Origin of the sequence: Sphingomonas sp. NY01, assembly GCF_038809135.1 — a bacterium.
Taxonomy (GTDB): domain Bacteria; phylum Pseudomonadota; class Alphaproteobacteria; order Sphingomonadales; family Sphingomonadaceae; genus Sphingomonas; species Sphingomonas carotinifaciens.
In genome coordinates this window covers 2873239-2929400 of record NZ_CP101722.1, presented here as the reverse complement: position 1 = coordinate 2929400, position 56162 = coordinate 2873239, and the positions used below count along the sequence as shown (strand labels likewise).

Genomic DNA, 56162 nt, shown 5'->3' with positions numbered 1-56162 from the left:
CGATCTCGCCGCGCTGCAACTGGCGCTTGTCCGCACGCAGGCCGCGATGACGCAGTCGGGCGAGCGGGTCGTGCTGGTGCTGGAGGGGCGCGACGGCGCGGGCAAGGACGGCGCGATCAAGCGGATCACCGAGCATCTGTCGGTCCGTTCGACGCGGGTCGTGGCGCTGCCCAAGCCGTCCGACCGGGAGCGGACGCAGTGGTATTTCCAGCGTTATGCCACGCATCTTCCGGCAGCCGGCGAGTTCGTGATCTTCAACCGGTCCTGGTACAACCGGGCCGGGGTGGAGGTGGTGATGGGCTTTTCCACCGCCGCCGAGCAGGAGGCGTTCCTGCGCGATGCGCCCGATTTCGAGCGGATGCTGGTGGAAAGCGGCATCAAACTGGTCAAGCTGTGGCTGGATATCGACAAGGACGAGCAGGCCGATCGGCTGGAGGCGCGGCGTACCGACCCGCTCAAGATGCTGAAGGTGTCCGACATGGATGCGGTGGCGCAGGACAAATGGGCGGACTATTCGGCGGCGCGCGACACCATGCTGACCCGGACGCATACGCCGCTCAGCCCCTGGTATTGCGTGCGGGCGAACAGCAAGAAGGCGGCGCGACTGGCGATCATGCGCCACCTGCTGAAAAGCGTCGCGCCGGCCGAGATCGCCGATACGGTGAAGGCACCGGACCGCGAGGTGCTATTCCCGTTCGACATCGACGCGATCACCGACGGCCGGCTGGCCAAGTAGGACCGGTCAGCGACGGCGGCGGCGGATCAATACCCAGGCGACGACGATCACCGCCGCGACCAGCAGCGCGACGCCGCCGATCAGCCCGGCGACGCGCAGGATCGCCCAGAACAACGCTTCGACGAAACGGCCGACCGCGACCGACAGGCCGATCATGCGGGAAGGGGAGCAGGGGGCGGCATCGTGCCACCATAGCCGCACGCGCCCTTGCGTACCACGTGCCACGCCCATAACCCGTTGCGCATGCAGATCGACATCGTTCCCGACAGCGAGCATCGCGGCCTGGTGGGCCGCCTGCCACCGACCATGCGCGGGCTGGCGCTGCTGGCGCGGTTCGACCGGCCGATCGGGTGGTGGCTGTTGTTCTGGCCGGGGGCGTGGGGCGTGGCGCTGGCGGGGGGGGCGGTGCAGCGGTGGTCGCTGGTGCTGTGGCTGCTGCTGGGGTCGGTCGCGATGCGGGGGGCGGGGTGCGTGTTCAACGACATCGTCGACCGCGATCTGGACGCGCAGGTGGCGCGGACCCGCGCGCGGCCGATCCCCAGCGGGCTGGTGTCGGTGAAGCTGGCCTGGGCGTGGCTGGTGGCGCTCAGCCTGACCGGGCTGGTGGTGCTGGTGCAGTTGCGCCCGCTGGCGGCCGGGGTGGCGCTGGCCAGTCTGGCGCCGGTGGCGGCCTACCCGTTCATGAAGCGGATCACCTGGTGGCCGCAGGCCTGGCTGGGGCTGGTATTCTCATGGGCGGCGCTGGTCGGGTGGGCGGAGGTGTCGGGCGACCTCGCGGCGCCGTTGTGGCTGCTCTATGCCGGGTCGATCGCGTGGGTGATCGGGTATGATACCATCTATGCGTTGCAGGACCGGGAGGATGATGCGCTGATCGGGGTACGGTCCTCGGCGCTACGCATGGGGTCGCGGGTGAAGGCGGGGGTGGCGCTGTTCTACCTGGTCGCGCTCCTGTGCTGGGCGGGGGCGGTGTGGATGGTCAGGCCCGATCCGCTGGCGCCGGTCGCGCTGGTGCCGATGGCGGGGCATCTGGCGTGGCAGGTGTCGACGCTGGCGCCGGACGACGGGGCGGGCGCGCTGCACCGCTTCCGCTCCAACCGCTTTGCCGGGCTGTTGATGTTCCTGGCGTGCTTCGTGGTGGGCACCGCAGGGTAGCAACGGGGCCGGGCACCCCCTAAGTGCTCCTTATGCTGACCCCCGACCAGGCCCGCGACCGGGCACATGACATCGTCTCCCGCGCCCGCGCCGCCGGCGCCGATGCCGCCGATGCGGTGTTTGCCGCCGATGCCGCGCTGGACGTGTCGGTGCGGCTGGGCAAGCTGGAGGATGTCGGGCGCTCCGAAAGCGAGGAACTGGGCCTGCGCGTCTTCGTCGGGCGGCGATCGGCAAGCGTTTCCACCTCCGACCTGTCGGGCGATGCGTTCGACCGGATGGTGGAGCGCGCACTGGCCATGGCGCGCGAGGCGCCGGAGGACCCCTGGGCGGGACTGGCGCCGCAGGACCGGCTGCTGCACGGTACGCCGCCCCTGCTCGATCTGGACGATGGCGGCGAGGCGAGCCCGGAATCGTTGCGCGATGCCGCGCTGGCGGCGGAGGATGCAGCGCTGGCGGTGGCGGGGGTGACCAATTCGGAAGGCGGCGGCGCCTCCGCCTCGCGCAGCGTCTATGCGCTGGCGACGAGCCACGGCTTTGCCGGCGGCTATGCGGCGACCGGATACGGCGTGTCGGTGGCGGTGCTGGCAGGGGAAGGCGGGGCGATGCAGCGCGATTATGCGCATCACGGCGCGCGGCGGCGGCGGCATCTGGACGCGCCTGACGCGATCGGGCGGCTGGCGGGCGAACGGGCGGTCGCGCGGGTCGATCCGGGCAAGCTGGTGAGCGGGCCGATGCCGGTGGTGTTCGACCGACGCGTCGGATCCTCGCTGGTCGGGCATCTGATCGGGGCGATCGCCGGGGCCGCGATCACGCGGCGCACGAGCTTCCTGCTGGACGCGCTGGGCACGCAGGTGCTGTCGCCGGGCATCGCGATCCTGGACGATCCGCACCGGCCGCACGGCCTGCGCTCGCGGCCGTTCGACGGCGAGGGGCTGCCGGTATCGCCGACCGAGATCGTGGTGGACGGGGTGTTGCAGACCTGGCTGCTCGATTCGGCATCCGCCCGGCAATTGTCGCTGGAGCCGACCGGCCATGCCGCGCGCGGCGTCGGCGGCGCGCCGGGCGTGTCGACCAGCAACCTCTACATGGCGGCGGGCCATGTCCCGGTCGAGACGCTGATCGCCGACATCGCCGACGGCGTCTACGTCACCGAGTTGATCGGACAGGGCGTGAACGGCGTCACCGGCGACTATAGCCGCGGAGCCGCGGGCTTTCGCATCGTGAATGGCGGGATCGCCGGGCCGGTTGCGGAGTTCACCATCGCAGGCAACCTGAAGGAGATGTTCCGCGCGATGACCCCGGCCAACGATCTGGAATTCCGCCACGGCATCAACGTGCCGACGCTGCGCGTCGACGGGATGACGATCGCGGGTGGCTGATCCGGTCTCCGCCACTCTGACCCCGGCGGTCGCGGAGATCGCGCGCGAGGCCGGCGCCATGGCGATGGCGCGCTGGGGCGGCGAGTTTCGCCGCTGGGAAAAGGTGCCCGGCAGCCCGGTGTGCGAGGTCGACCTGGATGTCGACGCGATGCTGCGTGCACGGCTGATGGCTTTGTTGCCCGAGGCGGGATGGCTGTCCGAGGAAACCGCGGATCGCCCCGACCGGCTGGCGCGGCGGCATGTGTGGGTGGTCGATCCGATCGACGGCACGCGCGACTATATTCGCGGGCGGCCCGGCTGGGCGGTGTCGATCGCGCTGATCGAGGATGGTCGGCCGGTGATCGGCGTGCTGGACGCACCGGCACGCGAAGAGGCCTGGGTCGCCGCGATCGGGCAGGGCGCGACGCGCAATCGCGGGCGGATCGCGGTGGGCGAGCGGCACGACATGGTGGGGGCGCGGGTGCCGGTGGATGTGCTGCCCAAGGCGGATCGCGACCTGGTGGCGGTGGCCAAGCCCAATTCGATCGCGCTGCGCATCGCGATGGTCGCGGCGGACGAGGCCGATCTGGTGGCGACGATGCGGTGGGGCAATGAGTGGGATGTTGCCGCCGCCGTGCTGATCGCGGCCGAGGCCGGGGCGGGGGTTTCGGATGCGCGGGGCGGGGCCTTGCGGTTCAACAAGCCCGATCCGCGGGATTTCGGGGTGCTGGTGACGGCGCGCGGGTTGCATGAGGCCGCGGTGGCGCGGCTGGCGGCGCGGGGGGCCGGGGCAGGCTGAAGGCCGAGTGATCCATTTGTGTGGGGCGGGTGCCGGAGGACTGCTACCGATGTCGCACTGTTGGGCGACCCCTCACCCTCCCACTGCCTGACGGCAGCGGGCCCCTCCAGCATCAGGCCGTCCATGCCCCCGGCATGGACTAAACAGCGCGGGGCGCTGTTTACCTGATGCTCCCCGCGGGGGAGAGGGGAAGAGCGGGATGCATTGAAGCACTCGCTTCATCCGTTCGTGCTGAGCGAAGTCGAAGCACAGGCGAGGGGAGCTTGGCGGGTTGTGACGCGTTGATCGGCTGAGGAGAATGTCCATGGCCCAGCAACCGATCAACCCCGGCGACGTCGCGCCCGAGGGGACGCCCGGCACCGGCGAGAATGTGTGTCCGCGCTGTGGGGGTAGCGGGACGATCGATGATGGCGACTGCCCGAATTGCGGCGGTACGGGCACGGTGGTGGAGGGGATCGGCGGGGCCTGACGGTCAGTTCGTTCCCTCGCCCTCCCGGTACTTCATCTCCAGAAAGCGGCCGCGGGTCGAGAGGCTGTCGAGATCGGTCTGGGCGAGCCGGCCGGTCATGTCGGCGATTTCCTGTTCGATCAGGCGCAGGCCGTCGACCAGCTGCGCGTCCGGGGTGCGGCCGTTGCGCTCGACACCGCGCAGCGTATCGGGAACGCGTTCGTAATCGCGGACAAAGGCGGGAAGCTGCTCACCGATCAGGCGGCGGACCTCCTGCGCTTCCGCGCTGTCGTTGGAGACGGCGGCCAGTTGCGGCGACAGCGTATCAAGGCGCAGGCCGATGCGGTCGATCAGCGTCGCGGCAGGGGCGGGCAGCATCGGGCGCTGCGCCTCCAGCCAGCGTTCGGTCTGCGCCGGCAACGCCTTGATATCGACCTGCGCCAGCTTGGCGGGGGAGGGCGCACGGCCGGCCGGCGCCAGCGCGATGCCCAGCGTCACGGCGAGCATCAGGAACATCACCGCCAGCGCGCCGAACAGGCCGATGCCGCCGGGCAGGATCAGCCCGGCGACGATCGCGGCGACGAGCAGCGCGGCATTGGCCAGCGCGATGGCGATCAGCCGGCGGAGCAGCGACGTCGCCTTACGCCGCACGCGCCGTCCCGCGCCCCGATAATCCTGCGAGATGCGCGCCATGACCTCGCGCGCACGCTCGATCTGCGCATCGACTTCCTGGGAGCGGGGCGTGGGCATCGCGGCTTACAGCGCCTCCAGCTTGAACGACGACGTGCCGCCGCCGGGACCGGAGAGCCGGCCCTGCTGCGCACCCTCGGCGCGGGCGATATAGCCCTTGGACTTCTCCACCTCCGAGCCGAGCGCGGTGACGGTGGTCTTCATCGAATCGAGCGCCTTCAGCTTGAAGGTGTCGATCGCGTCCATCGTGTCGTAGATGTTCTGGAAGGCGCGTTGCAGCGTTTCCAGCGGGATGGTGGATGCCGCCGCCTGCTCGTGGATCTGCGCGGTCTGGCTGCGCAGCAGCTTGCCCGTCGAATCGATGATGTTGGCGGTGGTGGAGTTGAGCGCGGTGATCTGGTCGAGCACCAGCTTCTGGTTGGCGAGCGCCTGCGCGACGGTGACCGCGGTGCGCAGCGCCGAGACGGTGGTGGTGGAGGCGCGGTCGACGCCCTTTACCAGCTCGACATTGTTCTTCTTGACCAGGTCGAGCGCCAGATAGCCCTGCACGGTGACCGCCATCTGGGTCAGCAGGTCCTGCGTGCGCTGGCGGGTGTAGAACAGCGCCGTCTCGCGGATCGCCTTGGCCTTGGCGGGATCGCTGTGGTCGAGATCGTTGGCGGTCTCCTCCAGCTTGCTGTCCATCGCCTTGGACAGGTGAATCATCTGTTCCAGCCGGCCCATCGCCGCCCATAGATTGGCGCGCTCGGTATCGATCGCGGCATTGTCCATCAGCAGTTCGTCGCGACCCGAGGACAGGCTCTTCAGTATGGCGGCGATATGCGTCTGCGACGACCGATAGCCGTCGAAATAGTCGCGCATCTTGTTGCCGAAGGGCAGGATGCCGAGCAGCTTCTTGGGCGCGGACAGATTGCCCTGCCGGCCGGGGTCGAGGCTTTCGACCAGCCGGCGCAGCTCGGTCAGGTCCTTGCCGACGCCCGATTCCTGATCCATCGCGCGCACCGGGCGATCGAGGAAGCGGTTGGACTGGCCCGCGGCCTCGCGGATCTCCTTTTGCCCCATGGCGGTGATCGCATCGACGCGGCGGCCGAATTCGGGGCTGTTCACATCCTGCGCGACCAGATCGGCGACGAAGCCGTCGACGCGGGTATCGAGCTGGCTGCGCGTCTTTTCATCGACGGGGACGAGCCCCGCGGCCTTGGCGGGTGCGACGCTGGGCACCGGATCGGGCGGGGTAAGCTTCAGCTCCTGCACGGTTTCGGGGGTCGTCGCCATTTGCTTTGCGTCTCCAGTGCCTTTGCGCAGAGTCTGGCGAGGAACGGCGCGCGCTTCAAGTGTATTGCTTCAATATATCGCCAGAGATCGTTCACCGCCCTTCCCGCGGGCGGGCATTTCGGCTATGGGCGCGCGCAACATCCCTTTTCCGAACAAGAGAACCTTATGAGCCTCCGCAACGTGGCGATCATCGCGCACGTCGACCACGGCAAGACGACGCTGGTCGATCAGTTGTTCCGCCAGTCGGGCACTTTCCGCGACAACCAGCGCGTCGAAGAGCGTGCGATGGATTCCAACGACCTCGAAAAAGAGCGTGGCATCACCATTCTGGCCAAGCCGACCTCGGTCGACTGGACCCCGCCGAATGGCGGCGAGAGCGTGCGGATCAACATCGTCGACACCCCCGGCCACGCCGATTTCGGCGGCGAGGTGGAGCGCATCCTGTCGATGGTCGACGGCGTCGTCCTGCTGGTCGATTCGTCGGAAGGCGCGATGCCGCAGACGAAGTTCGTGACGGGCAAGGCGCTGGCCCTGGGCCTGAAGCCGATCGTGGTGGTCAACAAGGTCGACCGCCCCGACGCGCGCATCCAGGAAGTGCTGGACGAGGTGTTCGACCTGTTCGTGTCGCTGGACGCGAATGACGAGCAGCTCGACTTCCCCGTGCTCTACGCCTCGGGCCGCAACGGCTATGCCTCGACCGACATGGACGCGCGCGAAGGCACGCTGATCCCGATGTTCGAGACGATCGTGAACCATGTGCCGCCGCCCAACCTGGACGTGGATGCGCCGTTCACCTTCCTCGTCACGCTGCTGGACCGCGACAACTTCCTGGGCCGCATCCTGACCGGCCGGGTCAATTCCGGCACGGTGAAGATCAACCAGCCGATCCATGCGCTGGATAACGACGGCAACATCGTCGAGACGGGTCGCGCGTCCAAGATCATGTCGTTCCGCGGGCTGGACCGCGTGCCGGTGGACGAGGCCAAGGCGGGCGACATCATCTCGCTGGCCGGCCTGACCGTGGCGACCGTGGCGAACACCATCGCCGACATCAGCGTGACCGAGGCGCTGCACGCGCAGCCGATCGATCCGCCGACGCTGTCGATGCGCTTTGCGGTGAACGACTCGCCGATGGCGGGCCGCGAGGGCAGCAAGGTGACGAGCCGCATGATCCGCGACCGCCTGTTCCGCGAGGCGGAGTCGAACGTCGCGGTCAAGGTGACCGAGGCGGCCGACCGCGACAGCTACGAAGTCGCCGGCCGCGGCGAGCTTCAGCTCGGCGTGCTGATCGAGACGATGCGGCGCGAGGGCTTCGAGCTGGGCATCAGCCGCCCGCGCGTGCTGTTCGGCACCGATGAGGACGGCAAGCGTACCGAGCCGTACGAGACCGTCATCATCGACGTGGACGAGGAGCATTCGGGCACCGTCGTCGAGAAGATGAACCTGCGGAAGGCCGAGCTGACCGACATGCGTCCGTCGGTCGGCGGCAAGACGCGCATCACCTTCTCCGCACCGTCGCGCGGCATGATCGGCTATCACGGCGAGTTCCTGTCGGACACGCGCGGCACCGGCATCATGAACCGGCTGTTCGAGCGTTACGGGCCGTACAAGGGCGTGATCGAGGGCCGCAAGAACGGCGTGCTGATCTCCAACGGTGCGGGCGAGGCGCAGTCCTATGCACTGGGGCCGCTGGAGGATCGCGGCATCCTGTTCGTCGGGCACGGTGAGGCGCTCTATGAGGGCATGATCATCGGCGAGAACGCCAAGACGGATGACCTGGAGGTCAATCCGATGAAGGCGAAGCAGCTGACGAACTTCCGCGCGAGCGGCGGCAAGGACGATGCGATCCGGCTGACCCCGCCCAAGAAGATGACGCTGGAACAGGCGATCGCCTATATCGACGACGACGAGATGGTGGAGGTGACGCCCAAGTCGATCCGCCTGCGCAAGCGCCATCTCGACCCGCACGAGCGCAAGCGCGCCGCGCGCTCGAAGGAAGCGGCATAAGGTTAAGGGGCCGGGCGGAAACGTCCGGCCTTTTTGTTCACGCGAAGGCGCGAAGAAGGTTCGGTTCACGCGGAGGCGCGGAGGCGCGGAGAGGATGCGTGAGCCGCAGGCTCTCCCCTCATCATCGACGCGGCATGTCTTCCGGTCGAGATGATCCGTAACGGTGATGCGGGATGCAATCTCTTCGCGTTTTCGCGTCTTCGCGTGAACCGGATTTTCCGAACCGCGCCTGATCCGCTAATGGGCGGGGCATGACGCAGAAACCTCCGATCGGGCGCGATACGCGTCTGTGCATGTCGCTGTCCGCACGGCCGGGCAATTATGGTTCGCGGTTCCACAACCGGCTCTATGAGCTGACCGGGCTGGACTATGTCTACAAGTCGTTCAGCACGACCGACCTGCCGGCGGCGATCGGGGGGATCCGCGCGCTGGGCGTTCGCGGTTGCGCGATTTCGATGCCGTTCAAGGAGGCGGTGATTTCGCTGATCGACGATCTGGCGCCGAGCGCGGCGGCGATCGACAGCGTGAACACGATCGTCAACGACGACGGGCGCCTGACGGGCCACAACACCGATTACGGCGCGGTGCGCACGCTGATCGCCGATATCGATCCGGCGACGCCGTTCGTGCTGCGCGGATCGGGGGGCATGGCCAAGGCGGTAGCGGCGGCGTTTCGCGATGCGGGCTTCGCGCACGGCACGATCGTCGCGCGCAACGAGGAGGCAGGGCGCGGGCTGGCCGCGCTATACGGCTTTGCCTGGCGCGGGGAAGCGGAGGGGGCGGCGCCGATCCTGGTCAACGTCACGCCATTGGGGATGACCGGCGCCGATGCCGAGAGGCTGGCGTTTCCCGCGGCGATGATCGAACGGGCCGCGATCGCCTTCGACGTGGTGCAATATCCGCCGGAGACGCCCTTCCTGCGCGCCGCACGCGCGGCGGGCGCGCGGGTGGTCACCGGTACCGAGGTGGCGACCCTGCAAGCGCTGGAGCAGTTCGTGCTCTATACGGGCGTGCGGCCCACGGACGCGCAGGTGGACGAGGCGGCGGCGTTCGCGCGCGGCTAACCCGCCAGGCGCATCAGCACCTGCCATGCGGCATCGGTGACTGGCGAGACGGACAGGCGCGACTGGCGGAGCATCGCCATGTCGGCAAGCGCCGGTTCGGCCTTCATCGCGGCAAGCGTGACGGGGCGGGGCAGGGGGCGGACGGGTTCGACGCGGACGGACACCCAGCGTCCGTCGTCGCCGTCAGCCTGTGCCGCGCGAGCGATACGCGCGATGCCGACCGCCGCCTTGTCCTTGCCGCTGTGGTAGATCAGCGCTTCGTCACCCGCCGCCATGGCGCGGAGATGCCCGGCGGCCGCGTTGTTGCGTACCCCGTCCCATTCGGTGCCGCCGTCGCGGACCAGATCATCCCAGCCATAGCTGTCCGGCTCGGACTTCAGCAGCCAGTGACCCATCGCCTGAACCCCATCTAAACACCCTATTCCGCGGCCATTCAGCCCGAAACCGGCATAACAGGCAACACGCTCGCACCTTTACGCGTTTTTGTCTCCAGCGGACCGGGCGTGTCAGTATCGGAGGTTCGAGATGATCCATGGATGGAAAAAGGCAGGGTTGGGACTGACGCTGGCCGCGACGGTCCTTGCCACGGCGGCACCGGCGGATGCGCAGCGCTGGCGCGGGCGGGGCTATGGCGGCGGGTGGCATCACCGCGACCGCGGCGGCGATGTTGCCGCAGGCGCGCTGCTCGGCGGCATATTGGGACTGGGCGTCGGTGCGGCGATCGCGTCGAACAACCGCAATCGCTATTATGATCGCGGTTATTACGACCGGGGCTATTATGACCGCGGCTATTATGCGGATCGTGGTTACGCCTATGACCGCTATTATGCGCCACCGCCGCGCGCCTATTATCAGCCGCGTTGCTGGAACGACTGGCGATGGGACCCCTATTGGGGCCGCAACGTCCGCGTCCGGATCTGCGACTGATAGCCTCGGGCGGCGTCGGAGCGATCCGGCGCCGCTTTTGCTTGGCAAGCCGATGGGCCCGAGGCTAAGCGCGGGGCATGACCGATACGCCTCCCGATCGTCTTTCGACGAACCCCGACAGCCCCTATTTCGACCAGGACCTGCTCCAGCGCGGGGTCGGTATCCGCTTCAAGGGGCAGGAACGCCGCGACGTCGAGGAATATTCGATTTCCGAGGGCTGGATCCGCGTTGCGCTGGGCAAGAAGATGGACCGGCACGGCCGGCCGCTGACGATCAAGCTGACCGGCCCGGTGGAGGCCTGGATCGAGAATCCGGCTGCGGGTGACGCGGACGAGGGCGAGTAAGCGAGCGCGTTCGGGTGGGGGCGGCAAGCAGGGTTGCACTGCTGGGCGGCCCCTCACCCTCCCACGGCCTTAGGCCGCGGGCCCCTCCCTCTCCCCGGGGGGAGAGGGAGTAAGTTCAGGCCGCTTCCAAGGCTTCGCTGGCTTCCATCCAGCGGGTTTCGGCGGCCTCCAGTTGATCCCGTAGCGCCGCGCGGCGCTTCATCAGGTCCGACATCGTCAGTTTGGCAAGCGCGGGTGTTGCGGTCGAGGGATCGAACATCGCGCGGTCGATCTCGGTCAGCTCTGCGGTGAGCTTCGCCGTTTCCGCCTCGGCTTCGCGGATCAGCTTCTTGCGGGCCTTTTCGGCTTCCTTATAGGCCGCCGACGCCTTGCGATCCGCCTTGTTGGCGGGCTTGGACTCGGCAGGCTTGCTGTCGCCGGACAGCACGAAGGCGATATAATCGTTCAGCGTCCCGTCGAACTCGCGCGCCGTGCCCTGATCGACCAGCACCAGCCGGTCGGCGGTCATCTCCAGCATGTGGCGATCGTGGCTGACCAGCACGACGGCGCCCTTATAGCCATTCAGCGCCTGAACCAGCGCCTCACGCGCATCGACGTCGAGGTGGTTGGTCGGCTCGTCGAGGATCAGCATGTGCGGGGCGTCCCGCGTGATGAGCGCCAGCGCGAGGCGGGCGCGCTCGCCGCCCGACAGCTTGCCGACCAGCGTCGTCGCCTTGTCGCCCGAAAAGCCGAAGCGACCGAGTTGCGCACGCACCGCCGCCGGGCTGGCGCCGCGCATGGTGCGGGTCATGTGTTCGAGCGGCGTGTCCGTCGCGTCGAGTTCCTCGACCTGATACTGGGTGAAATAGCCGACGCGCATCTTGCCGGACGCGTTCATCTCGCCGTCCATCGGCGCCAGTTGCGCGGCGAGCAGACGGGCAAGCGTCGTCTTGCCGTTGCCGTTGCGACCGAGCAGCGCGACGCGGTCGTCCGGATCGAGACGCAGGTTCAGCCGCTTCAGGATCGGGGTTTCGGCATAACCGACCGTCGCCATGTCGAGCGTGATGAGCGGCGGGCGCAGTTCGTCGGGATCGGGGAAGTCGAAGGACAGCGACGGGTCGTTCGCCAGCTCCGCGATCGGCTGCATCTTGGCGAGCATCTTCTGCCGGCTCTGCGCCTGCTTGGCGGTGGAGGCGCGGGCGGAGTTGCGCGCGATATAGTCCTGCAACTTGGCCCGCTGCACGTCCTGGTTCGCCTTGGCGGCGGCCAGTTGCGCCATGCGCTCGGCACGCTGCCGCTCGAACGAGTCGTAGCCACCGACATACAGCGTCACCTTGCCGCCCTGCAGGTGCAGGATGTGATCGACGACGTTGTTGAGGAAATCGCGCTCGTGGCTGACCAGCAGGATGGTCGCGCGGTAGGATTTCAGGAAATCCTCCAGCCACATCACCGCTTCGAGATCGAGGTGGTTCGACGGCTCGTCGAGCAGCAGCACGTCGGGGGCGGAGAACAGCAAGGCGGCGAGCGCGACGCGCATCTTCCACCCGCCCGAGAAGCTGTCGAGCGGGCGGCCCTGCATCTCCTCGTCGAAGCCGAGCCCCTTCAGGATCGTCGCGGCGCGCGCCGGGGCGGTATAGGCGTCGATCGCGATCAGCCGTTCGTAGATGTCGCCCAGCTTGTCCGGGTCGGTTTCCGTCTCGGACGCGACCATCAGCGTGGCGCGCTCGGTATCGGCCTCCAGCACCGTGTCGAAGGGGGTCGCGGTGCCCGAAGGCGCCTCCTGCGCGATATAGCCGAGGCGGCTGCCGCGCGGCATCTCGGCGGCACCCTCGTCCGCCTCCAACTGCCTGGCGATGACGCGGACGAGCGTCGACTTGCCGGCGCCGTTGCGGCCGATCAGGCCGACGCGGCTGCCGGGCGGGAGCGCGGCCGATGCGCGGTCGAGGATCGTGCGGCCGCCGAGCCGCACGGTGATGCCGTTGAGATTGAGCATGCGCGCGCCGTTAGCATTTTGCAGGCCCGGCGTCACGGGGGGTGCGGCAAGGCAAAAGGGGCCGGCCATCGCTGGCCGACCCCCCTCCGGAATGCCCTCAGGACACGGATGCCTTAGTGGACGAAGCGCGCCACCACGTCGCGGTAGGAGCGCGAAACCTTCACCTGCGCGCCCGAGTCGAGCACCAGGAAGCATTCACCGTTGGTGTGCGGCTTCACCTGCTTGACCAGATCGAGATTGACGATGGTCGAGCGGTGCACGCGCTGGAAGCGGCGCGGATCGAGCCGCTTTTCAAGGTCCTTCATCGTTTCGCGCAGGACCAGCGAATTGTCGCCGGTCTTGATGACCATGTAATCGCCGGCCGCCTCGATCAACTCGATCGTGTCGACATCGACGCGGAAGATCTGGCCGCGATCCTTGATGTTGATGAGCTTTTCGAACCGGCTGGAGGCATGTTCGCCGCCGGGCCCGTCGGCGGTCAGGTCGGCCGCCGCCTCGGGGGCATGCTCGGCCAGCGCCTCCTTCAGCTTTTCGGTCTCGTTGGCGCCGCGCTTTTCGGCCAGGCGCTGGCGGACGCGGTCGAGCGTGTCGCCGAGCCGCGATTCGTCCACCGGCTTCATCAGATAATCGACCGCCTGCGCCTCGAACGCGCGCAGCGCATGATCGGAATAGGCGGTGCAGAAGACGAAGAGCGGCGGCTCTACCTCCATCAGCCCCTGGACGACCGAAAAGCCGTCGAAACCGGGCATCTGGATGTCGAGAAAGACGAGATCGGGCTTGTGCGTCTTGATCGCGCGGATCGCCTCGCGCCCGTTCATGCATTTCTCGATGATCTCGACGTCGTCGTGCGCCTGGAGGCGAAGCTCCAGTCCCTGGATCGCCAGGGGCTCGTCGTCGACGAGGATGGTACGGATGGTCATGCGGCCTCTCTATTCACAGTCTCGAGCTGGAACGGGATCTCGATATGAACCGAAAACCCGCCAGCGGGCGCGGAGCGCGTCTCGAAGCGGTGGTGCAGGCCATAAGCCTGCGCCAGCCGCTCCCGGATATTGGAGAGCCCCACACCGGTTGAAAGGCTTGGCGAATGCCGCACCTCGTGCAAGCCGGGACCGCTGTCCGATACGCCGATCTGCACCCATTGCCCGGCGAGCCGCACGCTGACCGCGATCTCGGCGCCTTCCTCCTGCGGAGTCACGGCATATTTGATCGCGTTTTCAACCAGCGGCTGGAGCAGCAGCGAGGGCAGGCGGGCGCGTTCGGCGCGGGGATCGATCTCGAAGCTGGGGCGCAAGCGCTCCTCGAAGCGCATCTTCTCGATCTCAAGATATAGCTTCAGCGTTTCCACCTCCTGCGCGACGGTGACGTGGGCGGTCGGCTCGTTGGCGAGCGTGTAGCGCAGGAAGGACGACAGCCGGCTGAGCATCGCATTGGCCCGCTCGGTCTGTTTCAGCAGCACCAGCGTGGAGATGGAATTGAGCGTGTTGAACAGGAAATGCGGGTTCAACTGGTAGCGCAGCATCGCCAGTTGCGCGGACGACGCCTGCAGCTCCAGCGCGCGCATCTCGTCCATCTGGTCCTCGACGATCAGGTAATAGTTGATCGCGAAATAGAGTGCGGACCAGCCGGCCAGCACCACCAGGTTCAGGAACAGCGTGCCGAGCAGCAGGACCAGGGTGACGCCGGGTGTGGGTTTGGTGATGAACGAAAAGGAAAAGGCGTTGAGCGAGGCGTAGAGGAACGTCGCGGCGCTGAGCGTCGCCAGCGTCAGGAACACGCCCGCGATGCGCGGGATGCGCCGATAATAGCCGTAGAGCGTCGAGAGCAGCAGCGTGATGCAATAGCCCAGGATCGCCTCGATGATGACGGGTATGATCTTTTCGAGCGAGAAGCCGTTCGAGATCGCCACCACGCTGCGCAGGACGAGATAGCCGGTCCACCCGGCCGCCTGCAAAATCCAGAAGGCGCGCGCCTTGTTCTCGAAAAACGGCCGTGCGGACAGCGGCGGGCGCGAAGGGGCAGCGAGCGAAGACGTGGCCATTGCAATGCCAGCTCTACACGCACCCGGGCGCCGGTGCAAAAACGGCGAAGGCCGCCGCTCCGGTCAAGGGAGCGACGGCCTTCGGTCAGGCGGTGGTAACGCGGATCAGAAGGTGAAGCGCGCGCCGACGCGGATCGAGTAGAGCGACTGGTTCACATAGACCTGATCGGTCGGGGTCGTGAAGCTGGTCGTGCCACCGAGCGGCGAGTAGCGGTACTGGTTGCAGGCCTGGCCGGCATTGGCCGTGGTCTGCGCCGCCGTCGGCGCGGTACCGGTCGCAACCGGCGCCGTCAGACACTGCACCTGGGTGACCGCCGCGTTGTACGGGAAGGTGTACTCGCGCAGCTGGCCCCACTTCTTGTTGATGAAGTTGGTGAAGTTCTCGATGTCCGCGAAGACCTGGAGGCGCGAGCCGCCGAAGCCGGTCGGGATTTCCTGCGAGACGTGCAGGTCGAGACGGGTGAACCAGCGCGAGTTGAACGCGTTACGCGGCGCGACGCGGCCACGATACTTGCCCAGGCCCGATGCGTCGATGAACGCGTTGACGGCATTGGCGTATTCGACGCTGCTGTACGACACGAGCGGATCGTTCACGGTCGGCACGTACATCAGGTAACGGTTGCCGCCGGTGCCGGTCGCCGTGCTGCGGCCGGTGGTGCCGAAGATCGCCGAGCGCGGCGTACCGCCCGAGGGCTGATAGTCCTGGAAGGTGTAGCTGAACGGGTGACCGATACGGGTTTCGCCGAACAGGCCGATCTGCGTCTTGTAGTCGCCGAAGAAGGCATGGTCGAAGTTGACGCCGTACTTGAAGAAGTACTTCACCTGGTCGTTCGAGATGCCATAGGCAACGTTGTTCGGATCAACGAATGCACCGTTGCTGTAGTTCGAACCCGCCGTCGACGAGGTCGCCGGCGCCTGGTCCCTCACATCGGCATAGGTGAAGCTGCCGTTGATCGTCAGGCCGAGGTCCCACGCCTTTTCGAAGCGCGCGACCGCGATGTACGAACGACCCCGCGTGGTGTTGGTCAGCAGGATGTCGGTGTTGGTGTTGGTGCTGGCCGCGCCGTCGATGATGTTCTGGTAACGCTGACGGCCGTCCGGGGTCAGCGAACCGGCGATCGGCTGCGAACGGATGTCGGTGAAATACACCTGGTTGCGGACGCGCGAATACAGGAAGTCGGCGCCGAAGATCCAGTTGTCGCCCAGCGGGCCCAGATCGGCGTTATACTCACCCGACAGCGTGGTGCGCCACTGCGACGGCACCTTGAAGTTCGGATCGAGCGCGTTGACCGTGGCGCTGGTGGCGATCGCGGCGTTGCCCAGCGTGGTGTTCACCGAACCCGGGATCGAGTTGCCGGTGACGCCGTTCAGCGCCGCATTGCCGACCGCGATCTGCGTTGCCGCGTCGGTGCCGCCGGGGAAGCCGTTATAGCCGGTCGCCGTACGGGTCAGCGACAGCGAGTTGGTCAGCACACCGGTGTTCGAGAAGCTGTTCGACACATAGACGTCGGGGGTGCCGCCGCCGAAGATGCCGCCGCCACCGCGGATCGAGAGCCGGCGGGCCGGCTTCCAGTCGAAGCCGATGCGCGGCTGGAAGAGGTTGAAGCCGGAGATGTTGGTGGTGTTGCCGGCGATCGTCTTGCGCTCGCCGTTGACGATCGCGCCGTTGGCGTAACGGGTCAGGTACGCGTTGCTGAGCACGGGGCGGTCATGCATCGCATAGAGATCGTAGCGTGCGCCGTAGCTGAAGGTCAGCGTGGGGGTGACACGCCAGTTGTCCATGACGCCGAACGTGTAGCTCTGGTAGCCGAAACGAGCGGCCGCCGCGTCCGGATTGAAGGCCGGCAGACCGTTATTGTCGCGGATCGCGTTGCCGTACTGGAAGGTGCTGGCGCGACGTGCCTCGAAGTCGGCGATCGAGTCGAAATAATAGGCGCCGGCGCTGTTCTGCAGGAACGAGTTGAAGACCGACACGTCCTGGATCTCGGTGAAGACGCGGACGTCATGGTCGTTCATCGTCAGACGGGCCTGCAACAGGCCACCCCAGGTCTCGGTGTAGAGCTGGTTGGTCTGGCGCGAGCTGTCCGGGCCGAAGGCCACAACGGCATCGGTGCCGGACTGGCCGGCGCGGCCTTCGCAACCCGTCAGCGACCCTTGCGAGACGGGGTTGGTGCAGACGCGCATCTGCGCGAAACCACGGCCGAGCAGCGGCTCCTGGATACGCGTATAGTGCTTGTAGAAGCCGCGCGCTTCGGTCGAGAAGGTGTCGGTCCAGTCCGAGTTCAACTGCACCACGCCGGTGTGCAGGCGGTTGCCCTGCGTATAGGCGTTTGACGCCAGGCCCAGGCCCGGGCTGCCGGTGGTGATCGTGCTGAAAGTGTTGTTCAGCAGCGTGATGCCGTCATCGGCATAGGTATAGGTCAGCGCCAGGCGCTGCGTGTCGGAAAGGTTGGCGTCGATGCGCGCGACGACGCGGTCGTCCTTGTCGTTCAGGCTGCGCTGCACGCCGCCCGTATCATAGCCATAGATGCGCTGTGCGATATCCGAAACCTGGTCGACCTGTGCCTGGCTCAGATTGGGGATCGCGGTACCGGCATTGTTGTCGACGGGGCCTTCCGGGATCGGGCGGCCGCCGCGCAGACGCTCGCCCGCCACCATGAAGAACAGCTTGTCGCGGATGATCGGGCCCGACAGCTCGGCGCCGAAATTGTCGATCTTGAAGTTCGGCACCGCAGCGCGGCCATTGGGGATGCCGGGGCCGTTGCTGGTGCGCTTGCCGACGAACTCGTCGCCCGAGCGCGCATAGAAGCCGGTGCCGTGGAAGTCGTTGGTGCCCGACTTCAGGATGATGTTGATCGCGCCGCCCTGGAAGTTGCCCTGGCGAACGTCATAGGGAGCGACCTGCGCCTGGAACTGGCCGATCGCGTCGAACGGGATCGGCGAGCGGCGGCTGGGCAGACCGTCGGCGTTCAGGCCGAAATTGTCGGTGATCGGCACACCGTCCACGGTGAAGCGGTTGTAGCGTGCGTTCTGGCCGGCGAAGGAGATGGCGCGACCGCCGGTCGGCGTGTCGTCCAGACGGGCAAACGGGTCACGACGCGACAGGTCGCGAATGTCGCGGTTGAGGCTGGCGATGTTGGCGATGTCGTCGGCGTTGAGGACGGTCGCCGGGCCCTGCGACACGGTGCGCGCATTGGGCAGGCGTGCGGCGCTGATGACGATTTCTTCGCCTTCACCCGCGTCGGCGGTCGTGGCGGCAGTCAGTTCGATCGGCAGTTCGAAGGACTGGGCGACCACGGTCTGGATGTCGGTGACCTGTGCACCCTGGTAACCGGCGGCAGCGACCGACACGGTGTAAGGGCCGCCGGGGCGCAGGCCGGTCGACGAGAAGCCGCCATTGGCGTCGGTCGTCGTGGTCGACGTGGTTCCGGTGGGAACGTTGACGATCGTCACGGTCGCGCCGGCGACGGGCGTGCCGCCTGCCGTCACGGTGCCGCGGATCGCCGACGTCGTTTCCTGTGCGGTGGCAGCCACCGGCATCACGAGCGCGACCGCGGCCACACCCAGGAACAAATTGGTTCGCATTGAATTATACCCCTTTGCGCAGCGCGCCGACCGGTGGTCTGAAGGACCGGTTAGGCGAGCCCCTGCCCATGGAGTATTGCGTTTCTGTTACAGTCGCTATGCCGCTGTAACACTCGCGGAATTCAGCCGTGTTGCGTTGCAAAAAAGCCACGAATTATGACCTTTTTGCGGCGGGTTAACCTCGGTCAGCCGGTTGCCGCCACCAGCGCGTTCCATTCCGCCTCGTCGATGACCTTGATGCCTAAGTCGCTGGCTTTTTTCAGTTTCGATCCGGCGCCAGGGCCGGCGATCACCAGGTCCGTCTTGGCACTGACCGAGCCGGAGACGCGGGCGCCCAGCGCCTCGGCCTGCGCCTTGGCCTCGTCGCGCGACAGGGTCTCCAGCGTGCCGGTGAAGACCAGCGTCTTGCCGCTGACATCGGAGGTACGCGTCTGCCACACGATGTCGGCAGGCGTGACCTGCGTCAGCAGATCCTGCACCGCTTGCCTGTTATGTGGCTCCGCAAAGAAATCGACCAGTGCCAGGGCGACTTCGGGGCCGACCTGTTTGGTGTCGACCACGGCGGCGAGCGCCTTGGCAACGCGGGCGAGGTGCTTGTCGTCGGATTCGGCGAGGGCGGGGGGGATGGAGTCGCGCTCGGACTGGGCGCGGGCGATCATGTCGGTGAGGGCGGCCCAGCTGGTCCAGCGACGGGCAAGGTCGCGGGCGGTGACTTCGCCGACGTGGCGGATGCCGAGCGCGAAGAGGAAGCGGTCAAGGGGCGGTGCGCGGCGGGCGTCGATCGCCGCGATCAGATTGCGTGCGGATACCTCCGCCCAGCGCTCGCGGCCGAGGAGCACGTCCTCGGTCAGGCGGAAGATATCCGCGGGCGTCTGGATCAGGCCGTCCCGAAAGAACGCCTCGATCGTGGTTATTCCCATGCCGTCGATGTCGAGCGCGTGGCGCGAGACGAAATGGCGGAGCCGCTCGACGCGCTGCGCCGGACAGACAAGGCCGCCCGAACAGCGCCAGTCGACCTCGCCGGGCGCGCGCTCGGCCGCTGATCCGCATTCGGGGCAGTGGGTGGGAAAGGGCCAGGGCGCGCGTGCGTCGTCGCGCGACAGATTCTCGACGATCTGCGGAATGACGTCGCCGGCGCGTTGCAGGACGACGCGGTCGCCGGGATGCACGCCCAGCCGGCCGACCTCGTCGGCATTGTGCAGCGTGGCGTTGGTGACGACGACGCCGCCGACCGTCACCGGCTCCAGCCGCGCGACGGGGGTCAGCTTGCCGGTGCGGCCGACCTGGATATCGATCGCGTTCAGCGTGGTCTGCGCGCGTTCGGCGGGAAATTTATGCGCCAGCGCCCAGCGCGGGGCACGTGCGACCTGACCCAGCCGCTGCTGCCAGTCGAGGCGATCGACCTTGTAGACGACACCGTCGATGTCGAAGGGCAGGTCGGCACGCTTCGCCTCGATCATGCGATATCGGGCCAGGGCATCGTCCACCCCCTCGCACCGGGCAAAATCGTCGGCGACGGGAAAGCCCCAGGCACGGATCGCCGCCACGACGCCGCTTTGCGTATCGGCGGGCATCGCGCTGACCTCGCCCCAGCCATGCGCCAGGAAGCGCAAAGGGCGGGTGGCGGTGACCGCGGCGTCCTTCTGGCGCAGCGATCCGGCGGCGGCATTGCGCGGATTGGCGAACTGCCGCGCCTTTTCCGGGCTGTCCGCCTCGGCAAGCAGGCGGGCGTTGAGCGCGGCGAAATCGGCCTTGGCCATATAGACCTCGCCGCGCACCTCGAAAATGTCGGGCGCGTCGCCGTGGAAGGTGGCGGGGATGTCGGCGATGGTGCGGACATTGGCGGTGACGTCCTCGCCCGTGGTGCCGTCGCCGCGGGTGAGTGCCTGGACCAGCTGGCCCCGCTCGTAGCGCAAGGAGCAGGACAGACCGTCGATCTTGGGTTCGGCGGTAAGCGTGACGAGCACGTCCTCCGCCAGTTTCAGATAGCGGCGGACGCGGGCGACGAATTCGGCGACCTCGTCATCGGCAAAGGCATTGTCCAGGCTCATCATCGGCCGGGCATGCGCGACCTTGGCGAGATGGCCGGCCGGCGCGGCGCCGACCCGGCGACTGGGCGAGTCGGCGCGCACCAGATGCGGAAAGGCAGCCTCCAGCGCGGCATTGCGACGGACCAATGCGTCATAGTCGGCGTCGGAAATCTCCGGCGCGTCGTCGGTATGATAGAGCCGGTTGTGATGCGCGATCGTCTGGCTGAGCGATTCGAGCTCGGCGGCGGCCTGAAGATCGGTGGTGGGGAGGGGGGCTTTGGTCACGGATCGGTTGCTAGGCCAGTCGGTGCCCGGCGATCAAGCCGCCAGCCCATCCAGCCAGCCCATCAACAGGTTCAGGCCGTCTCCAGCAGCCGTTCGGCCTGGGCGCGTGCCTCGTCGGTGATCGTCGCGCCGGACAGCATCCGGGCGATCTCCTCGCGCCGTTCGGCATCCGACAAGGCCCGCACGCCGGTGCGCGTCACCGTACCGTCATGCGACTTGGCGATCAGCAGATGCGCCGCGCCACGCGCCGCCACCTGCGGGCTGTGGGTGACGACCAGCAACTGGGTGCGCGTCGCCAGCCGGTGCAGCCGCTCACCGATCGCGGAGGCGACCGCGCCGCCGACGCCGCGATCGATCTCGTCAAAGACCATCGTCGCAGCACCCCCCTCCTCGGCCAGAGCGACCTTCAGCGCGAGGATGAAGCGCGACAATTCGCCGCCGCTGGCGATCTTGACCAGGGGTGCGAAGGGCGCGCCGGGGTTGGTCGCAATCTCGAATTCCACGCGGTCCTTGCCGGCGCCGGACCAGCCGCTTTCCTCCAGCGCCACGACGACGGTGCGGAAACGGGCGGCGTCCAGCTTCAGCGGGGCCAACTCGCCCTTTACCGCGGCGTCGAGGCGCTGGGCGGCGGCATGGCGTTGCTTGGACAGAGCAGCGGCGGCGCTGTCATAGGCCGTGCGGGCGGACAGGGCGCGCTTTTCCAGCTTGGCGATGCCGCCTTCGCCCGCCTCCAGCCGCTCCAGACGGCCGCGCAGATCGTCGGCAAGTGCTGCCAGGTCATCGGGCTGGACCCGGTGCTTGCGCGCCATGCCGCGCAGTTCGAACAGCCGCGCCTCGTCATCCTCCAGCGCGCGGGGATCATAGGCGAGCGACAGGCGCGCCTCGGCCAGTCTTTCCTCGGCCACCGACGCCTCGATCACCGCGCGGTCGACCGCGGCCAGCGCGTCGCCCAGCGCCGGGTGATCCTCGGCAATGCGCTCCAACACGCGGGCGGCCTGACGCAGGCGGGCAAGGCCGCCATCCGATCCTTCCAGATATTCGTCGATCGCCGCCAGTTCGCCGGCGATCTTTTCGGAACGCTGCATGGTGCGACGCTTGTCGGCCAGCGCCTCCTCCTCACCGGGCTCGGGCGCAAGCTTGGTCAGCTCGGCAACCGCATGTTCCAGCCATTCGCGGTCGCGCGCCGCGGTCTCGATCTCGGCACGGGCGGCGTCCAGCTCGGCCTCCGCCGCACGCCATGTCCGCCAGGCGGTGGCGGCGGCGCCGGTATCGATGCGGGCAAAGCTGTCGAGCAGCGCGCGGTGGCCGCGCGGGTTCAGCAGGCCGCGATCATCATGCTGGCCGTGCACCTCGACCAGAAAGGGCGCCATTTCGCGCAGCAGGGCGGCCGATGCCGGCTGGTCGTTGACGAAGCCGCGGCTGCCGCCATCGGCCTTGACGAGGCGGCGGACGAACAGCGGCTCGCCGGGTTCGATCTCGACCCCAGCATCGTCCAGGATCGCGGCGAGGCGGCTGCCGGGCACGGGGGGCTCGAAGGTGGCGGTCACCACCGCCTGCGCCGCGCCGTGGCGGACGAGCCCGCTGTCGCCGCGGCCACCCAGCGCAAGGCCCAGCGCATCGAGCAGGATCGACTTGCCCGCACCGGTCTCCCCGGTCAGCACGCCCAGGCCGAAGCCGAAATCAAGATCGAGCGCCTCGATCAATACCACGTCGCGGATGGACAGCGCAGTCAGCATGATGCGCGATATAGGCGGTTTTCGCGGCCGCCGTTATCCCTTTTGCGCATCCATGGTCACGATTTGTTCGGGGCGGCGCCGAGGCGGGGGTGCGTCGTCCTGAGCCGTTCGTGTCGAGGCCTCGTATCGAGACGGTGTCACACGCGGCGGCGTGTCTCTCGATACGTCGTCTCGATACGCGGCTTTGCCGCTACTCGACGCCTACTCGAGACGAACGGGGGGGGACCGATCCGAGACGACGGGGGTGGGGATCAATCCGGGACGAACGGTGGGAGATCGCCCGGACGTGATCCTTCCGAGATACGGCCCCGCCCCGGCCGGGCGGCGGGGGTGGGGCTGTCGATCAGTTGGTGCGGCCGCCGGTATTGGGGCTGCTGTTCGGGCCGACGGTGGAGGGCTGGGTGGCCGGGCCGGTGGTCGGCGTGCCGCTGCCGCTTTCGCCGGGCAGGCCGGTGTTGACCGATCCGGGCGTGCCGTCCGGTACCACCGGCTGGCCGGGGGCGACCGGCGGGAGCGGCTTGGCGGGATGCTGCTCCATCAGGCGATAGGCGCGCTTGTACCAGTCGGAACCCGGATAGTTCCTGCCCAGCACGGCCGCGGAGCGCTGTGCCTCGTTCGGGACGCCGAGCGCCAGATAGGTTTCGGTCAGGCGCATCAGCGCCTCTGGCGCGTGGGTCGTCGTCTGATACTGATCGATCACGGTGCGGAAGCGCATGGAGGCGGCGAGCCACTGGCCGCGCCCCTCGTAGAAGCGTCCAATCTCCATTTCCTTGCCGGCGAGATGGTCGTTGACGAGATCGACCTTCAGGCGGGCATCGGCCGCATAGCGCGTGTTGGGATAGCGGCGCATCAGCTCGCCCAGCGCGTCGAGCGCCTGACGGGTGATCTTCTGATCGCGGGTCACGTCGGTGATCTGCTCGTAATAGCTGAGCGCGATCAGGTAATAGGCGTAGGGCGCGTCGCGGTTGCCGGGGTGAACCGACAGGAAGCGCTGCGCCGACTGGATCGCCTGCGTGTAATCGCGCGACAGATAATAGCTGAACGCGCTCATCAACTGCGCGCGGCGGGCCCAGATCGAATAGGGATGCTGACGCTCCACCTCGTCGAAGAGCAGCGCCGCTTCCTTGAAGCGTCCCTGGTCCAGCCGATTTTTGGCGGTGGTGTAGAGCGTGCCGACGTCGCGCGCGACATAGGGCAGGTCGGTGCGGGCACGGTTGCGCGCGCAACCGGCGATGGGAAGGGCCAGGGCGGCGATCAGCGCCAGCGACAGCGCTCGGGACTGGGGGATACGCATTGCGGGGATTTCCTTAGCCGAGCGTTGGCGAGCCGAACAGTCCCCTTGCATGACCGCGGGATCAGGGCAATGCGGGGCCCACGTTCCTATCGTTTACCCGCAAAGGATGTTCGCCATGCCGGCTACGCTGCTCCACACCCACCGCGTTGAAAAGCCCTGGGGTCGCCATAGCTTGTACCCCGGTTTCGAGGATGCGCCCGAAGGCGGCGCGCCGATCGGCGAGGTTTGGTTCCAGGAGCCGGGCGACACGACGCCCGACCTGCTGATCAAATATCTGTTCACCAGCGAGAAGCTGTCGGTGCAGGTCCACCCGGACGACGCACAGGCACAGGCCCGCGGCCTGCCGCGGGGCAAGGACGAGTGCTGGACGATCCTGGCGGCACAGCCCGATTCGACGATCGCGCTCGGCCCCAAGCAGCCGATCAGCAAGGACCAGCTCCGCGCCGACGCGCAGGATGGGTCGATCGAGCAGGATCTGGACTGGGTGCCGGTCAAGGCGGGCGATTTCTACTATGCGCCGTCGGGCACGGTGCATGCGATCGGTGGCGGGCTGACCCTGATCGAGGTGCAGCAGAATTCGGAAACCACCTATCGCCTGTACGATTATGGCAGCGAGCGCGAACTGCACCTGACCGACGGCGTCGAGGTCGCGCATCTGGAGCCGTACCAACCGATCACCTCGCCCGGCCCGGTGGGCGAGGGGCGCACCATCCTGGTCGAAGGGCCGAAATTCGTGCTGGAGCGCTGGTCCGCGGGCGAACACGCGGTGACGCTGCCCGAAGGGCGGACCGGCTGGCTGGTACCGATCACCGGCGCGGGCGAGGTCGCGGGCGTCGCGTTCTCCGCCGGTAGTTGCGTGACGGTGACGGGCAGCGAGACCGTGTCGCTGGGCGAGGGCGGCGATGCGCTGTTCGCCTATCCGGGCACCACGCGGCTGTAATCGGGCGGCATCGGCCCTCCCGACAAGGGGAGGGCCGATGACCCGTCAGAACAGGCCCGGCACCTCGCGTTGCGGGGTCGTCGGCCGGGTCGGGGTCAGCAGGCGGTAGGACGAGGCCGGGAGGCTTCGTGCCGCGGCATTGCCGGACGTATTGATCGGCGTGCAGGTGCGGCCGGCCAGGAAATTGAGCGCCGCGCGCAGCGAGGCCTCCTGCGGATCGCCAAGCGGACGGGACAGGTCATCCCCCGCCTGGCAGCTTGCCTTCACGAAGCCGGCGAGCCCCGTGTAATATTCCCCCTGGCGGTCGGCATTCTGCGTCGCCAGCGCAACCACGCGCAGGCGATCGTCGCACTCGGGACGGTCCAGCGCGATCTGTCCCACCGGCTTGCCATAGGTGTTCGTCCCGATCAGCGCGGCATTCGCGCGGAAATAGGGGATCGCGGCATTGATCACCAGCTCGCTGGCCGAGGCCGTGCCGCCGGTGCCGATAAAGGCGATGCGGGTGGGCGCGATCGACTCGGGCTGTGGCTGGAACAGGCGGGTGGTGTTGCGGCTCGCCTTGTCGGGGCGGAAGCTGGTGTAGCTTTGCACCTCGCTCGACTGGCGGGCGCCGCCCAGCAGGTCGCTGAACAGCTCCGCGGTGTCGATCAGGCCACCGCCATTGTAGCGCAGGTCGATCACCACGTCGGTGACCCCCTGCTGCTTGAACGTCGCAAAGGCGGCGCGCAGTTGCGGGTCGGCGGTGTTGATGAAGGTGCGCAGGTTCAGATAGCCGACGCGCCGTCCCTCATCGTTGATGATCTGCGTGCCATAGCGCGGCGATACCGGCTGCAGCGCGAAATTGGCCTTGGTCACGCTGATGTCGCGGGTGGTGCCGTTGGCGGCGATGCGCAGCACGCGGGTCGTGCCGGCGGTATCGGGGCCGAGTGCATCCTCCAGCCCGGTCTGCCGGTTGGCGGTGACGATATCCTGAATGCTGCGTACATTGCCGGTGGTGGTGCCGATGCCGACCAGTTCCGCACCGCGGTCGATGCCGGCGGCCAAGCCCGGTCCGCCCTCGAACGCCTCGGCGATCATCAGGCGCGTCCGGCTGGCGTCCAGCGTGAAGCGAAGGCCGAAGCCGGCACTGGCGCCCGACTCGTAATAGGCATTTTCTTCGCGAATCGAGGTGATGTGGGTGAAGTAGCGATCCTTGCTCTGGCTGCGGGCGGTGGCGGTCAGCGCATCGATATAGTCATCGATGGTGGTGTAGGCGCCCGAGTTCAGATTGGCCGGCAGCGTTTCCGGGAACAGATACCATTCGCGCAACTGCTGCGCGGCCCATTCCTGACGCGCCGCCAACGAGCAGCCGTTGACGGTCGTACCTGTGGCAGTCCCGCCGGCAGACGTTCCGGCGCCACTGCCGCCGTCGTCGCCGCCGCAGGCCGACAGCATGGCGGCGATCGCGATCGCCGCACCCGATTTCCGAAACTTCATGCAACATATCCCCCGTATGTTGCGGACCACGATATGGCCGCGACCGCATTTTGTCAGGTGCGAACTTGCCCACCCGTGAACGGCCGTACGGCAGGCGCGGTTAACGCTTTGGCGCTAGGATGACGGCGATGCTGCACGTCCTGACCCTGTCCTCGCTGTTTCCCGATTCGACCCGGCCGAATTTCGGCATCTTCGTGGAGCGGCAGACGGCCGGGCTGGCGCGGCGAGAGGGCGTGGCGGTGACCGTGGTCGCGCCGATCGGCCTTCCAGCGTGGCCGCTGCGCCGGGGCTTGCGCTTTGCCGCGATGGCGGCCTTGCCACGTGAGGAGATCTGGCGGGGGCTGAGGGTGTACCGGCCGCGCTTCACCACCGTGCCAGGAACGAAGGGACGCTGGCACGTTCGCGCCCTGGTCGCGGCGTTGATCCCGCTGCTCGACCGGCTTCACGGCGAAATGCCGTTCGATGTCATCGACGCATCCTTCTTCTTTCCCGACGGGCCGGCGGCCGTGGCGCTCGGGCGTCGCTACGGCGTGCCGGTGTCGATCAAGGCGCGGGGGGCCGACATCCACTTGTGGGGCCGCGAGGGGGCGACCGCCGGGCAGGTGCTGGCCGCGGCGCGAGGGGCGGACGGCATGCTGGCGGTCAGCGGGGCGATGCGCGACGACATGATCGCGCTGGGCATGCGGGGTGAGCGGATCGCGGTGCATCATACCGGCATTGATCATGACCGCTTCCGCCCGCAGGACCGCAGCGAGGCGAAGCGGGCGGCAGGCGTGACCGGGCCGCTGATCGTGTCGCTGGGGGCGCTGATCCCGCGCAAGGGGCATGACATCGTGCTGGATGCGGTGGCGCGGCTGCCCGGCGTCAATGTGTGGATCGCGGGCGAGGGGCCGGAGCGCGCCAGCCTGACCGCGCGGATCGTTTCACTTGGGATCGGCGACCGGGCGAGGTTGCTGGGCGGGGTGGCGCATGACGACATGCCGCACCTGCTGGCGATGGCGGATGTGATGGCGCTTGCCTCCTCCTCCGAAGGGCTGGCCAATGCCTGGGTGGAGGCGCTGGCCTGTGGCACGCCGATCGTGGTTACCGGGGCCGGCGGGGCGGGGGAGGTGGTGACCGGGCCGACCGCCGGCCGGATCGTCGCGCGCGATGCCGCGGCCTTTGCGGCGGGGATCGCCGCGGTGCTGGCCGATGCGCCCGATCCGGCCGCGGTGCGCGCCAGTGTCGAGAACTTCAGCTGGGACACTAATGCCGCGACGCTGCACGCGCATCTGGCCGGACTGGTGGCGCGGCGTCAGGCGTCCAGCGGGTAGAGCGCGGCGCCGATCTGGCGACCCTCGCCGCGCAGCACGCCCCAGTCGCGCGCGGCGGTGCGGCTGTTCAGCACCTCCACGCCGATGTTGCGGTCCTCCAGCGCGCGGACCAGCGCCTGGGGCGGACGGCGCAGCGTCGCGCCAGTGCCGATCAGGATAAATTCGGGGCGTTCCGCGATCAGCCCGGCCAGCGCCTCGACCGTCAGCGCATCGAGCGGCGGCGGCGCCCAGTCCTCGTGCCAGTCCGGGCTGAGGAGCAGCGCCGGATAGGCGATCTCGCCCACCCGGAAGCCGTTGCCGGAGAAGCCGGCCACGATCGGACCGGGCGCCAATGGGTCGCGGGTGACGCGCATCAGCGCTCCCGCGGGGTGATGCGCTCCGCCTCCGGCACGGGGCGCTTGTCGGTGGTGCCCGGCTTTTCGCGGTTCGGCTCGGCGCGCAGGCCCAGCGTGATGAGCAGCGACGACGAGACGTAGATCGACGAATAGGTGCCGACCACGATGCCCAGGATCATCGCCGCGGTGAAGCCGCGCAGCACATGGCCGCCCAGCATCAGCAGCGCGAACAGCGCCAGCAGGATGGTGACCGAGGTCATCACCGTGCGGGGCAGCGTTTCGTTGACCGACAGGTTGATGATGTCGCGCATCTCCATCTTGCGATAACGGCGCATATTCTCGCGGATGCGATCGTCGATCACGATCTTGTCGTTGATCGAATAGCCGATGATGGTCAGGAAGGCGGCGATGATCGTCAGGTCGAGTTCGAACTGCGTGATCGCGAAGAAGCCCAGCGTGACGAGCAGATCGTGGACGATGGCCACGATCGTCGAGATGCCGAACTGCCATTCGAAGCGGAAGATGGCGAACAGGCCGATGCCCAGCACCGCCAGCACGACCGCGAGCAGGCCGTTGCGGATCAGCTCGCCGGACACCTTGCCCGACACGGTGTCGTAGCGCGAGAAGGTGGCGCCGGGGAACGCCTTGCCCACGGCGGCTTCCACCTTGCGGACGACCGCGTTGGTCGCACCTTCATCGGTGGAGGAGGGGACGGGCAGGCGGATGGTGACGGTGCGACCGTCGCCCACCGCCTGCAGGTTCGCCTCGCCCACGCCCAGATCGTCCACCACCGTGCGCAGCCGGTCCATCGACGGCTTGGTGGGGAAGCTTTCCTCGATCATCAGGCCGCCGACGAAGTCGACGCCCAGATTGAGGCCCTTGGCGAAGGTGACGCCGACCGCGAGCACGGTCAGCAACAGGGTGAGGCCGAACGCCCAGCCGCGCAGGCGGACGAAATCGATGTTGGTATCGTCGCGGACGAGTTTCAGGAGACGCATGGGTTCTTCTCCCGCCTCAAATGTTGATCGTCTTGGGCTTGGTGCGGCGGAGCCACAAAGCCACAAGCATGCGGGTGAAGGTGACGGCGGTGAACACGCTGGTGACGATGCCGATCAGCAGCACGACCGCGAAGCCCTTGACCGGGCCGGAGCCCAGCATCAGCATGATGACGCCCGAGATGGCATGGGTCGTGTTCGCCTCGAAGATCGTGCGGCTGGCCTCCTTGTAGCCAAGCTCGACGGCCTGCACGACGTTGCGCCCGCGTCGCCGTTCCTCGCGAATACGCTCGTTGATCAGCACGTTGGCGTCGACCGCGGTGCCGATGGTCAACACAAAGCCTGCGATGCCGGGCAGGGTCAGTGTCGCGCCGATCATCGCCATCACCGCCAGGATTATGAGGACGTTGATGACCACCGCCAGGTTCGCATAGAAACCGAAGCGACCATAGGTCACCAGCATGAAGATGACGACCGCGACCACCGCGACGATCGAGGCGAGCACGCCCGCGCGGATCGAGTCGTTGCCCAGTTCGGCGCCGACGGTGCGCTCCTCGATTACCTTGAGCGCGATCGGCAGCTTACCCGAGCGCAGCGCGATGGCGAGCTCGTTCGCGGTCTGCACGGTGAAATTGCCCGAGATCGACGCGCGACCACCCAGGATCGGCTCGTTGATGTTGGGCGCGGAAATCACCTTGTTGTCGAGGATAATCGCGAACGGTTTGTTCGTATTCTCCTGCGTCACGCGGGCGAACTTGCGGCCGCCCTGGCTGTCGAAGGTGATCGCCACCTGCGGCGCGTTGGTCTGCTGGTCGAAGGTCTGTTGCGCATCGACCAACTGGTCGCCGGAGATGATGACGGGCCGCGTGACCGCGATCACCGGCACGCCCAGCGGATTGTCGGGATAGGGCAGGATCTGGCTGCCCGGAGGTGCATTGCCCTTGAGCAGTTCGGCGGGGTTCGCGGTCGTGTCGACCAGCTTGAACTCCAGCCGCGCGGTCTTGCCGAGCAGGTCCTTCAGCGCCTGCGGGTCCTGAAGACCCGGCACCTGCACGACGATGCGGTTGGCGCCCTGGCGCACGATCGTCGGTTCGCGCGTGCCCAGTTCGTCGATACGGCGACGCACGACCTCGGTCGCGTCGCCCATCGCGGTGTTGACCGCCTGGTTGAGCCCGGCCTGGGTCGGCTTCAGCACGAAGCGGCTGGTGTCGACGACCTGGATATCCCACTCACGCTGGCCGGTCATGCCCGCCCCGCCGCCGGTGATCGCCAGCAGGCGCTCGCGCGCGGCATCGACCTGGGACGCGTCGCGCAGCATGAAGCTGAGCTGCCCGCCGCGGGTCGAGATGTCGCCGATCGCGATGCGCGGATTCTGGCGGCGCATCTCGGTCGCCACCTGGTCGCGCATCGTCTCCAGCCGCGAATTGGCCAGATCCTGCGTGTCGGCCTCCAGCAGCAGATAGCTGCCGCCGGCAAGGTCGAGTCCGAAATTGACCTTCGGATGCGGGAACGCGCCCCACCCGTTGGTGATGCGCTCGGGCAGGAAGCTCGGAATGGAAAGCGCACACAGGACCGCGATCAGGGCGACGATCGAGGCGACCTTCCAGCGGGGGAAGTCCAGCATGGGATCAGTCGTTCGCGGGCTTGGCGAGCGGATTCGCGACGTCGGTCAGCGTCGCCTTGACCACGCGGACGCGGACATTGGGGGCGATCTCCACCTCGACCAGCTTGTCCTCGACGCGGGTCACCCGGCCGACGATGCCGCCGGCGGTGGTGACCGAATCGCCCTTCTTCACGCCCTCCACGGCCGCCTGAAGCTGCTTCATCCGGCGCTGCTGCGGGCGGATCATCAGGAAATAGAAGACGACAAAGACGAGGAGCAGCGGCGCGAGGCTGAGGAACGAGGCGAACCCGCCCGGTGACGCGGCGCCGGCGGCGCCCTGTGCAAATGCGGTGGAAATGAACATCGGACCCGTTCGTGACTGGTGGGCATGGACGTCGCGAAACGGCCAGGCGATTAAGCGGTGCCCGCTACCATTGCCGGGGCGAACGCGCAATGGACGGCCGCATAAGCGGGGCATCCCGGCGACGGTTGCAGCTACTCCACGCGCTTGGGGCTTGCGTTGCACGCAAACTGGGCCTAGAGGCGCCGGCTCTGGTCGGGGCGTAGCGCAGCCTGGTAGCGCATCACACTGGGGGTGTGGGGGTCGCAGGTTCGAATCCTGTCGCCCCGACCAATCTTACACCGTCATCGCAGCGACGATCGCGCGGCACGGTCGCCAGGGTCCGAGGACCCCGGCTTTCCCATTGATTACGATGTCTTATCGCGTCTGACTTCGCTCTGGCAGGGTGGCGCGGCGCCTGCGAACTCGGCAAAGCTGCCGAAATGGCCGGCTGCGTCCAGTTGCCCGCTCAGGCTCGGCTTGCGCTTTGTTTCCCAGACATAGGACTTGTTGTTGTCGAAGTTGGGGATCGCTGCGTTCAGGGCGGCGGCATCGGCCGCGCTGATTTCCGGCACGTCGACACGGTAGCTGCGCACCATCCGCGCGGTTTGCCCATCGAACGACGCGATCCGCCAATAGGCGACGCCACCCAGGCTGCTATCCATCGGCCTGGACGAGAAGCTCCAGTACAGGCCCTTGCCCGCGGGCGGCACCTTCACCGTCGTCGCCGAGCAGGTGAACGCCGGATAGTCATTGGCGAACGGCGCGTCCTGCGGCTGGTCCTTGGGCCGTTTACGCTCGTTCGGCGGGGAAAAGCCGCCGCTGAACAGGTAGTGCGTGTGACCGTCCTTGTCGTCGCCGTCCCAGTCGACCTTCCCCTCGCCCTCCATGTCGAGCACCAACAGGCGATTGTCGTCATCGAAGCGCCAGCCCGTCCGGCTCGGCTCGACATCGGGCATCTGCTGGCGCCAATAGGTGGCGAGGAGCTTGTTCGCATCGGACGCGGCGACGCCGGCAAGCTGGGCGCGCATCCCAAAGATCTCGTCGCCGCGCAGCGTCTGCTGGATGTGGTATCTGCCCGGCTTGTCGAAGCCGGCTGATGCATCGATCTCCACCACGTCGATGCGTGTCGGTACGCGGGGCGGGCGCGGCGCGATCGCCTCGAGCGCGACGCTGCCGGTGCGCAGCGGCAGGGCCCAGCGCGACCCCGGCGGATCGAGCGTGGCAAGCGTCCTGTCGCCGAGCCGGGTGCCGTCGAGCCAGATCGGCTTGCCGGCAACCGTCGCGCGCACGACGACATGGTCGAACAGGCCGGGCGTCGGCAGGCGCTGGTCGATGCCGTCGCCGCCCTTGCTGGCGACCAGCACCGGCTCGGCCGCGATCCCCATTTCGCGCAGCAGGGCGATCAGCAGCACCGTCTTGGCCTTGCAGTCGCCGAAACGCCGCTTCCACGTCTCATCCGCTGCGGCCGGGCGGTAATTGCCGCCGTCCAGCCCGACATAGACATAGCGGATCTGATCCTGGACGAGGCGCAGCGCCGCCTCCACCCGGCGCGCCGGATCGGTGGTCGTCGCGGCGATCCGCGCCGCCTCCGCCCGGATTGGCGAATCGGCGGCGAGGGTGCCGGCGCGGACGTAGAGCGGGTCGAAGGCGTGGGAGACCGCCGCCCAATCGGCATAATCGCTGAACTGCACCAGTCGGGCGATCCGGTAGCGCAGCGGTGCGTCCTCCGGCACGGTCGGTGTATCCGGGTCGGTCAGCAGATATTGCCGCTCGGTCTCGCTCCCCAGGTCACGGACCGCCGGCTGCGGCGCATCGGCGGTGGCGCGGTAGCTGACGCTGCTCCCCTTGGGGGTCAGCAGGCGTACGCGGTAGGCCCCGCGCATGCCGACCACGGGCAATTGCAGAAAGCCTTCGGCACGTTCGCCAAGGCCGGTGTCGTGATGGCGTTTGGTTGCCGCGAACTCGACCTCGTCACCGACCTGAAGCCCGGCCGTCTGCAAGGTCGCGGTCAGGTCGCCGTCGAGCATCGACTGTTCCAGATTATTCTCCCGCTGGATGACGGTGAACTTCTGGGTGGCGAGAATGTCGATGGTCTGGCCGCCGCGGATGATGGCCAGGCGGTGGACGATCATCTCTTCACTGGCAGGGGACCAGGCGACCGCGAGATTGCCGGCCGCAAGCCCCTCTGGCGACAGCAACTTCATGCGGGAGGCCTGGTAATCCTCCTGCCCGTTGGCGGTGACGCGGACCTGTTGTTCGGCATAGAGCACGCGCACCGGGGCGCCGGGCGGCAACGGGGCATCGGCCGCGGTGGGCGGGGCGATCACCCAATCGGGCGCCGGCGCGTAAAGCACCGTACGACCACGAGCATTTTCCGACGTCACGCTTTTAGGCGTTTGCGCGCCCCTGGCGGCGACTGCGCTGCTTCCCGCCGTGGCCGCAAGCATTGCGGCGGCCGATGCGCCAAGCCGCATCGCACGAATGACCATGTTCCTGTCCCCCCGGTTCGAGCGCAGCTTAACGATCGATCGGGCGGGGGCAATCCGGTGCGGATTTTACCAAGCGGCGCGGTGTGCAAGACCTGGACAACTAAAAAGCCCCGGAAGTCCGAAGACATCCGAGGCTTTTTGAAGTGGTGGGCGTGGCAAGGATTGAACTTGCGACCCCTGCGATGTCAACACAGTGCTCTACCACTGAGCTACACGCCCGCCGGAGGTGGCGCATTAGCCGGGGTGTTTCGGGTGTGCAAGTCCTAAATCGATCCGGTGCTAAATTGTGCCACCAGCATGATCGGCCTCGAAAAGCCGGTCGACCTCCATCACCAGGTCGCGCAGGTGGAAGGGTTTGGACAGGACGCGGGCGTTGGGCATCGCCTGGCCGGCCTTGAGCGTGACCGCGGCGAACCCGGTGATGAACATCACGCGCAGATCCGGCACCATCTCCCCCGCGCGCTGGGCCAGTTCGATGCCGTCCATTTCCGGCATGACGATGTCGGTCAGCAGCAGGTCGAACCGTTCGGTCTGCAATAAGGGGATGGCGGCGGTGCCGCGGTCCACCGCGGTGACCGCATAGCCCGACTTCTGAAGCGCGCGGGTCAGATATTCGCGCATGATCTGGTCATCTTCGGCCAGCAGGATTCGGATCATCATTGGGCCCCGGTGAAACTGCGCCCCTCTTAGGGGAGGGCCCCTTAATATTTCCAGAGCGATTGCGGCAGCGTACGGTCGCGCCTAGCGTGACGGGCGATGGCGAGCCCTTCCTTCGAGCGCCTTGATGCGATGCCGGGCGACCGGGATTTCGTGCGACGGGGCCCGGTGATCCTGTCGGTGCCGCATGCCGGGCGCGACTATCCGCCCGCGCTGCACGAGGCGCTGCGTGTGCCGGCGGCGGCGCTGCAGCTGCTGGAGGATCGCTTCGTCGACATGGTGGCGCGCGCCGCGCGCGATCGGCAGCCGACGCTGATCCAGACGGTGCCACGTGCCTGGATCGACCTCAACCGCAGCGAGCAGGAGCGCGATCCCAAGGTGGATGCGGGCGCCGACTGGACGACGCAGCCGCGTGCCTCGGCCAAGTTGCGCAGCGGACTGGGGTTGGTGCCGCGGCGGACGGGGGCGGCGGGCGATCTGTGGCGGCGGCGGTTTTCGGGTGCGGAGGTGGAGGCGAGGATCGTGGCGGACTACCGGCCCTATCATGCGGCGCTGGCCGGGTTGCTGGAGGGGGCGCGGGAACGGTTCGGGGTGGCGGTGCTGCTCGATCTGCACTCGATGCCGCCGCTGGGGACGGGGGAGGGGGCGAGGGTCGTCCTGGGGGACCGGTTCGGCAAGGCGGCGGGGGCGCGGTTCGTGGCGCGGGCGGAGGAGGAGGTGCGGCGCTGCGGCGTGCCGGTGGCGATCAACACGCCCTATGCCGGCGCCCATATCCTGGAGCGGCACGGCGCGCCGGCCCGCGGCATTCATGCCATCCAGCTGGAACTGGATCGCAGCCTGTATCTCGACACGGCGCTGGACCAGCCGGGGCCGGGGTTCGGAGAGACCGCGGCGCTGGTCGCGCGGGTGCTGTCGGCATTGGCGGACGAGGCGCTGTCCGCCGCATGCCAGATGGCCGCCGAATAAAAAACCACCCCGCGCATTGGTGCGCGAGGTGGCCAAGGTTCAGGGAGGAGACACGCTGAAAGCGTGTCATACGACACCGCGAAAGGGGGGACACGGCGTCGTACAGGGTATAAATAGGCGAGCCGGCTTTTGGTTCAACCCCGCCGCACACGATCCGTCATTTTTCCGTCACGCCCCGGCGCCGGCTGTGCGCGCGCCATGATATCGCCTCGCAGGATCAGATGGCGGCGGGTGTACGTCCCTGCCGGGTGGCATCAGCCAGCGGCGCCCGCGGTACGCCCGGGGAAGGGCGCGGGATCGATAAAGGCCAGCGCAATCCGGCCGATCGCCCGCTGAATCGGCATGCCGCCGGGCAGCTCGCCCGCCAGCGCATTGAGGAAGACGCCGATCACCGGACTAACGATAACCGGTGCAGCGATCGTCCGGTGAAGCCCAGTCGCGACCGTGGAGTGGCGACTGGACCCGGCGATCGGCGTCTTCGATTTCCTGAAAGAGCCGCCTTTACTGAGCGGGCTGGAACTGCGGCTGCGGCTGCTTGCCTTGCTGAACCTGACGGGCAAAGAGGTCGCGCATCAGGGACAGGGAGAACAGATGGGCGTAGAGCAGCGGCAGCATGCCCGACTGGCTCATCTTGCGCAGCTGATCGCCACGCATGTCGACCAGCTTCTCTTCATTGATCATCTGGAAGCCGCGATAGACGAAGGGTTGCGCGGCGCCGTCCGGCTGGATGGAAACTTCGCCGTCCATCAGCAGGTCCATTTCCTGCAGTTCCTTCATGAAGTTCTGCGTGCGGGCGCCCGCCTGCTCGAACGACTCGGCGAATTGCAGGATGTTCTGCGTCAGCTGCGACGGCTGGTTGCCCTCGAACAGCGCCTCGCCCTCGTCGAACGCGCCGATCGTCGGCGAGGTCGGGTCGAAGCACAGCGACAGCTCCTCCGCCTCGGGACGCAGGCGCGCCAGCATGTAGGGATAGCGGCGGACATAGGCGGGAACGTAGAAGCTGGTCTCGTTCAGCTTGCCGTCCTCGTCGACGAAGACGTTCACGCCCTCGTTCAGGCCCATCAGTGCCAGCGGGATCGCCTCCGGACCGACCGAGAAGACGATCGGCATGAAGCGCTGCACCAGCGGGAATTCGTCCACGGTGACGGGGATCGCGTGCTGGCCGACGAGGAAGGGCGCGGTATCCTGCGGGCGCACCTTGTAATTGGCATGAACCTCGCTCGAAAGCGGTTCGAGGCCATTGTAGAAAAGCGGAAGCGACGGCGCGCTGGCCATGAAGACTCTCCAGAAGATGAAACGGCGGCGGCGAGCCGCGCGCGACCTGCCGGTGTCTATGGGGCCTTGGGGTCAGGTGCAAGCGCGACCAGTTTGCCCGGGTTCAGCAGCCCGGCCGGGTCGACCGCACGCTTGATCGCCGCCAGCGTCGCCACGCGGGCGGGCGACAGCCGGGCCAGTTCGTCGCGCTTCATCTGGCCGATGCCGTGTTCCGCCGAGATCGACCCGCCCCAGGCGACCACCAGGTCATGGACGAAGCGGGTGATTGCCGGCGCCTGTTCCGCATAGAACCGGTCGCGATCGGTGCCGGGGGCGCTGCGGACATGGAAATGGATGTTGCCGTCGCCGAGATGGCCGAAGCCCGATGCATGGGTGCCGGGGAAGCGGGCATCGCAGGCGGCGGCCGCCTCGATCATGAAGCGCGGCATCGCGTCGACGGGAACGGACAGGTCGTGCTGCGTCGCCGGCCCCAGCGCGCGCTCCGCATCGGACAGCGAATCGCGCAGCCGCCAGAAGCCCTGCGCCTGCGCCTCGCTGGCGGCGATCACCGCGTCGGCGATGACATTGGCCTCCAGCGCGCGGGCGAGCAGCGTTTCCAGGAGGTGCGACGGCGGCTCGCCCCGCGCATCCGCCGCGGTCGCCTCGATCAGGATGTGCCAGGCGTGATGGCCGGCGAGCGGCGGACGGGCGCCGGGAACATGCGCCACCGCCGCGGCCAGCGTTTCGGCGGGCATGATCTCGAAACTTTCGATCGCGTCGGTCGCGGCCTGCAGGCGACGGAGCAGCGCCAGCCCGTCCGCCGGGCTGGCCACCCCGACCCAGGCGGTCGCCGCCTGCGCGATGGCGGGCACCAGATGCAGCGTCGCGGCGGTGACGACGCCCAGCGTCCCCTCCGCCCCGATCAGCAGCTGGTCGAGATCATAGCCGCGATTATCTTTTTTCAGCGCGGACAGGCCGTCATGGATCGTGCCGTCGGGCAGCACCGCTTCCACGCCGGCGACCAGCCCCCGCATCGTGCCGAACCGCAGGACCTGCGTCCCCCCCGCATTGGTCGAGACCAGTCCGCCGATCGTGGCATTGCCGCGCGCGCCCAGCGTCAGCGGGAAGCGCCGGCCTTTGGCGAGCGCCGCATCGTGCAGGTCGGCCAGGATCACGCCCGCCTCCGCCACCGCCAGCCCTGCGGCGGCATCGATGTGGCGGATCCGGTTCATCCGGCGCAGCGACAGGATCAGCGCGCTGCCGTCGGCCGGGGGTGTCGCGCCACCGACCATCGAACTGTTGCCGCCCTGCGGGACGAGGGGCACGCCGTGCGCGGTGGCGGTCGCCAGGATCGCGGCGACATCGTCACGCGTCGCGGGCGCCAGGATCGCGGGTGCATGGCCGTGGAAGCGGCGGCGCCAGTCGGTTTCCCACGGCGCGATCGCGTCGCGATCGGTGATGATGGCTTTGGCGTCCAGCAGCGGGCGAAGCGCGTCGATCAGGCGGGTTTGCGCAGGGGTCATGACGGTCGCGGATTTAGGTCGAGTTCATGAGACGTTCAACGATCGGGCTTATGCGGAAGCCATCTTGTCATGATTCGCCCACCGATTCGCCTTCTTGCCGCGCTTGCCACACCTGCCCTGATCGGGGCGGCGGATGGTCCGCATGTGCGGGTGACGCAGATGACGGTGCGCGAGCGAATCGTGGTGCGGGTGCCGCGCGTCGGCATGGCGATGCGCCAGCCGATGGCACCGGCGAAGTGGAAGGAGCGCAAGGGGCCGAAATGCATTGCGGCCTCCACCCTTGCCGGCGCGTTGGTGAGCGAGACGGGCTCGGTCGATCTGGTGCTGACCGGTGGCAGCAGGGTGCGCGCCAAGCTGAGCGGGGAATGCCGGCAGCTCGACTTCTATTCCGGCTTCTATCTGCGGCCCGCGCCCGACGGGCGCGTCTGTGCCGACCGGGATGCGATCCGCATGCGATCGGGCGCGGCCTGCGAGATCGACCGGTTCCGGACGCTGGTTCCCGCCAAGTGATCTCGTGCCGCGCGGCGGCAAAGCTTGACAAATCGGCTGAAATCCGCGAGCGCGCGACGAACGTGTGCATGGGGCCGTGTCGTCCCCCCAGCGCCATTATTTCCGGACCCCTGCATGAGCTTTGCCGATCTCGGCCTATCCGACGAACTTCTCCAAACGGTGACGGATGCCGGTTATACCGAGCCGACGCCGATCCAGGCGTCCGCCATCCCGTCGGTGCTGATGATGCGCGACATCATCGGCATCGCCCAGACGGGGACCGGCAAGACGGCATCGTTCGTGCTGCCGATGATCGACATTCTGGCCCAGGGGCGCAGCCGGGCGCGCATGCCGCGCTCGCTGATCCTGGAGCCGACGCGCGAACTGGCCGCGCAGGTGGCCGAGAATTTCGAGAAATATGGCGCGAACCACAAGCTGTCGATGGCGCTGCTGATCGGCGGCGTGTCGATGGGCGACCAGATCAAGGCGCTGGAAAAGGGCGTCGACGTGCTGATCGCGACGCCGGGACGGTTGATGGACCTGTTCGGGCGGGGCAACATCCTGCTGACCGGCTGTTCGATGCTGGTCATCGACGAGGCGGACCGGATGCTCGACATGGGGTTCATCCCCGATATCGAGGAAATCTGCACCAAGCTGCCCAAGCAGCGCCAGACGCTGTTGTTTTCCGCAACGATGCCGCCGCCGATCAAGAAGCTGGCGGACAAGTTCCTGGAAAATCCCAAGACGATCGAGGTCGCGCGCGCGGCGACCACCAACGCGAACATCACCCAGTGGGTGGTGCCGGTCGCGGCGCAGGCGTCCGAAAAGCGCAAGCGCCTGCGCCAGGTGTTGCAGCAGGAGGGGATGCGCAACGCGATCATCTTCTGCAACCGCAAGACGACGGTGCGCGAACTGAACAAGTCGCTGAAGCGGCATGGCTTCCGCTCCGGCGAGATTCACGGCGACATGGAGCAGCCACAGCGGCTGGCCGAACTGGACCTGTTCAAGCGCGGTGACGTGAACATCCTGGTCGCCTCCGACGTCGCGGCGCGCGGACTGGACATCAAGGGTGTCAGCCATGTCATCAATTTCGACGCGCCCTGGCATCCCGACGATTATGTGCACCGCATCGGCCGCACCGGTCGCGGCGGCGCGACGGGCATCGCCTTCACCTTCGTGACGCCGGACGATGCCGAGAACATCGCCAATATCGAGAAGCTGACCGGTCAGAAGATCGCGCCACTCGACCTGCCGCCCGCGGCCGAGGAAGAGGAGCGTCCCAAGCGTGTCCGGCGCGAGCGGCCTGCGCGCGAGGATCGGCCCCGTGAGGATCGTGCGGCGCGTGAGGAACGGCCCCGCGAGGACCGTCCGGTGCGTGACGATCGCCGCGAGGACGGCGAACGGTCCGCAGCGGAGGCACCCGCCTATCGCGGCGAGGATCGTCGCCCGCCGCGTGACGAACGCCGTGATCGCCGTCCGCGCCGCGACGAGCGCGACGAGGGGCCCGATGACGGTTGGAACGGACCGATTCCGGAATTCCTGATGGTCTCGCTCAACCGGTAAGCGATTTCGAGGCGTTTCGTGCCGTTGGACGACATCATCAGCTTTACCGTGCCACAGCCGGTCGGCCTCGCCTCGCCGTGCGTGAATATCTGCCGGATGGACCAGAGCACCGGATGGTGCGTGGGATGTGCGCGGACGATCCGCGAGATCTCGAACTGGAGCGCCAAGCCGGTGAAGGAGCGCCGGGCGATCTTGGCCGCGCTGCCCCCGCGCAAGGCGGCCCTGGCCGCCCGCGCGAAGGCGTCCTGACCAGCACTCAGCCGGCGTCGGCCTTTGCCGGCATCAAGGCGTCGTCGATCTCGCTTGCACGGCGATGCGCCGGGCGATCCGCGATCCGCGCGATATAGGCCATGAACGGTGCCGACTTCGGCAGCAGGCCGAACCCGGTGTACCACATCAGGCTCGACCCGACATACACGTCCGCCGCGCTGAAGCGGTTGCCGGCGATATAGTCCCGGTCCTTCAGCATCGATTCCAGTGTCCCGGCGGTCAGGTCGAGCGTGCCGTAGCCAGCCATCTGCTGCTGCCGCGCATCCGGCTCCACGCCCATCGACCGGTTGGTGATCGCCGCCTCCAGCGGGCCGGCGCCAAAGAACAGCCAGCGATAATAATCGGCGCGCTCGGTGGGTGCCGGCGCCAGCCCGGCCTGTGGAAAGGCATCCGCCAGATAGGCGCAGATGGCCGCCACCTCGGTCACCACCGTGCCCTGATGGACGATCGCCGGCACCTTCATCATCGGATTGATCGCGCGATAGGCATCGTTCTTCATCGTCGTGCCATAGTCCAGCACAACCGTTTCATAGGGGGCGCCGACCTCTTCGAGCATCCACCGGGCAATGCGCCCCCGCGACATGGGATTGGTGTAGAGCGTGAGATCGGCGGCCATTGGTGCTGCTCCTGATTCGTTGGAACAGGAGTGGAACATCGATGCCGCTACCGGTCAAGCCGGGCATGGAGGAAGCGGGTCGTGCGATCCCAGGCGAGCGCCGCCGCCCCCGCGTCGTAACGCTGCGCCGACGTGTCGTTGTTGAACGCATGATCCACGCCGGGATAGGTGAACGCCTCGACCGATTTGCGGGCGGCCTTGAGCGCGGCGACCCAGGGCTCGCCGGTGGCGTTCACCCGCGCATCCTTGCCGGCATAATGCAGCATCAGGGGCGCCGACACGCGCGCGGCCTCCGCCGGATCGGGCGCGGGACCGTAATAGGCGACACCCGCGGCCAGGGCCGGACCCGCCGCGACCGCCAGCCGGTTCACGAACGCGCCGCCCCAGCAGAAGCCGACCGCGCCGACCTTGCCCGTGCCGGTGCGCTGCGTGGCCGCACGCGCGATAAAGGCGCGGGCCTGTTTCAGCGCGAGATCATAGTCGAGCGTGCCGATCATCGCGCGGGCCTTGTCCTCGTCGGCAGGCGTGCCACCCTGCGGCGCGAGGAAGTCGGGGGCGATCACGCGGAAGCCGGCCAGGGCTAGGCGGCGCGCGACATCCTGGATATGCGGGGTCAGGCCGCGATTTTCATGGATGACCAGGACGTAGCCGAGTTTCGCCTTTGGCTGGCGGGGTGCTGCGAAATAGGCGATCGAGGGGGCGCCGCCCTCGTTACCGACGCTGCGGTCGGTGACGAGGCGGGGGTCCTTGGCATCGATCTGTGCGGCGGCGGCGGGACTGGCGGCGATCGACAGGATCAGCGCCTCCGCCGCGGTCGCCGATCCGGCGAGCAGCGTCATCTGGCGCAGCAGGGTGCGGCGATCGTGATGCTCGTGGGTGAAGGCGTCGTAGATCTCGACGGCGCGGTCGCGAAGATCGGTCATGCGGCAACTCCCATGATGCGGTCCGTGATCGGTGGAGGTTACGCAGCGCGATCATCTGTGCCAAGGGAGCGTAAGATTGTTTCTTCGGCTGGTGACACCGACCCAAGATCGGGCACCAGCCGAGGGGAGACCGTGAGAGGAGTAGCAGCGTCCCCATGACCACCGACCTGATCGTCGAGACGAGCGGCGCCGTCGGGCGCCTGCGGTTGAACCGGCCCAAGGCCCTTCATGCGCTGAACGCCGGGATGTGCCAGGCGATATTGGACGCGCTGGAGGACTGGCGCGGCGATGCCAGCATCCGCGCGGTGCTGATCGACCATGCCGAGGGCAGGGGGTTTTGCGCGGGCGGCGATATCCGCCTGCTGAGCGAAAGCGGTGCCGGCGACGGCGCGGCGGCGCGGGCATTCTTTCACACCGAATACCAGATGAACCACCGGCTGTTCACCTATGCCAAGCCGATCGTCGCGGTGATGGACGGGATCACCATGGGCGGCGGCGTCGGCGTGGCCCTGCCGTGCGCCAAGCGTATCGCGACGGAGAATACGCGCCTTGCCATGCCGGAAACCGGGATCGGCCTGTTCCCGGACGTCGGCGCGGGCTGGTATCTGTCGCGCCTGCCGGGGCGGATCGGCCAGTATCTGGCGCTGACCGGCCACCGGTTGAACGGGGCGGAATGCTGCGCGCTGGGCCTTGCCACCCATTATATCCCGTCCGCCGATCTGGACGAGGCCAAGCGGCATATCCTGGCCGATCCGACCGCGCTGGATGCGATCCTTTCCGACCTGTCGGTGCCGGCGCCGGAGGCGGAGATTCTGGCGCAGCGCGGCGATATCGACCGGTTGTTCGCGGCGGACACGCTGGAGGACATATCGGCCGCGCTGGCGGCGGATGGCGGGGCATGGGCACGCCAGCAGCAGGAGTTGCTGGCGACGAAATCGCCCCAGGCGATGAAGGTATCGCTGCGCCTGTTGAAGGACGGCGCCGAGATGGCGAGCTTTGCCGATGAGATGGTACAGGAATATGCGGTCGCGACGCGGGTCGTGCAGCGGCACGACTTTCTGGAGGGCGTGCGCGCGGTGATCGTGGACAAGGATCATGCGCCGCGCTGGAACCCCGCCACCCCCGATGCCGTGACCGATCACGTAATCGACCAGATTTTTGCGCCACTGCCCCCGGCAGAGGCATGGACCCCCGCCTGACGGAGTATAGCCGATGTCCGAATACCAGACCCTTATCATCGAGCAGCGCGGCGCGGTGACGCTGGTGACACTGAACCGGCCGGAAGCGCTGAACGCGCTCAACGCGCAGGTGCTGGCCGACCTGCTGGCCGCGATGCGCGCCTTCGACGCCGACGATAGCCAAGGCTGCGCGGTCATCACCGGCAATGCCAAAGCGTTCGCGGCGGGGGCCGACATCAAGGAGATGCAGGCGATGGACTTCGCCGCCATGTATGGCAGCGACCATTTCGCCGGCTGGGACGTGTTCACGCGCACCCGCAAGCCGGTGATCGCGGCGGTCGCGGGCTATGCGCTGGGCGGCGGATGCGAGCTGGCGATGATGTGCGACTTCATCCTGGCCGCCGACACCGCCAAATTCGGCCAGCCCGAGATCAAGCTGGCCGTGACCCCCGGCATGGGCGGATCGCAGCGGCTGGCGCATGCAGTGGGCAAGGCCAAGGCGATGGAGATGTGCCTGACCGGCCGGATGATGGATGCCGAGGAGGCCGAGCGCGCCGGGCTGGTGGCGCGGATCGTGCCGGCCGCCGATCTGGTCGAGGAGGCGGTGAAGACCGCCGCCATCATCGCCGGCATGGCACCGCTGGCGGTCAAGGCGAACAAGGAGATGGTCAACGCCGCATTCGACATGGGGCTGTCGCAGGGCGTTCAGTTCGAGCGGCGCCTGTTCCATGGTCTGTTCGGCACCGCCGACCAGAAGGAGGGCATGACCGCCTTTGTGGAGAAACGCCCCGGCAACTGGCAGGGTCGCTGACACGTACATCCACCCGCCCAAGGCGGGGGATAGCGAGAGGAACTGGAGCAATGGCACGCATCGCCTTTATCGGACTGGGCAATATGGGCGGCGGCATGGCCGCGAATCTGGCAAAGGCGGGGCATGACGTTCGCGCGTTCGACCTGTCGGCCGAGGCACTGGCGCGCGCCGGCGAGGCGGGATGCCTGGCCGCGGACAGCGCCGCCGCAGCGGTCGACGGGGCGGAGGCGATCGTCACCATGTTGCCGGCGGGCACCCATGTCGAGCGCGTCTATACCGAGGCGGTGCTGCCCCATGCCAGTCCATCGGCGGTGTTGATCGACTGTTCGACGATCGACGTCGCGACCGCGCGCCGGCTGGCGGAGATCGCGGCCGGCCGCGGCTTCCTGGCGGTGGATACGCCGGTATCGGGCGGTATCGCCGCGGCGAATGGCGGCACGCTGACCTTCATGGTGGGTGGCACCGAACAGGCGTTCGCCGCGGCGCAGCCGATCCTGGAGGCGATGGGCAAGGCGGTGATCCATGCCGGGGCGAGCGGCGCGGGCCAGGCCGCCAAGATGTGCAACAACATGATCCTGGGCGCGACGATGATCGCGACGTGCGAGGCCTTTGCGCTGGCCGATCGGCTGGGGGTCGATGCGCAGACCTTTTACGACATCGCCAGCGTGTCGTCGGGCCAAAGCTGGTCGATGACGACCTATTGCCCGGTGGCCGGCGTCGGTCCGGTGAGCCCGGCCGACCGCGACTTTCAGGGCGGGTTCGCCGCGGCGCTGATGCTGAAGGACCTGCGCCTTGCCATGGCGGCGGCGGGCGAGGCGGGAGCGACGGTGCCGATGGGCACGCGCGCAACCGAACTCTACGAAGCGTTTGTCGAGCGCGACGGGCAGGCCGCAACCGATTTCTCCGGGATCATTCGCACCTTGGCCTGAGCGCGAAGAGCGGCGTAAGGGGCGACGGGTGATCGACATCCCCGCGCCCCTTCGCCTGCGTCTCGATGAAAACGCGCTCGTCCACAACTGGCGGTCGCTGGCACGCGCGAGCGGCAGGGCGGCCTGCGGTGCGGCGGTGAAGGCGGACGGCTATGGTCTGGGCGCAACCGAGGTCGCGCGTCGGCTGGCGGTGGCGGGATGCCGCGATTTCTTTGTCGCGACCTGGGCCGAGGCGGAGCGACTGGCGCCGCTGGGGCTGCCGGTTTCCGTGCTGCACGGGGTCCGGGCCGAGGACATGGCCGCTGCCCATGCCGGTTTCGCGCGGCCGGTGCTGAACACCGCGGCACAGGTCGCCCGCTGGCGCGAGGCCGGTGGGGGCGCGTGCGACGTGATGGTGGACACCGGCATGAACCGGCTGGGGGTGTCCGCCGAGGCGATCGCGGGCGGGCTGCTGGACGGACTGGCGATCGAGACGCTGATGAGCCACCTTGCCTGTGCCGACGAGGACAGCGCGATGAACGAAGCGCAGCGGGCGCGTTTCTCCGCCCTGCGGGGCGCGACCGCGGCCCGGCGGATGAGCCTGGCCAATTCGGCGGGGATCGGGCTGGGCGAGGATTATGCCTTCGACCTGACGCGTCCGGGGCTGGCGCTCTATGGCGGCGTACCGCGCGCGGACATGGGCGCGATGATCCGGCAGGTCGTTCATCCGGAGGCACAGATCCTGCAGCGCCGCCGGGTCGGTGCGGGCGAGGCGGTGGGCTATAATGCGACCTGGATCGCGCCTGCCGAAACCGAGGTGGCGATCATCAACCTGGGCTATGCCGATGGCTATCGTCGCGCATTTTCAGGCGTGGGCGCCGGGATGCATGACGGCGTGGTACTGCCCGAACTGGGCCGGGTGTCGATGGATCTGGTGGCGATCGACGTATCGGCCCGCCCGGATCTGGCCGAGGGGGATTGGCTGCGCATCGCCTATGCGCTGTCGCCGGCATCGCAGGCGTCGGGCGTGTCGCAATATGAGTTGCTGACCGGTTGGGGACGCCGCGCCGAGCGGCTCTGGGGTTAGGCCGCTTCCGGCCCCTGCCAGACGTCGAAGGCGCACGCGCGTATCCAGCGCGTCGCCAGCCATTTCACCCCCGAGCGTACCGGCATTCCGGCATGGCGTGCGGCGGCGGCAGGGCGGCCGGCGGCATCGACATTGGTGAAGATGACCGCGTCCCCGGTACGCGGCGCCACGGTCAGGCCGTGGTCCGGGAACACCGTCTCGCCGCCGGTGAAGCCGTCGTTCAGATAGACCAGAACGGTCGTCACCCGCTGGTTGCGGGTTTGTGGCAGGATATCGGAGTGCAGGCGGAACTGCTGCCCCGGCTGGTAGCGCAACACGGTCAGCGCTTCGCCGGCGCCGATCGGCGTCCGGCTTGCCGCCGCGAGCCGGTGGTTGATCGCGCGGATCACCGGGTCCTCGCGCAAGGGGCCGATCACCGCGGCATCGGAGGTGCGGATCGGATGCGGCACGCTGCGCCCGGTGCGCGGATCGACGACAAAGGCGGGGGCAAGCAGGTCGGCCGCGCTGTTGGCGATATGCGCGCATTCCGCCGGGGTGAGCAGGCGCGGAACGCGCGCGACACTGCCATCGGGCGTGAGGGACTCGATCGGCGGCAACTGGCGGGGGGCACCCCCGGCGTCGAGCGTCATCGCGTCGAGCAGGTGGAGCAGCGCGGCGGCATCCCGGTCGCTTTCGGCGGCCGAGCGGAGCAAGGCCATCGATCCCGACCAGTCCGCCGGCGCGCCGGTGCCGTTGGCGGCAAGGGTGATCTCCATCAGGCGGGCCTCGCGGTGTCCGCCCGCGACCGCACGCCGCAGGTCGGCACGCGCCCGGGGCAGGTCGCGCGGTACCGGCTGGCCGACCAGATGCCAGAATGCCCGCTGGAACAATGCACCAGCATGGCCGGTGGCGGCGGCGCGGTCGATCGCGGCAATCGCCTCGTTCTGGCGGCCGGCGGCGAGCAGGGTCTGGGCGGCGGCAATCGGATCCTGGTGCATGTGGCTCATCCTGCACGAAAAAGGGCCGGTGGAAACCACCGGCCCTTCCCATTTCACGATTAGATGCCGGTGCTTCAGAAGCGAGCGGTGATGCCCGCGTAGAAGCGACGACCGACATTGTCGAAGATGCCGCTGCCTTCGCCGATACCGGTCGAGCCGAGCGGCGGCAGACGATCGGTGATGTTGTCGATACCGAAGTAGAAGTCGGTCCGCTCGGTCACGTTGATGCCGAACTTCGCACCTATGTAGAGGACATCCGGATAGAATTGGATGTCGAAGTCGTCGAGGTTCTGCGGCGGACGACCCTGGACCGTCTCGGTGTTCTCGATGGCACCCACCGACTGCTTCGACAGGTAGCGGAACGAGGTGTTCACATAGACCGGGCCGAAGTCGGCATTGATGAACGCCGAAACCTGATGCTTCGGATAGCCCAGTTCCCCGTTCAGACGGTTCGCGAAGCCTGGCTGCACCGGGTTCAGGAAGCTGTCGTTCTGGAGGATGTGGGTGTAGATCACCGTCGCGTTCATGCGGACGTCGCCGATGCGGCGGTTATACCCGACCTGATAGTCGATGCCGCGCACCTGCAGCTTGGCGTAGTTCAGCGGGATGGTCAGCAGGCTGCCCTCCACGATGCGGAACGCCTGCTCGCCGTTCGGGCCGGTCTGGCCGGCGGCGACGCGGGTGAACTGCGAACAGAACTGGTTGCCCTCGATCGTCGGCGAGTCGTAGCACGCGTTGACCAGGTTCTGCGCGCTCGGCGAGGTGATGACGTCGTTCACCTTGATGTTGTAGTAATCGACCGAGAGCAGCAGGCCCGGTGCGAAGCGCGGCTGAACGACTGCACCATAGGTGTAGGAGTCCGACTTTTCCGCGTTCAGGTTGGCGTTGCCGCCGCTCAGCGTTTCCAGCGACTGCGCATACTGGAAGTTGTAGCCGGTCGGGATGCCGGCGGCAGCGCAGTTGGCGGCGCGGAACTGCGTGCCGCGAGCCAGATTGTCCGCAGAGCAGGGGTCGAGGAAGCCCGGCGCGAAGTTCTGGCCGGCGGCCGAGAACTGCTCGCTCAGGTTCGGGGCGCGCACCGCCCGGCCGTAATTGGCGCGGAAGCGGATATCCTCGATCGGTGCCCACTCACCGCGCAGGTTGTAGCTGTAGACGGTGCCGGCCGAGCCCTTGTAGTCCGACACGCGGCCCGAGGCGCCCAGCGTGACTTCCTTGGTCAGGAAGGTGTCCTTGAGCAGCGGAACGCGAAGCTCGCCGAACGCTTCCTTCACCTCGAACGCGGGCGGATCGAACGGTGCCAGCGCGTTATAGAAGGTATAGCCCTGCTCGACGAATGGATCGGCGCGGAACTCGTTCGTTTCACGACGATATTCGCCGCCGATCGAGAAGCCGATGCCGCCGCCCGGCAGGTTGAAGAACGCCGAGGTATCGCCGGCGACGACACCCAGGATGTCGAGCTGCGTGATCTTGCCCTGCGACGTCGTGTCACGCAGCACATAGTTGCGCGCGGCGTCAGAGATGCTGCCGGTACCGAACGGGTTGATCGGCTGGCAGGCAGCGATGTCGGCGGCCAGGTTGGCGGCATTACCACCGAGATCCGCACCGGTGCCGTTGGCGCGGGTCGGATCGAGGCGCGCACCGCAGACGATCTGGCCGGTGGCCGGATCGCGCACCGCATCGAGGCCCAGCGAAAGGCGCTGCACGTCTACGTTGCCGAGAACGCGCGTCTTTTCCTTGAACTCGCCGTAGTTGACGGAAAATTCGTAGTTCAGGTTCTGCGCGAAGTCGCCGCGTACGCCGCCGACGATGCGGAAGGTCTCGCGGGTCGCTTCCTCGGCGCGCGAACCCAGATCGGTCAGGTTCTTGCGCAGGATGAAGCGGTAGGCACCCGAGTTGATCTGGTCGCGCAGCGTGGCGGCCTGTTCCGCGGTGATCGCGGCGCCGGTGCCGGGGTTCAGGCCGTTATTGACCGAAGCCAGCGCCTGCGCGGTCAGCGTGGCGCGGGCATCCGAGCTGAGGAACGGATTGTCCAGGCGTGGACGCTCGTAGAGCGCATCGATGGTGCTGCCGGTGAAGAAGGCCGGTCCCGAACCGCCGAGCGAAACCGACTCGGTGCGGACATATTTCGCCTCGATGAACGGTACGAACGCATCGGAAATGTCGAAGTGGCCAATCAGGTTTGCCGCATAGCGATCGAGACGGGGCAGGAGCTGAACCAGCACGCCCTCGCGGCGCGTGTTGCCGTTGCCGCCGATATAGCTGACGCCAGCCGGGCTGGCCGAGGGCGCCGTGGCCGACCCCTGTGCCACGCCGACCGCGCTGCCCGTCTGGGCAGCGAGCGCGCCACCGGGCTGGAACAGGTAGTTGCAGGTGAAGGCGCGGCCGAGGCCGTCGCGGCCGCAGCGGGCGGGGGTGTTGGCGCCGGGGGCTGCACCGGCAAACGAGACGAGGCCGCCGTCCGAGAAGGTGCCGACGCGGATATCGCGGAAGTAGGTCGCGTCGGGGCGGCCGTCGAAGTTCAGGTTGCCGTTGACGCCGGGACCGGCGGCATCGACGTTGGTCGTGATGAAGCCGTCGGCCTGACGATACTGGCGACGATCGGAGGCGAACAGGTCCTCGGAATGGGTGTATTCCAGGTTGACCGCGATGTTGCCGCGACCTTCGGCGAAGTTCTTGCCGGCGGTGGCGCTGATGAAGTAGCTGCCCGCGTCGCTTTCGTCGGTGACGCCGCCCTGCGCGCGAAGCTGCAGGCCCTCGAAGTTGTTCTTCAGGCGGAAATTGACCACGCCCGCGATCGCGTCCGAACCGTACACGGCCGAATTGCCGCCGGTGACGAGGTCGACCGCTTCGACCAGGTCGGTCGGGATCGTGTTGACGTCAACGGACACGGCGTTGTTCAGGATGTCCGCGCCGACATGGCGGCGGCCATTGACCAGCACCAGTGTACGCGAGGTGCCCAGGCCGCGCAGGTCGAGCAGGTTGAGGCCGCCGGTGCCCAGGAAGCGGGTCGAGTTCGACTGGCTGTAGGTGCTCTGGAGCTGCGGCAGGTCGTTCAGCACGTCACCGATCGAGGTGCGCGCCGTTTGCGTCAGCTGCTGCACCGAAATGGTGGTGACCGGAACGGCCGAAATCTCGTTTGGCGTGCGAATGCGCGACCCGGTGATGACGATCTCGCCGCTACGGTCGGCGCCGGAATTTACGCGCGTGTCGGCATCGTTGGTTTCAACTTCGGTCGCCGCGTCGGCTTCGGGCGTGGTGCCGGTGGTGGTCTGGGCAACCGCGAACGGGCTGAGGAAAAGAGTACCCGCCAGTGCGGTAGCGCCGAGAAGGCGATGCAGATTCATGGATGTCCCCCAACGGGCGGGGATGCCCGTTGGGAGCAAGGAAGATTTTAAGTGACTCAAACGCAATCGAAAATAATTACACACTGCAAAAATCGGTCAGTGGTGTTGCAGCGACGTTACAGCGTTGTAACTTAAATGCGTTTTCTTACATAGTGAAATAATCTAATTTCGTTTCATTACGTTAGCGTTCCACGCACAGTGCGATGCCCATGCCGCCGCCGATGCACAAAGTGGCAAGGCCCTTTTTCGCATCGCGCTTCTGCATCTCGTACAGCAGAGTGGTCAGCACGCGGGCGCCCGACGCACCGATCGGATGGCCGATCGCGATCGCGCCGCCATTGACGTTGACCTTGTCCGCATCCCAGCCGAGTTCCTTGCCGACCGACAGCGCCTGGGCTGCGAACGCCTCGTTCGCCTCGATCAGGTCGAGGTCGGCGATCGTCCAGCCGGCCTTTTCAAGGGCGCGGCGGGTGGCGGGGACCGGGCCGATGCCCATCACCGACGGATCGACGCCGGCGGATGCCCAGCTTTTGATCGTCGCCAGCACGGGAGTGCCGCGCTTTTCGGCCTCCTCGCGGCTCATGATCACCAGCGCGGCGGCGCCGTCGTTCAGGCCGCTGGCATTGGCGGCGGTGACGGTGCCGTCCTTCTTGAACGCAGGGCGCACGCCCGACACGCTGTCCTCGGTCACGCCGGTACGGATATATTCATCGTCGGCGACCACCGTGTCGCCCTTGCGGCCCTTGATCGTGACCGGTGCGATCTCGTCCTTGAAGCGGCCGTCGGCCCGCGCCTTTTCGGCAAGGTTCTGCGAGCGGACCGAGAACGCGTCCTGCTCGCCGCGGGTGACCTGATACTGTTCGGCGAGATTTTCGGCGGTGATGCCCATGTGATAGCCGTTGAAGACATCGGTCAGGCCGTCATGGACCATGGTGTCGACCAGGCTGACCGTGCCCATCTTGGTACCGCCGCGCATCGTCTGCGCGTGGGGCGAAAGCGACATCGACTCCTGGCCGCCCGCCACGACGATCGTGGCGTCGCCGATCGCCACCGCCTGCGCGGCCAGCGCCACCGCACGCAGGCCCGATCCGCAGACCTGGTTCACGCCCCATGCCGGCACCTCCTTGGGAATGCCAGCCGCCATCGACGCCTGTCGTGCCGGGTTCTGTCCCTGTGCGGCGGTCAGCACCTGACCCAGGATCACCTCGGACACTTCCTCGCCCTTCACCCCGGCCTGTTCCAGCGCGGCCTCGATGGCGATGCGGCCCAGCTCATGCGCGGGCGTGGTGGCGAAGGCGCCCAGAAAGCTGCCCACCGGAGTGCGCTTGGCGGCGGTAATCACGATCTCGGTCATGGATACTCCTCTCGTTCCGGTTCTATGTATGCCGTGGCAGTGCCTCGATCCAGTCGGCAAGCGGGGACCATAAATCGCCCATCGCCCGACGACCGACCACCATGCCGACATGGCCCGCCGCCGATATGCGGCGATCGGACAGCCCCGCGGCGGTGGCGGCAGGAACGATACGGTCGGTCGATGACACGAATTCGACCGTCGGGCAGTCGATCTGGCCAAGGGTGACGTTTGCGCCGCTCACACGCCACAGGCCGCGACCCGGCCGGTCCTCGCCCACCATCGCCTCGAACAACTCGCGTCCGAAGGCATAGGGCAGGGGCGGGCCGGCATTGGCCCAATCCTCCAGCCGAATGAACGCCTGCGCCGCTGCGCTGCGGGGATCGAGATCGGCAAAGGCGGCATATTTGTCGACCGTGCGCGCCTGATCGATCTGCCAGAAACCGGCCTGCAACGCCTCCATCGGCACCAGACCCAGCGCGTCGGCCACGGCCTGCGTCGCGGCCCATTGCGTCCGCATCGCGCCTGCGGCCTCCCCATAGCCGGAGAAATGCCACGGCGCGGCGATCGTCGCGAGCCCGGCCACCTTCGTCCGTGCCGCCGCCGCCAGGGCGAGGGTGCCGCCGAGGCAGTATCCGACCAGGACCGGCGGCGTCGGCAACCGCGCGATCAGCGGGATCAGGATGCGCTCGACATGCGCGGTCATGTCCATGGCGCGGTCCCCGCGCCCCGGCGTGCCCCAGTCGAGCAGCCAGCAGCGATGGCCGCGCGCCGCCAGCCACCGCACCAGCGATGTCTCACGCGAGAGATCCAGAATCGCCGGCGGGTTGATGAGCGAAGGCACGAACAGCACCTGCCGGCCATCCTCTGGACCTGCACCGCGCAATCGGGCGCGACCCTGGCGCCGCCGGGCGGGCAGGGGCCGCTGCGGTCGAAGCCGCGGCGCATCCTGGAAGGCGCGCAGGCCTGCCAGCGCCCTGGCCTGCCGCTGCGGCTCTGCTGCGGTTTCGCTGCGCAGCAACGCAAGGAACAGCGGTAAAGGCCGAGGTCCGTGTTGCGGTGCGAAATCTATGGCGTTAGGGTTCGGCATGTTCTTGTACATGGGGAGGGAGCATGAAGAAGGGCCTGGCACCCGACGGTATCGTGATCATCAAGAAATACGCGAACCGGCGGCTCTATAATACCGAAACATCGTCCTACATCACGCTGGAGCATCTGGCGGCGATGACCCGCGAGGGACGCGACTTCAAGGTGGTCGACGCCAAGACGGACGACGATATCACGCACAACGTCCTGACCCAGATCATCATGGAGGAGGAGAGCCGTGGGCAGACGATGCTGCCGGTCAGCTTCCTGCGCCAGCTGATCTCAATGTACGGCGATTCGATGCAGGCGGTGGTCCCGGGGTATCTGGAAGCGTCGATGGACAGCTTTCGCCGGAACCAGGAACAGTTCAAGTCGGCCGTAGAGGGCGCGTTCGCGCATACCCCCTTTGCCGACATCGCCAAGCGCAATCTGGCGATGTTCGAAGCGGCGGCGCAGGGGTTCAAGCCGCCGGTGGCCGCGGCGCCGGCGCCTGCACCGGCCGGGAGCAAGGACGAGGAACTGGCCGCGCTGAAGGCCGAGCTGGCCAGCTTGAAGGACAAGATCGAGAAGCTGGGCTGACGCCGGCATGCCCTTCCTCGTGATGGAGGAAGGGCGTCCTTCCCGTTGAACCCGCCCGTTGAACCGGGGCGGATGCACCTCCATATGCGCCGCCATGAGCGGGAATGAGAACGCCATGCCCGTCTGGCATGGCACAACGATTTGTTCGGTCCGACGTGGCGGTCGGGTGGTGATCGGCGGCGACGGCCAGGTCTCGATGGGGCAGACGGTGATGAAGCCGAACGCCCGCAAGGTGCGCCGGCTGGGCGACGGCTCCGTGATCGGCGGCTTTGCTGGTGCGACCGCGGATGCCTTTACGCTGTTCGAGCGGCTGGAGGCCAAGCTGGAGCGGCATAACGGCCATCTGATGCGCGCCGCGGTCGAACTGGCCAAGGACTGGCGCACCGACAAGTTTCTTCGCAACCTGGAGGCGATGATGATCGTCGCCGACAAAGAGGCGACGCTGATCCTGACGGGCAACGGCGACGTGCTGGAACCGGAAGGCGGCATCTGCGCGATCGGGTCGGGGGGCAATTACGCGCTCGCCGCGGCACGCGCGCTGTCCGATTATGAGCAGGACGCCGAGACGATCGTGCGCAAGGCGATGGGCATCGCCGCCGAGGTGTGCGTGTACACCAACGATCGCCTGACGCTGGAAACGCTGGACGCGGTCGCCTGAACCCTTCCGCCCATTCGTGGCTTTTTCCTCCCCAGCCTTTCCCGCCGAGCGGGAGAGGAGCGAGTATCACATGAACGACCAACTGACCCCCAAGGCGATCGTCGCGGCGCTGGACGCGCATATCATCGGCCAGACCGAGGCCAAGCGTGCCGTGGCGGTGGCGCTGCGCAACCGCTGGCGCCGGCAGCGGCTGGGCGCGGACCTGCGCGACGAGGTGACGCCCAAGAACATCCTGATGATCGGGCCCACCGGCTGCGGCAAGACCGAAATATCGCGTCGTCTGGCGAAGTTGGCGGATGCGCCGTTCGTGAAGGTGGAGGCGACCAAGTTCACCGAGGTTGGGTATGTCGGGCGGGACGTGGAGCAGATCGCGCGCGATCTGGTCGAGGAGGCGATCCGGCTGGAGAAGGAGCGTCGGCGGGCCGCGGTAAAGGACAAGGCGGAGGAGGCGGCGCTGAACCGTCTGCTCGACGCACTGGTGGGCAAGGATTCGAGCCAGGCGACGCGTGAAGCGTTCCGCCAGCGTTTCCGCGACGGCCATCTCGACCAGACCGAGATCGAGATCGAGCTGGAACAGGCGCCCTCCATGCCGTTCGAACTGCCCGGCGGCGCGCCGCAGATGATCAACCTGTCCGAGATGATGGGCAAGGCGTTCGGCGGCGGCCAGCAACTGAAGCGGCGCAAGCTGACCGTGCAGGCGGCCTGGGAGAAGCTGGTCGAGGAAGAGGCGGACAAGCGCTTGGACCAGGACGACGTCAACCGCACCGCGCTGGCGGATGCGGAGGCGAACGGCATCGTCTTCCTGGACGAGATCGACAAGATTGCGGTCAGCGACGTGCGTGGCGGATCGGTCAGCCGGGAAGGCGTGCAGCGCGACCTGTTGCCGCTGATCGAGGGCACCACCGTCGCCACCAAATACGGCCCGATGAAGACGGACCACATCCTGTTCATTGCCAGCGGCGCCTTCCACGTCGCCAAGCCGTCCGACCTGCTGCCCGAACTGCAGGGCCGCCTGCCGATCCGGGTCGAGCTGAAGGCGCTGACCGAGGCCGATTTCGTGTCGATCCTGTCCGACACCAAGGCGTCGCTGCCGGCTCAATATAAGGCGCTGATCGCGACCGAGGGCGTCGAGGTGACCTTTACCGAGGAAGGCATCGCCGCGGTCGCGCGCATCGCCGCGGAAGTGAATGGCGAGGTCGAGAATATCGGCGCCCGTCGTTTGCAGACGGTGATGGAAAAGCTGCTGGAAGAGGTGAGCTTCGAGGCGGAAGATCGTCAGGGCGAGACGCTGACCGTCGATGCGGCCTATGTCGAGAAGCAGCTGGCGGCGGTGGCGCGCAACACCGATCTCAGCCGGTTCGTGCTGTAGAGGCAGAACGGCAATCCGGCATGACCGGGCGTCCCGTCATCCTCCCTCTCTCCCGGCGGGGAGGGGGGGTACGGACAGCGTCTACTTCTTCACCCGGTCATAGGGGGTGAAGGCGTCGAACCGGCACACGGCGGAGGGGATCGACACGCCCGGTTCCAGCACCCGGAACCGGTCGTTGCGGCAGAGCTGGCTGCCATATTGGATCACGATCAACGTGGTCAGCGGGCGCAGCGCGGGGCAGGCGCCGATGGGCGAGGTCTTCCAGGTCCGCCGGCCGCGCTGGTACAGGATCGTCTTGTTGTCGACGATGATCGGGCCATTGCCGACCATGCCGGTATCGATGCAGTTGACCGGCTTGCCGGCCACCCGCCCGGCCAGCGGGTCCTTTGCTGCGGCGCCGAGCGCGAGCGGCAGCGCCAGCGCGGCGAGGAGCCAGGGCGCGCGCATCACTTGCCCCGCCGATAGGGGGTAAACTCCCCGAAGCTGCAACTGCCGGTGAAGAAGCCGGATACCCGGTCCACCGTCTGCGCGATATCGCCGGCGCAAAGCTGGCCGATCGGGGTCCGGGTCACCAATATGTCGTTGCGGCCATTGGTGCTGAGGCTTTCGCATCCCCCTTGCGTCTGGCTGACATATTTCAGGCGCGGGCTGACCGTGTAGACGATGGTCGGGCCATAGGCGCGCACCTGACGCGTCGGGAATTGCGGCATGCAGTTGCGTGGCTGGTCCGGGGTCAGGCCCTGCAGCGCCTTGGCAAGCTGCGTCCGTTCGGTTTGTGCACGCTCGGCCTGTGCCTCCTGCTGCGCCGCGGTGGGGGCACAGGCGGCCGCCAGCGAGAGGATGGAGAGTAAGCCTATGACTTTCATAAGGAAAAATCTCCGTCCGTCCCGCAGCATGGTATCAACCGACGAAGGCGTCTTTGGCTGCACGGTGGCGGGCCAATTCCTCGGGGTCCACCGAGCGTAGGAAGGGATTGGTCGCCCGCTCCAGACCGATGGTGGTGGGAATGGTCGCCTCGCCGGCCGCGCGGGCCGCGTCCACCGTCGCCATCCGTTCGACGATCGCGAGATTGTCCGGCTCGGCGACCCGCGCATAGCGGCCATTGCCTTGCGTATATTCATGCCCGCAATAGACATGCGTCACGTCGGGCAGTTGCGCGTAGCGGCGCATGTTGCCGTGCATCTGTTCGGCGGTGCCCTCGAACAACCGGCCGCAGCCCATCGCGAACAGCGTGTCGCCGGTGAAGATCGCGGCGTCGTCCTCCAGATGGAAGGCGATATGGCCGGCGGTATGCCCCGGCACCTCCCAGACGCGGGCGA

General features: G+C 67.5%; 52 protein-coding genes and 2 tRNA genes (2 of these 54 only partly in view). 23 read left to right on the top strand and 31 right to left on the bottom strand.

What is annotated here, in order from left to right; all coding sequences use genetic code 11:
• A protein-coding gene (gene ppk2, locus NPJ82_RS14215; RefSeq protein ID WP_342657742.1) for a polyphosphate kinase 2 crosses the window boundary here: on the top strand, positions 1 to 736 show its 3' portion. It extends 20 nt beyond the left edge of the window; 736 of the gene's 756 nt are visible here — the last part of the coding sequence; the start codon falls outside the window, past its left edge; it ends in the stop codon at positions 734 to 736.
• A 6-nt stretch (positions 737 to 742) separates the two neighbouring features.
• Here the strand turns inward: ppk2 and NPJ82_RS14210 are convergent, their stop codons facing one another.
• Entirely contained in the window at positions 743 to 961 is a 219-nt protein-coding gene (locus NPJ82_RS14210; protein WP_342657741.1) for a hypothetical protein, read from the bottom strand.
• Between the two features lie 18 nt (positions 962 to 979).
• On the opposite strand from NPJ82_RS14210, the gene ubiA reads away from it, so the two are divergent.
• The 4 genes from ubiA to NPJ82_RS14190 all read left to right on the top strand — a co-directional run bounded on the left by ubiA (position 980) and on the right by NPJ82_RS14190 (position 4514).
• On the top strand, positions 980 to 1888 hold the full coding sequence (gene ubiA / locus NPJ82_RS14205; RefSeq protein ID WP_342657740.1) for a 4-hydroxybenzoate octaprenyltransferase: 909 nt from the start codon (positions 980 to 982) through the stop codon (positions 1886 to 1888).
• Between the two features lie 32 nt (positions 1889 to 1920).
• Positions 1921 to 3267, top strand: coding sequence for a metallopeptidase TldD-related protein (locus tag NPJ82_RS14200; RefSeq protein ID WP_342657739.1), 1347 nt, complete (start codon positions 1921 to 1923; stop codon positions 3265 to 3267).
• Between the two features lie 58 nt (positions 3268 to 3325).
• Positions 3326 to 4045, top strand: a complete 720-nt coding sequence (locus tag NPJ82_RS14195; RefSeq protein WP_342659030.1) for a 3'(2'),5'-bisphosphate nucleotidase CysQ — start codon at positions 3326 to 3328, stop codon at positions 4043 to 4045.
• 304 nt (positions 4046 to 4349) lie between these two features.
• Positions 4350 to 4514, top strand: a complete 165-nt coding sequence (locus tag NPJ82_RS14190) for a hypothetical protein (protein ID WP_162843973.1) — start codon at positions 4350 to 4352, stop codon at positions 4512 to 4514.
• Positions 4515 to 4517: 3 nt separating this feature from the next.
• On the opposite strand, the gene NPJ82_RS14185 is transcribed toward NPJ82_RS14190, so the two are convergent.
• Both NPJ82_RS14185 and NPJ82_RS14180 read right to left on the bottom strand, forming a co-directional pair.
• Entirely contained in the window at positions 4518 to 5243 is a 726-nt protein-coding gene (locus tag NPJ82_RS14185; protein WP_342657738.1) for a hypothetical protein, read from the bottom strand.
• Positions 5244 to 5249: 6 nt separating this feature from the next.
• Positions 5250 to 6458 (bottom strand): toxic anion resistance protein, encoded by a 1209-nt coding sequence (locus tag NPJ82_RS14180; RefSeq protein ID WP_342657737.1) that lies wholly within the window; start codon positions 6456 to 6458, stop codon positions 5250 to 5252.
• Between the two features lie 165 nt (positions 6459 to 6623).
• Here NPJ82_RS14180 and typA point away from each other — a divergent pair, with 165 nt between their 5' ends.
• Together typA and NPJ82_RS14170 are read left to right on the top strand one after the other, a co-directional pair.
• Complete coding sequence (gene typA / locus NPJ82_RS14175) at positions 6624 to 8465, top strand: translational GTPase TypA (RefSeq protein WP_112381394.1); 1842 nt, start codon at positions 6624 to 6626, stop codon at positions 8463 to 8465.
• Positions 8466 to 8716: 251 nt separating this feature from the next.
• Positions 8717 to 9529, top strand: a complete 813-nt coding sequence (locus NPJ82_RS14170; protein WP_342657736.1) for a shikimate 5-dehydrogenase — start codon at positions 8717 to 8719, stop codon at positions 9527 to 9529.
• Here NPJ82_RS14170 and NPJ82_RS14165 read toward each other — a convergent pair.
• Positions 9526 to 9924 (bottom strand): EVE domain-containing protein, encoded by a 399-nt coding sequence (locus NPJ82_RS14165; protein WP_342657735.1) that lies wholly within the window; start codon positions 9922 to 9924, stop codon positions 9526 to 9528. The two genes, NPJ82_RS14170 and NPJ82_RS14165, sit on opposite strands and share 4 nt — an antisense overlap.
• Positions 9925 to 10054: 130 nt before the next feature.
• On the opposite strand from NPJ82_RS14165, the gene NPJ82_RS14160 reads away from it, so the two are divergent.
• Entirely contained in the window at positions 10055 to 10456 is a 402-nt protein-coding gene (locus NPJ82_RS14160) for a hypothetical protein (protein WP_267351219.1), read from the top strand.
• 77 nt (positions 10457 to 10533) lie between these two features.
• Positions 10534 to 10800, top strand: coding sequence for a DUF3297 family protein (locus NPJ82_RS14155; RefSeq protein ID WP_112381390.1), 267 nt, complete (start codon positions 10534 to 10536; stop codon positions 10798 to 10800).
• 115 nt (positions 10801 to 10915) lie between these two features.
• Here NPJ82_RS14155 and NPJ82_RS14150 read toward each other — a convergent pair whose 3' ends face one another.
• The 7 genes from NPJ82_RS14150 to NPJ82_RS14120 all read right to left on the bottom strand — a co-directional run bounded on the left by NPJ82_RS14150 (position 10916) and on the right by NPJ82_RS14120 (position 23740).
• On the bottom strand, positions 10916 to 12772 hold the full coding sequence (locus NPJ82_RS14150; protein ID WP_342659029.1) for an ABC-F family ATP-binding cassette domain-containing protein: 1857 nt from the start codon (positions 12770 to 12772) through the stop codon (positions 10916 to 10918).
• Positions 12773 to 12885: 113 nt separating this feature from the next.
• Positions 12886 to 13692, bottom strand: a complete 807-nt coding sequence (locus NPJ82_RS14145) for a LytTR family DNA-binding domain-containing protein (protein WP_112381389.1) — start codon at positions 13690 to 13692, stop codon at positions 12886 to 12888.
• The gene (locus NPJ82_RS14140) at positions 13689 to 14810 is read right to left on the bottom strand and encodes a histidine kinase (protein ID WP_112381388.1); all 1122 of its coding nucleotides are present in this window, start codon (positions 14808 to 14810) and stop codon (positions 13689 to 13691) included. Before NPJ82_RS14140 ends, NPJ82_RS14145 begins: the two co-directional genes overlap by 4 nt.
• Positions 14811 to 14915: 105 nt before the next feature.
• Positions 14916 to 18395 (bottom strand): carboxypeptidase regulatory-like domain-containing protein, encoded by a 3480-nt coding sequence (locus NPJ82_RS14135; protein ID WP_342657734.1) that lies wholly within the window; start codon positions 18393 to 18395, stop codon positions 14916 to 14918.
• A gap of 185 nt (positions 18396 to 18580) precedes the next feature.
• Entirely contained in the window at positions 18581 to 20710 is a 2130-nt protein-coding gene (ligA, locus tag NPJ82_RS14130; RefSeq protein WP_342657733.1) for an NAD-dependent DNA ligase LigA, read from the bottom strand.
• 71 nt (positions 20711 to 20781) lie between these two features.
• Complete coding sequence (gene recN, locus NPJ82_RS14125) at positions 20782 to 22446, bottom strand: DNA repair protein RecN (protein WP_342657732.1); 1665 nt, start codon at positions 22444 to 22446, stop codon at positions 20782 to 20784.
• A gap of 343 nt (positions 22447 to 22789) precedes the next feature.
• Positions 22790 to 23740, bottom strand: a complete 951-nt coding sequence (locus NPJ82_RS14120) for an outer membrane protein assembly factor BamD (protein ID WP_112381384.1) — start codon at positions 23738 to 23740, stop codon at positions 22790 to 22792.
• A gap of 115 nt (positions 23741 to 23855) precedes the next feature.
• Between NPJ82_RS14120 and NPJ82_RS14115 the strand changes: the two genes are divergently transcribed.
• Positions 23856 to 24680 (top strand): class I mannose-6-phosphate isomerase, encoded by an 825-nt coding sequence (locus NPJ82_RS14115; protein ID WP_342657731.1) that lies wholly within the window; start codon positions 23856 to 23858, stop codon positions 24678 to 24680.
• Positions 24681 to 24725: 45 nt separating this feature from the next.
• Here the strand turns inward: NPJ82_RS14115 and NPJ82_RS14110 are convergent, their stop codons facing one another.
• Complete coding sequence (locus tag NPJ82_RS14110; RefSeq protein WP_342657730.1) at positions 24726 to 26156, bottom strand: S41 family peptidase; 1431 nt, start codon at positions 26154 to 26156, stop codon at positions 24726 to 24728.
• Between the two features lie 128 nt (positions 26157 to 26284).
• Here NPJ82_RS14110 and NPJ82_RS14105 point away from each other — a divergent pair, with 128 nt between their 5' ends.
• Positions 26285 to 27469 carry a glycosyltransferase gene (locus NPJ82_RS14105; protein ID WP_342659028.1) on the top strand — a complete coding sequence of 395 codons (1185 nt, stop codon included), beginning with the start codon at positions 26285 to 26287 and terminating at the stop codon, positions 27467 to 27469.
• Here the strand turns inward: NPJ82_RS14105 and NPJ82_RS14100 are convergent.
• The 4 genes from NPJ82_RS14100 to yajC are packed head-to-tail and all read right to left on the bottom strand — an operon-like array spanning position 27451 to position 30766.
• Positions 27451 to 27822: an Mth938-like domain-containing protein gene (locus NPJ82_RS14100; RefSeq protein WP_267351201.1), complete on the bottom strand. Its 372-nt coding sequence runs from the start codon at positions 27820 to 27822 to the stop codon at positions 27451 to 27453. The genes NPJ82_RS14105 and NPJ82_RS14100 overlap by 19 nt on opposite strands.
• A complete protein-coding gene (gene secF / locus NPJ82_RS14095) occupies positions 27822 to 28802 on the bottom strand; it encodes a protein translocase subunit SecF (protein WP_149681082.1) in 981 nt (326 codons plus the stop codon). The genes NPJ82_RS14100 and secF overlap by 1 nt, the downstream gene beginning before the upstream one ends.
• 16 nt (positions 28803 to 28818) lie before the next feature.
• Positions 28819 to 30423: a protein translocase subunit SecD gene (gene secD, locus NPJ82_RS14090; protein ID WP_112381381.1), complete on the bottom strand. Its 1605-nt coding sequence runs from the start codon at positions 30421 to 30423 to the stop codon at positions 28819 to 28821.
• 4 nt (positions 30424 to 30427) lie between these two features.
• Positions 30428 to 30766: a preprotein translocase subunit YajC gene (yajC, locus tag NPJ82_RS14085; RefSeq protein WP_160146726.1), complete on the bottom strand. Its 339-nt coding sequence runs from the start codon at positions 30764 to 30766 to the stop codon at positions 30428 to 30430.
• 193 nt (positions 30767 to 30959) lie between these two features.
• On the opposite strand from yajC, the gene NPJ82_RS14080 reads away from it, so the two are divergent.
• Positions 30960 to 31036 (top strand) — tRNA-Pro (locus tag NPJ82_RS14080).
• A 74-nt stretch (positions 31037 to 31110) separates the two neighbouring features.
• Here NPJ82_RS14080 and NPJ82_RS14075 read toward each other — a convergent pair.
• The 3 genes from NPJ82_RS14075 to NPJ82_RS14065 form a co-directional block, all read right to left on the bottom strand.
• Entirely contained in the window at positions 31111 to 33072 is a 1962-nt protein-coding gene (locus tag NPJ82_RS14075; protein WP_342657729.1) for a DUF3857 domain-containing protein, read from the bottom strand.
• Between the two features lie 306 nt (positions 33073 to 33378).
• A tRNA-Val gene (locus NPJ82_RS14070) sits at positions 33379 to 33453 on the bottom strand.
• A 60-nt stretch (positions 33454 to 33513) separates the two neighbouring features.
• A complete protein-coding gene (locus NPJ82_RS14065; RefSeq protein ID WP_112381766.1) occupies positions 33514 to 33891 on the bottom strand; it encodes a response regulator in 378 nt (125 codons plus the stop codon).
• A gap of 99 nt (positions 33892 to 33990) precedes the next feature.
• On the opposite strand from NPJ82_RS14065, the gene NPJ82_RS14060 reads away from it, so the two are divergent.
• A complete protein-coding gene (locus NPJ82_RS14060) occupies positions 33991 to 34857 on the top strand; it encodes an N-formylglutamate amidohydrolase (RefSeq protein ID WP_342657728.1) in 867 nt (288 codons plus the stop codon).
• A gap of 254 nt (positions 34858 to 35111) precedes the next feature.
• On the opposite strand, the gene NPJ82_RS14055 is transcribed toward NPJ82_RS14060, so the two are convergent.
• The 3 genes from NPJ82_RS14055 to NPJ82_RS14045 form a co-directional block, all read right to left on the bottom strand.
• Positions 35112 to 35249, bottom strand: a complete 138-nt coding sequence (locus tag NPJ82_RS14055; protein WP_342657727.1) for a hypothetical protein — start codon at positions 35247 to 35249, stop codon at positions 35112 to 35114.
• 109 nt (positions 35250 to 35358) lie between these two features.
• On the bottom strand, positions 35359 to 36132 hold the full coding sequence (locus NPJ82_RS14050) for a SapC family protein (protein ID WP_149681063.1): 774 nt from the start codon (positions 36130 to 36132) through the stop codon (positions 35359 to 35361).
• Positions 36133 to 36188: 56 nt separating this feature from the next.
• The gene (locus NPJ82_RS14045) at positions 36189 to 37634 is read right to left on the bottom strand and encodes an FAD-binding oxidoreductase (protein WP_149681062.1); all 1446 of its coding nucleotides are present in this window, start codon (positions 37632 to 37634) and stop codon (positions 36189 to 36191) included.
• A 69-nt stretch (positions 37635 to 37703) separates the two neighbouring features.
• On the opposite strand from NPJ82_RS14045, the gene NPJ82_RS14040 reads away from it, so the two are divergent.
• From NPJ82_RS14040 to NPJ82_RS14030, 3 genes are all read left to right on the top strand, one after another.
• Positions 37704 to 38144: a hypothetical protein gene (locus NPJ82_RS14040; protein WP_112381355.1), complete on the top strand. Its 441-nt coding sequence runs from the start codon at positions 37704 to 37706 to the stop codon at positions 38142 to 38144.
• A 114-nt stretch (positions 38145 to 38258) separates the two neighbouring features.
• Entirely contained in the window at positions 38259 to 39686 is a 1428-nt protein-coding gene (locus tag NPJ82_RS14035) for a DEAD/DEAH box helicase (RefSeq protein WP_342657726.1), read from the top strand.
• Between the two features lie 24 nt (positions 39687 to 39710).
• Entirely contained in the window at positions 39711 to 39935 is a 225-nt protein-coding gene (locus NPJ82_RS14030) for a DUF1289 domain-containing protein (protein WP_342657725.1), read from the top strand.
• Between the two features lie 7 nt (positions 39936 to 39942).
• Here the strand turns inward: NPJ82_RS14030 and NPJ82_RS14025 are convergent, their stop codons facing one another.
• Positions 39943 to 40572: a glutathione S-transferase family protein gene (locus tag NPJ82_RS14025; RefSeq protein WP_267350506.1), complete on the bottom strand. Its 630-nt coding sequence runs from the start codon at positions 40570 to 40572 to the stop codon at positions 39943 to 39945.
• A 47-nt stretch (positions 40573 to 40619) separates the two neighbouring features.
• Positions 40620 to 41495, bottom strand: coding sequence for a dienelactone hydrolase family protein (locus NPJ82_RS14020; protein ID WP_342657724.1), 876 nt, complete (start codon positions 41493 to 41495; stop codon positions 40620 to 40622).
• 155 nt (positions 41496 to 41650) lie between these two features.
• Here NPJ82_RS14020 and NPJ82_RS14015 point away from each other — a divergent pair, with 155 nt between their 5' ends.
• Genes NPJ82_RS14015 through NPJ82_RS14000 form a run of 4 tightly spaced genes read left to right on the top strand, consistent with a single transcriptional unit; the run spans position 41651 to position 45479 of the window.
• Positions 41651 to 42694, top strand: coding sequence for an enoyl-CoA hydratase/isomerase family protein (locus tag NPJ82_RS14015; RefSeq protein WP_342657723.1), 1044 nt, complete (start codon positions 41651 to 41653; stop codon positions 42692 to 42694).
• 13 nt (positions 42695 to 42707) lie between these two features.
• Positions 42708 to 43484 carry an enoyl-CoA hydratase gene (locus NPJ82_RS14010; protein ID WP_342657722.1) on the top strand — a complete coding sequence of 259 codons (777 nt, stop codon included), beginning with the start codon at positions 42708 to 42710 and terminating at the stop codon, positions 43482 to 43484.
• A 50-nt stretch (positions 43485 to 43534) separates the two neighbouring features.
• Positions 43535 to 44413 (top strand): 3-hydroxyisobutyrate dehydrogenase, encoded by an 879-nt coding sequence (gene mmsB, locus NPJ82_RS14005; RefSeq protein WP_342657721.1) that lies wholly within the window; start codon positions 43535 to 43537, stop codon positions 44411 to 44413.
• A gap of 37 nt (positions 44414 to 44450) precedes the next feature.
• A complete protein-coding gene (locus NPJ82_RS14000; RefSeq protein ID WP_342659027.1) occupies positions 44451 to 45479 on the top strand; it encodes an alanine racemase in 1029 nt (342 codons plus the stop codon).
• Here NPJ82_RS14000 and NPJ82_RS13995 read toward each other — a convergent pair.
• The 4 genes from NPJ82_RS13995 to NPJ82_RS13980 all read right to left on the bottom strand — a co-directional run bounded on the left by NPJ82_RS13995 (position 45476) and on the right by NPJ82_RS13980 (position 52172).
• Positions 45476 to 46456, bottom strand: a complete 981-nt coding sequence (locus tag NPJ82_RS13995; RefSeq protein ID WP_342657720.1) for a 2OG-Fe(II) oxygenase — start codon at positions 46454 to 46456, stop codon at positions 45476 to 45478. The two genes, NPJ82_RS14000 and NPJ82_RS13995, sit on opposite strands and share 4 nt — an antisense overlap.
• Positions 46457 to 46530: 74 nt before the next feature.
• The gene (locus tag NPJ82_RS13990) at positions 46531 to 49800 is read right to left on the bottom strand and encodes a TonB-dependent receptor (RefSeq protein WP_342657719.1); all 3270 of its coding nucleotides are present in this window, start codon (positions 49798 to 49800) and stop codon (positions 46531 to 46533) included.
• 181 nt (positions 49801 to 49981) lie between these two features.
• Positions 49982 to 51154, bottom strand: coding sequence for an acetyl-CoA C-acetyltransferase (locus NPJ82_RS13985; protein ID WP_342657718.1), 1173 nt, complete (start codon positions 51152 to 51154; stop codon positions 49982 to 49984).
• Between the two features lie 22 nt (positions 51155 to 51176).
• Positions 51177 to 52172: an alpha/beta fold hydrolase gene (locus NPJ82_RS13980; RefSeq protein WP_342657717.1), complete on the bottom strand. Its 996-nt coding sequence runs from the start codon at positions 52170 to 52172 to the stop codon at positions 51177 to 51179.
• Between the two features lie 92 nt (positions 52173 to 52264).
• On the opposite strand from NPJ82_RS13980, the gene phaR reads away from it, so the two are divergent.
• The 3 genes from phaR (at position 52265) to hslU (ending at position 54843) form a co-directional block, all read left to right on the top strand.
• Positions 52265 to 52816: a polyhydroxyalkanoate synthesis repressor PhaR gene (phaR, locus tag NPJ82_RS13975; RefSeq protein WP_342657716.1), complete on the top strand. Its 552-nt coding sequence runs from the start codon at positions 52265 to 52267 to the stop codon at positions 52814 to 52816.
• Between the two features lie 115 nt (positions 52817 to 52931).
• Entirely contained in the window at positions 52932 to 53474 is a 543-nt protein-coding gene (gene hslV, locus NPJ82_RS13970; RefSeq protein WP_112381765.1) for an ATP-dependent protease subunit HslV, read from the top strand.
• Positions 53475 to 53544: 70 nt separating this feature from the next.
• Positions 53545 to 54843: an ATP-dependent protease ATPase subunit HslU gene (gene hslU / locus NPJ82_RS13965; RefSeq protein ID WP_112381341.1), complete on the top strand. Its 1299-nt coding sequence runs from the start codon at positions 53545 to 53547 to the stop codon at positions 54841 to 54843.
• An 81-nt stretch (positions 54844 to 54924) separates the two neighbouring features.
• On the opposite strand, the gene NPJ82_RS13960 is transcribed toward hslU, so the two are convergent.
• The 3 genes in view from NPJ82_RS13960 to gloB are tightly spaced (at most 34 nt apart) and all read right to left on the bottom strand, a layout consistent with a single transcriptional unit that may run on beyond the window.
• Positions 54925 to 55290 carry a hypothetical protein gene (locus tag NPJ82_RS13960; RefSeq protein ID WP_267350487.1) on the bottom strand — a complete coding sequence of 122 codons (366 nt, stop codon included), beginning with the start codon at positions 55288 to 55290 and terminating at the stop codon, positions 54925 to 54927.
• Positions 55290 to 55709: a hypothetical protein gene (locus NPJ82_RS13955; protein ID WP_149681048.1), complete on the bottom strand. Its 420-nt coding sequence runs from the start codon at positions 55707 to 55709 to the stop codon at positions 55290 to 55292. Before NPJ82_RS13955 ends, NPJ82_RS13960 begins: the two co-directional genes overlap by 1 nt.
• 34 nt (positions 55710 to 55743) lie before the next feature.
• Positions 55744 to 56162: the 3' portion of a hydroxyacylglutathione hydrolase gene (gene gloB, locus NPJ82_RS13950; protein WP_342657715.1), read on the bottom strand. The gene runs 301 nt beyond the window's last position; only the last 419 of its 720 coding nucleotides appear in the window; its start codon lies beyond the right edge, outside the window; its stop codon occupies positions 55744 to 55746.

Excerpts from the sequence above, each read along its gene's own strand:
- ubiA (WP_342657740.1), top strand. The coding sequence starts at position 980 with ATGCAGATCGACATCGTTCCCGACAGCGAGCATCGCGGCCTGGTGGGC.
- NPJ82_RS14200 (WP_342657739.1), top strand. The coding sequence starts at position 1,921 with ATGCTGACCCCCGACCAGGCCCGCGACCGGGCACATGACATCGTCTCC.
- NPJ82_RS14195 (WP_342659030.1), top strand. The coding sequence starts at position 3,326 with ATGGCGATGGCGCGCTGGGGCGGCGAGTTTCGCCGCTGGGAAAAGGTG.
- NPJ82_RS14190 (WP_162843973.1), top strand. The coding sequence starts at position 4,350 with ATGGCCCAGCAACCGATCAACCCCGGCGACGTCGCGCCCGAGGGGACG.
- NPJ82_RS14185 (WP_342657738.1), bottom strand. The coding sequence starts at position 5,243 with ATGCCCACGCCCCGCTCCCAGGAAGTCGATGCGCAGATCGAGCGTGCG.
- NPJ82_RS14180 (WP_342657737.1), bottom strand. The coding sequence starts at position 6,458 with ATGGCGACGACCCCCGAAACCGTGCAGGAGCTGAAGCTTACCCCGCCC.
- typA (WP_112381394.1), top strand. The coding sequence starts at position 6,624 with ATGAGCCTCCGCAACGTGGCGATCATCGCGCACGTCGACCACGGCAAG.
- NPJ82_RS14170 (WP_342657736.1), top strand. The coding sequence starts at position 8,717 with ATGACGCAGAAACCTCCGATCGGGCGCGATACGCGTCTGTGCATGTCG.
- NPJ82_RS14165 (WP_342657735.1), bottom strand. The coding sequence starts at position 9,924 with ATGGGTCACTGGCTGCTGAAGTCCGAGCCGGACAGCTATGGCTGGGAT.
- NPJ82_RS14160 (WP_267351219.1), top strand. The coding sequence starts at position 10,055 with ATGATCCATGGATGGAAAAAGGCAGGGTTGGGACTGACGCTGGCCGCG.
- NPJ82_RS14155 (WP_112381390.1), top strand. The coding sequence starts at position 10,534 with ATGACCGATACGCCTCCCGATCGTCTTTCGACGAACCCCGACAGCCCC.
- NPJ82_RS14150 (WP_342659029.1), bottom strand. The coding sequence starts at position 12,772 with ATGCTCAATCTCAACGGCATCACCGTGCGGCTCGGCGGCCGCACGATC.
- NPJ82_RS14145 (WP_112381389.1), bottom strand. The coding sequence starts at position 13,692 with ATGACCATCCGTACCATCCTCGTCGACGACGAGCCCCTGGCGATCCAG.
- NPJ82_RS14140 (WP_112381388.1), bottom strand. The coding sequence starts at position 14,810 with ATGGCCACGTCTTCGCTCGCTGCCCCTTCGCGCCCGCCGCTGTCCGCA.
- NPJ82_RS14135 (WP_342657734.1), bottom strand. The coding sequence starts at position 18,395 with ATGCGAACCAATTTGTTCCTGGGTGTGGCCGCGGTCGCGCTCGTGATG.
- recN (WP_342657732.1), bottom strand. The coding sequence starts at position 22,446 with ATGCTGACTGCGCTGTCCATCCGCGACGTGGTATTGATCGAGGCGCTC.
- NPJ82_RS14120 (WP_112381384.1), bottom strand. The coding sequence starts at position 23,740 with ATGCGTATCCCCCAGTCCCGAGCGCTGTCGCTGGCGCTGATCGCCGCC.
- NPJ82_RS14115 (WP_342657731.1), top strand. The coding sequence starts at position 23,856 with ATGCCGGCTACGCTGCTCCACACCCACCGCGTTGAAAAGCCCTGGGGT.
- NPJ82_RS14110 (WP_342657730.1), bottom strand. The coding sequence starts at position 26,156 with ATGAAGTTTCGGAAATCGGGTGCGGCGATCGCGATCGCCGCCATGCTG.
- NPJ82_RS14105 (WP_342659028.1), top strand. The coding sequence starts at position 26,285 with ATGCTGCACGTCCTGACCCTGTCCTCGCTGTTTCCCGATTCGACCCGG.
- NPJ82_RS14100 (WP_267351201.1), bottom strand. The coding sequence starts at position 27,822 with ATGCGCGTCACCCGCGACCCATTGGCGCCCGGTCCGATCGTGGCCGGC.
- secF (WP_149681082.1), bottom strand. The coding sequence starts at position 28,802 with ATGCGTCTCCTGAAACTCGTCCGCGACGATACCAACATCGATTTCGTC.
- secD (WP_112381381.1), bottom strand. The coding sequence starts at position 30,423 with ATGCTGGACTTCCCCCGCTGGAAGGTCGCCTCGATCGTCGCCCTGATC.
- yajC (WP_160146726.1), bottom strand. The coding sequence starts at position 30,766 with ATGTTCATTTCCACCGCATTTGCACAGGGCGCCGCCGGCGCCGCGTCA.
- NPJ82_RS14065 (WP_112381766.1), bottom strand. The coding sequence starts at position 33,891 with ATGATCCGAATCCTGCTGGCCGAAGATGACCAGATCATGCGCGAATAT.
- NPJ82_RS14060 (WP_342657728.1), top strand. The coding sequence starts at position 33,991 with ATGGCGAGCCCTTCCTTCGAGCGCCTTGATGCGATGCCGGGCGACCGG.
- NPJ82_RS14050 (WP_149681063.1), bottom strand. The coding sequence starts at position 36,132 with ATGGCCAGCGCGCCGTCGCTTCCGCTTTTCTACAATGGCCTCGAACCG.
- NPJ82_RS14045 (WP_149681062.1), bottom strand. The coding sequence starts at position 37,634 with ATGACCCCTGCGCAAACCCGCCTGATCGACGCGCTTCGCCCGCTGCTG.
- NPJ82_RS14040 (WP_112381355.1), top strand. The coding sequence starts at position 37,704 with ATGATTCGCCCACCGATTCGCCTTCTTGCCGCGCTTGCCACACCTGCC.
- NPJ82_RS14035 (WP_342657726.1), top strand. The coding sequence starts at position 38,259 with ATGAGCTTTGCCGATCTCGGCCTATCCGACGAACTTCTCCAAACGGTG.
- NPJ82_RS14025 (WP_267350506.1), bottom strand. The coding sequence starts at position 40,572 with ATGGCCGCCGATCTCACGCTCTACACCAATCCCATGTCGCGGGGGCGC.
- NPJ82_RS14020 (WP_342657724.1), bottom strand. The coding sequence starts at position 41,495 with ATGACCGATCTTCGCGACCGCGCCGTCGAGATCTACGACGCCTTCACC.
- NPJ82_RS14015 (WP_342657723.1), top strand. The coding sequence starts at position 41,651 with ATGACCACCGACCTGATCGTCGAGACGAGCGGCGCCGTCGGGCGCCTG.
- NPJ82_RS14010 (WP_342657722.1), top strand. The coding sequence starts at position 42,708 with ATGTCCGAATACCAGACCCTTATCATCGAGCAGCGCGGCGCGGTGACG.
- mmsB (WP_342657721.1), top strand. The coding sequence starts at position 43,535 with ATGGCACGCATCGCCTTTATCGGACTGGGCAATATGGGCGGCGGCATG.
- NPJ82_RS13995 (WP_342657720.1), bottom strand. The coding sequence starts at position 46,456 with ATGCACCAGGATCCGATTGCCGCCGCCCAGACCCTGCTCGCCGCCGGC.
- NPJ82_RS13990 (WP_342657719.1), bottom strand. The coding sequence starts at position 49,800 with ATGAATCTGCATCGCCTTCTCGGCGCTACCGCACTGGCGGGTACTCTT.
- NPJ82_RS13985 (WP_342657718.1), bottom strand. The coding sequence starts at position 51,154 with ATGACCGAGATCGTGATTACCGCCGCCAAGCGCACTCCGGTGGGCAGC.
- phaR (WP_342657716.1), top strand. The coding sequence starts at position 52,265 with ATGAAGAAGGGCCTGGCACCCGACGGTATCGTGATCATCAAGAAATAC.
- hslV (WP_112381765.1), top strand. The coding sequence starts at position 52,932 with ATGCCCGTCTGGCATGGCACAACGATTTGTTCGGTCCGACGTGGCGGT.
- hslU (WP_112381341.1), top strand. The coding sequence starts at position 53,545 with ATGAACGACCAACTGACCCCCAAGGCGATCGTCGCGGCGCTGGACGCG.
- NPJ82_RS13960 (WP_267350487.1), bottom strand. The coding sequence starts at position 55,290 with ATGCGCGCGCCCTGGCTCCTCGCCGCGCTGGCGCTGCCGCTCGCGCTC.
- NPJ82_RS13955 (WP_149681048.1), bottom strand. The coding sequence starts at position 55,709 with ATGAAAGTCATAGGCTTACTCTCCATCCTCTCGCTGGCGGCCGCCTGT.